Source organism: Caulobacter sp. BE254, assembly GCF_031457295.1.
GTDB lineage: Bacteria > Pseudomonadota > Alphaproteobacteria > Caulobacterales > Caulobacteraceae > Caulobacter.
Window position 1 is genome coordinate 1 of sequence record NZ_JAVDWJ010000002.1, and the last position, 57,671, is coordinate 57,671.

Below are 57,671 nucleotides of genomic sequence, written 5' to 3' on the forward strand. Positions count from 1 at the left end.
TCGCCAGCCATCAGGTCGCCACCATCGACTTGACCGACCCCAAACCTGTCAGTCATGTCTCCGAACAGGTGTCCGCCATGTCCCCGGACTGAACAACAAGTCCGAGGATGACGACCATGAGGGTGGGCGTGAACACCTGTCGCCAAACTTTGCCGGTTGGCACGGCCCGCGCCCCGTCGCACAGTCCTCAAAACAAACGTTCGGGGGAGCGGACCATGGGCTGGAAGAGCAGGACGGCGCTGACGGCCGTGGGGCTGGTGCTGGCGGTCGGCGCCGTGGTCGCGGTGCGCACGGCGACGTTCAAGGCTCCGGCGGCGGTCGACACCTCCAGCATCCACCTCGCCTCGGCTCGCTCAATCGACGTCGACCTGGCGGCCCGGCATCTAGGCGAGGCCGTGCGCTTCCGGACCGTCAGCCACCAGGATCCCGCCGAGGACCAGCCGGCTGAGTGGGACAGGCTGCACGCCTGGCTGCAGGCGACCTATCCCGACGCCCACCGGGTGATGGGCCGCGAGGTCGTGGCCGGCCATGCGCTGGTCTACACTTGGCAGGGGACCGACCGCGGCCTGGCCCCGATCGTGCTGATGGCCCACCAGGACGTGGTGCCGGTCACCCCCGGCAGCGAGGGGGCCTGGACTCATCCGCCGTTCGACGGGGTGGTCGCCGACGGCGCGGTCTGGGGCCGGGGCTCGATCGATGACAAGGGCAGCCTGGTCACCCTGTTCGAGGCGCTGGACGGCCTGGCCAAGGCCGGCTTCGTCCCCAAGCGCACGGTGATCGTGGTCAGCGGCCATGACGAGGAAGTGCGCGGCGGCGGCGCGCGGGCCGCGGCGGCCCTGCTGAAGTCGCGCGGGGTCAAGGCCCAGTTCGTGCTCGACGAGGGCATGGTGGTGGTCGAGGACCATCCGGTGACCAAGAAACCGGTGGCCCTGATCGCCACGGCGGAGAAGGGCTACGCCACCCTGACCGTGACGGCTCCCGCCGTCGGCGGCCATTCGTCGGCCCCGCCAGCCCAGACCGGGGTGACCACCCTGGCCAAGGCGGTGCTGGCCATCGCCGACCATCCGTTTCCGATGAGGTTCAGCGGCCCCGGCGCCGACATGCTGAAAAGCCTGGCCCCGCACAGCTCGGGGACCATCAAGGTGGCGGCCGCCAACACCTGGCTGTTCTCGCCGCTGCTGGTCAGCCAGACGGCCAAGACCCCGGCCGGGGCGGCCATGCTGCACACCACCATCGCCCCGACCATGCTGAAGGGCTCGCCCAAGGAGAACGTGCTGCCGCAGGACGCCACGGCCTGGATCAACTACCGCATCGCGCCCGGCGACAGCTCGGCCAAGGTGATGGCCAAGGCCAAGGACGCGGTCGGCGACCTGCCGGTCAAGCTGGCCTGGGTGAAGACGCCGGACGAGCCCAGCAAGGTCTCGTCGACCACGTCGGAGGGCTGGAAGACCCTGGCCGCCCTGGCCGGCGACGAAAGCAAGGCGCCGGTCGCCCCGGCCCTGATGACCGCCGCCAGCGACAGCCGCTACATGGGCCCGATCGCCGACGACATCTACCGCTTCCAGCCCCTGGTCTTGTCGGTGAAGGACACCGAGATGATCCACGGCACCAACGAGCACATGACCCTCGCCAATGTCGAACGCATGGTGCGGTTCTATCAGCGGCTGGTGGAGACCGCGGCGCGGTAGGGGTTCGAGCGAAAGCCGGGGACAGGCGCATGCGCCTGTCCCCAACCCTGCACCGACACAAACTCTTCACGGGACCCGCCGGCGCGATCGGGCCCAAATTCGTTGTCATCCTGGAGGCCTCGCAGAGGCTGTCCGGGCCCCCGGGGACTGGGCCGATGCGGTGCGGCTGTCCTGGGTCCCGGACAAGCGCTGCGCGCTTTCCGGGATGATACCGTTTGGATGGATTTCGATCGAAGCTGCTCAGGGCCCGCTTTCAGCCGACCACCTCGTCCGGGATCACGACCGTCTCCATTCGCCCCTCGAAGCGCCAGCCCAGCACTTCGTACAGCGCCCGCCCCTCCGGCGTGGCGACCAGGACGCCGCGAGCCGCGCCCAGCGCCCGGGCCCGTTCGCCCAGGACGCCCATCACGAACCGCCCCAGGCCGCGCCGCTGATGCGCCGGGTCGGTGACGATCTTGTCGAACACCGCGAAGCCGCCGGTCAGGGCGGCGCGGCCCGAAGCCGCCAAGACCCCGCCCGCGTCGTGGATCTCGACGACCAGAACCGCCCCCTCGGCGCGGAGCGCGTGAACGTAGCCCGCGGCCAGGGGTGGGGGCGGCGGAACGGCGACCAGATCGATGGCCATCAGGTCGCCCGGCGCGTGCGGGCTCCAGCGCGCGTCAACGGCGGCCAGCAGCGCTTCGGGCGTACAGAACGCCTTCAGGAAGATCCCGGGCGCGGTGATCCTCGCCGCCAGGTCCGACAGGGCCGCCGCATCCAGGGCCGGGAAGATATAACGCTCGGCATGTCCGGGCTCTCCCACCACGATCCGGTGGCCGCCCGCCGCTCGGATCGGCGCGCCGACACCTCGCGACAGCGCCCAGCCGGTCGCCCACGCCTCGACCAGCGCCGCATCGGCCGATCCGTCCATGCGCGTCCTACTCCTTGGGCACGCACCGCAAGATCACCTTGTCGATCCGCGAGCCGTCCATGTCCACGACCTCGGCGTCGAACCCGCCCAACTCGACGATCTCTCCTTCGCGGGGGATCCTCCCGAGCCGATCCAGCAACAGCCCCGCCACCGTGTGATAGCCGCCTTCGGCCTCGAAGCTTTCGCCCAGGGCGTCGTTCAGCTCCTGGATGTCCACCCGCGCGTCGACCAGCCAGGTCCCATCCTCGCGGCGCAGGATGCGGGTCTCGGTCTCGTCGTGGTCCTCGGGGAAGTCGCCGGCGATCATTTCCAACAGGTCCAGCGGCGTGATCGCGCCTTGGATCGAGCCGAACTCGTCGACCACCAGGGCCATGTGCAGCGGCGTCTGCTTGAACACCGCCATGGCCCGCAGCAGCGACATGGTCTCGGGGATGGCGATCGGCTGCTGGACGTGGCTCTTGATGTCGATGGCCTCGCCGCCCAGGCAGGCGTCCAGCAGGTCCTTCTTGAGGATCACCCCGATGTCGCCGTCCAGGTCGCCCTCGCTGGCCACCACGATGCGCGAATAGGGACAGTCGCGGATCTCCCGCAGGATCTCGTCCTGGCTGTCGGTCAGCGAGATCCAGAACAGGTCGCGGCGCGGAGTCATGGCCACGCGGACCGGGCGGTCGCCCAGGCGCAGCACCTCCTGGATCATCGAGCGCTCTTCGGGCTCGATCAGCCCGGCGTCCGCGCCCTCGGCCAGGACGGTCTCGACCTCCTCGGCGGTGATGTCGTTGGTCCGCTCGTCGCGCACGCCCAGCAGCTTGAGGATGCCGGCGGTCGAGGCGGTCAGCAGGGTGACGAACGGGCGCAGCACCGTGGCCACCACCGCCAGGAACGGCGACATGCGGCGGGCGATCACGTCGGGAAACAGCAGGGCCAGGCGCTTGGGCACCAGCTCGCCGAGGATCACCGACACGTAGGTCAGGCCGACGACGACGATGGTGGTGGCGATCGCTTCGGAATGCGGACCGACCACCGGCTGGGTCGACAGCCACTTGTCCAGGGCCCCGGCGATCGTTGCCTGGCCGTAGGCGCCGGCGAGGATGCCGATCAGGGTGATGCCGACCTGCACGGCCGACAGGAAGCGGGTCGGGTGCTCGGCCATAGCCAGGGCCAGCTTGGCCCCCTTGTCGCCCCTGTCGGCGAAGGTCTGCAGCCGGGCGCGGCGGGCCGATACCACCGCCAGTTCGGACATGGAGAACACCCCGTTCAAAAGAACGAGGAGCAGGACGACGGCGAGCGCGAGGAGGATCATGGCCCTTCAGGGTTGGCGCGACCCAGGCGGGCGCGGGGACCCACTATACAAAAGAAAACGCCGCGGCCCACTGGGGACCGCGGCGTCGCCTTGTTCGAGGTCGTGTCGGCCTATTGGGCCGGACGCGCCATCGCCGTCTTGTTGGCGGCGACTTGCTTCTGGGCGTCGTGCTGGCCGGGGGGCAGCGGGATCAGGCCGCGGCCTTGCAGATAGCCGCCCCGACCCGTGGCCGCGTCCGAGGTGAACTCGGTGACGAATTCGGCCAGGCCCGGCGTCACGCCGATATTGGCCTTCTTGACGTAGATGAACAGCGAGCGCGACAGCGGGTAGGAGCCGTCGGCGATCGTCTGGGCCGAGGGCCGCACGCCGTTGACCGAGGCACCCTTGATCTTGTCCATGTTCTCTTCGAGGTAGGACCAGCCGAAGACGCCCAGCGAGCCGGGGGTCTTGGTCAGGGTGCCGACGATGGCGTTGTCGTTCTCGCCGGCGTCGATCCAGCCGTCGTTGCGCAGCGGGTCGACCAGCGACTTGAACTTCTTTTCGTTGTCGCCGCGGATGGCGTCGGCGGTCGGGAACTTGCGGGCGCCGGCCTCGATGGCCAGTTCCACGAAGGCGTCGCGGGTGCCCGAGGTGGGCGGCGGGCCATAGACCTGGATGCGGTTGCCCGGCAGGCCCGAGCCGATCTCGTCCCAGGTCTTGTACGGGTTGGCGACGAACTGGCCGCCCTTCAGGACTTGCTTGGCCAGGCCCAGATACAGGTGCTCGGTCTTGAAGTTGTAGTCGGCGCCTTCCTTGTCGGTGGCCACGACGATGCCGTCGAAGCCGATCTTGATCTGGACGATGTCCTTGACGCCCTTGGCGGCGCAGGCGTCGAATTCCGACTTCTTCATCGGGCGCGAGGCGTTGGCGATGTCCGGGAAGCCTTCGCCGGCGCCCGAGCAGAACAGCTTGATGCCGCCGCCGGTGCCGAGGCTTTCGACCTTAGGAGCCTTCTTGCCGGTCTTCTTGGCGAAGTTCTCGGCGGTGCGGGTGGCGAACGGGAACACGGTCGAGGAACCGGCGGCCCAGACATAGTCGCGGGCGGCGTGGGCGGGGGCGGCGGCGAGGCCCGACAGGGCGACGGCGGCGGCCGCGCAGGAAAGCAGCTTCTTCATGGAGGACTCCTGGAGTCTCTGGAGCGGTGTGAGGAAGACTCCTGGCCGGCGTTCGCGCCGGCCAGGAGGAAGGGTCTTAGAAGTCCAGTTGGGCGCGCAGCTGGAATTGCTTGATGTCCGTGCCGCGGCCGACGACGACCGGATCGACCGAGCCGTCGGTGTAGTTGGCCTGGAAGCGGACATAGGCGGTCGGGTAGTAGTTCACGCCCAGGGTCCAGGCCGTGTACTTGCCGGCGTCCTGCGACAGGGTCTTGCTGGCCGCGGTCGAGGCCGACTTGTAGGCGTCGGTCAGGTCGGCGTAGTCGTAGCGCAGAGCCAGTTCGACGCCGCCGAAGCCGCCGGCGGTGATCGGGTTCAGGATCTTCGGACGCTTGATCTCGCCGGCGACCGGATCGTAGTTGCGGGTCTCGCCCGTCGGCCAGAAGCTGACGAAGGCGTAACCGACCTTGATGTCCGGGTTCGACCCCGGGGCCGTGGTGGCCAGGCGCTCGACCGAGATGTTCGAATATTCGCCCTGGACCGAGAACGGCCCGTGGATCCAGGCGCCTTCGGCGGCCATGGTGGTGTCACGGTCGGCGATGGCGCCGGTCTTGTAGTATAGGCCGCTGGTGCCGTAGTTGGTGTCCGGGCGGCCCTGGTAGTTGAAGGCGCCTTCGTTGCCGTGGTTGCGGTAGCGGGCCGACACGGCCAGGTGGACCTTGTCGGTGTCGGTCACCAGCGGCGCGTAGTGGAAGCGGCCCGTGAAGCCCAGGCGCTCCTGCGAGTTCTGGTTGGTGTTGGTGGCCGACGAGGTGTTGTTGATGTCGTTGCTGTTGATGCTGTCGCCCTGGACGGCGCCGGTAACGCTCCAGTTGGGGCCCTGCACCTTGCCGACGACGCTCAGCAGATAGCTGTCGACGCCGAAGTCACCGTACGGACCGCGGTCCATGAAGGTGGTGAAGCGGGTCGAGGTCAGGTTTTCCAGGCCGGTGGCCTTGACGTTGCCGATCAAGATCGAGGTCATTTCGGTCGGCTTGACCTCGATGACCACGTCGTCCCACGACGGGTTGCCGCCGTTCACCCAGCCGCCTTCGGCCTTGTAGGCGATGTAGTTGTTCAGCTTGCCTTCGATGCCGATGAACACCTGGCGACCGCGGATGTTGCTGGTCTTGTAGTCGGTCGCCGCGCCTTCGCGGTCGACGTCCTGGAACACGCCGTCCACCAGGATCCGGCCGCGGACCTTGAAATAGACGTCGTCGTTCGTCCACTGCGGAGCGCCCTTCCAGGCGATCGTGTTGTCTTGCGCGTGAGCCGCGACGCCGAGGCCGCAGGCCAGCATGGCGCCCAGCGCCGCGCCGCAGACCAGCGAGGTCTTGTTCCGCATGTGAGAATTCCCCTTTAGGCTTTGCCCCCTGCCCGTTGGTCCGGATCAGGTAGGAGCGCTTTACGGGGGTCCCGTGACGGTTCCGCCACCCTTTGATGACAGACCGATGACAAGCCTTTTCAAGGCGTTAATTGTGGCGATAAGGCCACAGAAACGGTCCTTAAAGCAGACGTGTGCGGATGATCTGCGACAGCAGGTCGATCAACGAAACGGCCACCACGATGACCAGAACGATGCAGCCGGTCTGGTCGTACTGGAAGCCGTTGATCGAATCGAGCAGCACCTGGCCCACGCCGCCGGCCCCGATCAGTCCCAGGACGGTCGCCGACCGGCTGGAGCTTTCGAAGCGGTAGAGGGCGTAGCTGGTCCACAGCGGCGCCACCTGCGGGATCACCCCCCAGACCACCTCGGCCAGCTTGATCGCCCCGGTCGCCCGCACGCCCTCGACCGGACCCTTGTCGATCGACTCGACGGCTTCGGCGAACAGCTTGGCCAGCACCCCGCCGGTGTTGAAGGTCAGGGCCATCACCCCGGCGAACGGCCCCAGGCCCACGGCTGTGATGAAGATCAGCGCCACGACGAGATCGGGGATCGAGCGGATCAGGTCCAGCAGGCGGCGGACCGGCTGCTGGATCCACCACGGGCTGATGTTGCGCGCGCCCAGCAGGCCCAGCGGAATGGCCACGACAATGGCCAGGGCCGTGCCCCACAGCGCCATCTGGATCGTCTGCCACATCTTGCCGATGTACAGTTCCCAGTCGGCGGCCATGAACGCCTTGGGATCGATGAACGGCGAGAAGAAGCCGCTGGCGAAGCCCTGCATCTTGCTGGCGTCGGTGAACAGCTGCGGGAACTTGTCGATCTCGGCCGGCTTGAAGCTGACCACCAGCAGGGCGATCACCCCGCCCCACAACAGCAGGTCAAAGGCCCGCGCCGAGAGCGGCTTGCTGGGCGGGGGCGGGACGGCGTCGCTAGCTAGGGCGCTCATGACGGGCTCTGAAGATCTGATCCAAGGTCGCCCAAGCGGCCGGTAAATTCCAGACCGTTGTCATCCCGGAAGCCTCGCAGAGGCTGTCCGGGACCCAGGGGACTGGGCGCATGCGGTGCGGTTGCCCCTGGGTCCCGGACAAGCGCTCCGCGCTTTCCGGGATGACAACGGTGATTGGACTTCACGGGGTCCGCCCCTAGTTGGCCGGCGCGGCGAGGCCGGCCTTGCCCTCGGCGGCCAGGCGCTCGGCCTTGATGCCGGCCAGGTTTGTCTCGGCCGCGGCCAGCTTGGCCTTGTCGCCGGCTTCGCGGGCCAGACCGACCTGCTCCAGGGCCTCCATCTCGCGCACCACAAGCAGGTGGGTGTCGTCAGCGGGCTTGAAGCCGCCCATCGACAACCGCGCCAGGTTCTTGCGCTGCTGGGCCGCCACCGGCGTGTCGCCCTGGCCGTAGGTCAGGAAGAACTGGCGCAGCTTTTCCTTGACCACCGGGTCGAGGTCCTTGCGCCAGACGATCGGGTCTTCCGGCAGGGTCGGCGATTCCCAGATCACCTTGACCTTGCTGGACTGCGCGCCGCCCTTGGCCTGGGCGTTGAGCTTCAGGGCCGTGGTGTTGTTGGTGGCCGCGTCCAGCTTGTGGTTGGCCACCGCGAACAGGTTGGCGTCGTGGCTGGCGCTGAGCACGGTCTTGAAGCAGGTCTCGGGCTTCTTGTCGGCCGGGATGAACAGGTAGGTCATCGGGGCCAGGGTGCCTGAGGTCGACTTCTTGTCGCCGATCCCGAAGTTCAGGGTCCTGTCGCACTTGAGCAGGCCCTCGACCGTCAGCTTGCTGTCGGACGGGACGATGATCACCGACTTGTAGCCGTCGGTCCCCGACGGGTCGAAGGTGCGGGCGAAGACCTCGCCGCCCGAGCGGCGCACGGCTTCCAGGCCCGACTGGTTGGAGAACCAGCCCACGTCGGTCTGCTTGGCGCCCATGGCCACGATCAGCGACGAATAGTTGGACGAGAAGAACGGCTTCACCTTCATCCCCGTCGACTTTTCCATGTCGACCAGGATGGGCTTCCAGTAGCTCTCCATGTTCTGGGCTGACTCGGTCGACAGGATCGAGAACACGATCGTGTCCTTGGGCGCGGCCGGTCCGGCGGCCTTCTGCTCCCCGCACGCGGCGAGCGTCAGGGCCGCGACGACCCCAAGGCCGGCGGCGACAAGGCGCGAGATCGGGGTGCGGCGGATCATTGCGGAGCTCCTTCCCAGAATACGTCCTCGAATTCCGGGCCGTAGATGTCGATGAGTTTGTCGCGGCCGAGACCGCTGGTCGGGCCGTCATAGACCTTCTTGCCGGCCTTCAGCGCCACCACCCGGTCGCAATAGCGCAGGGCGTAGTCGACCTGGTGCAGGGTGACGACCACGGTCAGACCGTCGGTCTTGTTCAGATCACGGAGGATCTCCATGACCTTGCGCGCCGAGACCGGGTCGAGCGAGGCGACCGGCTCGTCGGCGAGGATGATCTTGGCCTTCTGCACCAGGGCCCGCGCGATGGCCCCGCGCTGCTGCTGGCCGCCCGACAGGGTGTTGGCGCGCTGGGCGGCGTAGTCGGCCACGCCCACCCGGTGCAGGGCGGCCATGGCCGCCGTCCGGGTCTCGTCCGGCCAGGCCCCGAACAGGCCGCGCAGCGTGCCGATCCGCCCCAGCGAGCCGAGGGCGACGTTGGTGAACAGGCTCAGCCGGCCGACCAGGTTGAACTGCTGGGCGATGAAGCCGATGCGGATGCGCGCCTTGCGCACATGGTCGCTGACCCGCCCCTTGGCCTGGACCGGACCGGCGAAGGCGGTGATCACGCCTTCCCCTTCATCAATCGTCTGCAGGCCGTCGATCGAGCGCAGCAGGGTCGATTTGCCCGAGCCCGACGGACCGATGAGCGCGATCATCTCGCCGCGCCCCACGTCGAGCGAGACGGCGTCCAGCGCCCGCCGCGACCCGAAGGTCTTGGAGGCGGCGCGGATCGAGAGAACAGGGTCCGACGTCATGGTCGGGACGAATCCTTAACGTGGTTTTGGGCGCTGGGAAGTGCGTTCGTCGGTTTGGGGCACGGACGCAATGGATTTGTGACGGTCCGTGGATCAATTCACCGCAAGGGCGAGCGGAAGCCCGCGTCCAAAAGACTCTTTACATCGTGCGGCGATGACCCTATTTCGCTCGCTCCGGCGGACCCGAAGTCCTCATAAGCGCTGCTAACGCCGGCCTGGGTTTCACTTCTGCAGGGGTCTACGTGAATTGCACACGTACCATAATCCCCTGGACCTGGTCCGTGAGCGGTCACCGGAACGTCCCGTCGCACTCGTGCGGCCCGACGCGGTTTCCGTAGCGGCGCGCTGGTTCCAGGCTGAATTCAAGGGCGATGTCTTTTACGCGGTGAAGGCCAATCCTTCGCCGTGGGTGATCCGCGAGCTGGCGGACGCCGGCGTCCGGTCGTTCGACGTCGCCTCGCTCAACGAGATCGAGCTGGTCGGCGAGCACGCTCCCGGCTCGCGCATGGCCTTCATGCACCCGGTGAAGAGCCGCGTGGCGATCTCGGCCGCCTATTTCGATCACGGCGTGCGGACGTTCTCGTTCGACACCCATGAAGAGCTGGCCAAGATCCTGGACGCCACCGGCCAGGCCAAGGACCTGAACCTGATCGTCCGCATGGGCGTGCAGGCCGAGGGCGCGGCCTACAGCCTGTCGGGCAAGTTCGGCGTCGAGCCGCACAACGCCCCGGCCCTGCTGCTGGCGGCCCGCCGCTCGACCCAGGACCTGATGGGCGTGTCGTTTCACGTCGGCAGCCAGTGCATGCGCCCCACCGCCTACCAGGCGGCGATGGCCCAGGCCTCCCGCGCCCTGGTGCGGGCCGGCGTGCTGGCCGACGTCGTCGACGTGGGCGGCGGCTTCCCGTCGATCTATCCCGGCATGGTCCCGCCCGACATGTCCGAATACCTGGCCGCCATCGACCGGGGCTTCTCGGACATGATGGTCCACGAGACCACCGAACTGTGGTGCGAACCCGGCCGGGCCCTGGTGGCCGAGGCCTCGTCCCTGCTGGTCAAGGTCGAGCTGAAGAAGGGCGACGCGCTCTATCTGAACGACGGCTCGTACGGTTCGCTGTTCGACGCGGCCCACATGAAGTGGCCGTTCCCGGTCAAGCTGCTGCGCAAGAACGGCGAAGTGGTGGAAGAAGGCCTCAAGCCCTTCCGCTTCTACGGCCCCACCTGCGACAGCGTCGACCACATGCCCGGCCCGTTCTACCTGCCGGAAAGCGTCGACGAGGGCGACTACATCGAGATCGGCATGCTGGGCGCCTATGGCGTGGCCATGTCGACCCGCTTCAACGGCTTTGGCGAAACCGACACCGCCCAGGTTTCGGACGCGCCGATGGCCTCGATGTACGGCCTGGCCAAGCGCTCGATCCCGACCCCGCGGCCCGAGGCCGAGGAACGCAAGATCGTGCGGTTCTCGCGGCCGAAAGGCGCGGCCGGCAAGAAGCGGCGGCGTCGCTAAGTCGTCTTGGTTCGCCTCTAAATCGTTTCTGAGTTAAACCGCGCGCCGCGCCCGACGTTACGAACGTCGGGCGTAGCCTCATTTCCCAATTCCCCCGTCGGTCGCTCCGTCCCGGCGAAGGGTTCCTATCAACGACGGGCGTCCAAAGTCAGGGAAACCGAAGCGATGAACGCTCCCGTTCCGAACAACCAGAAGGCCGAGCTGCTGCAGAACGTGGTCGAGCATATCGACATCACGTCGTTCGACGCCCGCCCCATCATCGATTCCATGCGCAAGATGTCGTTCAGCTCGCGCGACACCGCCCGCGCCGCCGACATCTTCAACATGGCGCTGGAGGACAAGTCCTGCTCGCCGTGGCTGATCCTGGCCGGCTCGACCTCGGCCGGCGGCTGCATGCACGTCTACCGCGACATGGTGAAGAACGGCATGATCGACGCCGTGGTCGCCACCGGCGCCTCGATCGTCGACATGGACTTCTTCGAAGCCCTGGGCTTCAAGCACTACCAGGCCGCCGGCCCGGTCGACGACAACGTGCTGCGCGACAACTATATCGACCGCATCTACGACACCTATATCGACGAGGAAGAGCTCCAGAACTGCGACCACACGATCCTGGAGATCTGCAACCGCCTGGAGCAGCGCGCCTATTCCTCGCGCGAGTTCATCTGGGAGATGGGCAAGTGGCTGTCGGAAGGCAACGCCAAGAAGCAAGGCTCGCTGATCCAGACCGCCTATGAAGAAGGCGTGCCGATCTTCTGCCCGGCCTTCGTCGACAGCTCGGCCGGTTTCGGCCTGGTCAAGCACCAGAAGGAACGCATCGCCGCCAAGCAGCCCTATCTGATGATCGACGCGGTCGCGGACTTCCGTGAACTGACCGACATCAAGATCGCGGCCGGCACCACCGGCCTGTTCATGGTCGGCGGCGGCGTGCCCAAGAACTTCGCCCAGGACACCGTGGTCTGCGCCGAGATCCTCGGCGTCGAGGCCGACATGCACAAGTACGCGGTGCAGATCACCGTCGCCGACGTCCGCGACGGCGCCTGCAGCTCCTCGACGCTGAAGGAGGCCGCCAGCTGGGGCAAGGTCAACACCACCTACGAGCAGATGGTGTTCGCCGAAGCCACCACCGTGGTGCCGCTGATCGCCTCGGACGCCTATCACCGCGAACACTGGAAAGGCCGCGAAAAGCCCCGCTGGCAGAAGCTGTTCGGCAAGTAGGCTTGATACGGACGACCTGAAACTGCAGGGTCCCCGAAGTTGCTTCGGGGACCCTTTTTCATGCGCGCCTGGCTGACGATCGGGATGACGGGTCTGGCCCTAGCCGGCTGCGCCAGCCTGACGGGATCGCAGGCGGTCCCCTATCTCGCCAAGGGGTCCTATGACGCGCGCCAGGCCGTGCCGCCCCCGCCGGCGGCCGGGTCCGCCATCGACCAGCGCGACCGCCGCACATTCCTGGACACCCGCCGGCTCAAGGACACCCCGCGCTGGTCGCTGGCCAAGCGGGACGCGCGCAAGGCCAAGATTCTGGACGCCTACAGCTGCGCCCTGGGCGCGACGCCCAGTCGCCAGGCCACGCCGCGGCTGGCGGCGATGCTGCGCCGGATCCGCCAAGACGTGCGGCCGGCCGTCTCGAGCCCCAAGCGGCTCTACGACCGCAAGCGCCCCTACCAGGTCGATCGCGGCGCGATCTGCGTGCGCAGCGGCCTGATCACCGCCCTGAGCCCCGACTATCCGTCCGGCCACGCCACCTGGGGCTGGACCGTCGGCCTGGTCCTGGCCAAGGCCCAACCGCAAAGGGCCGACGCCATCCTGGCCCGGGCCAGGGCCTATGGCGAAAGCCGGGTGATCTGCGGCGTGCACAACGCTTCCTCGGTCGAGGCGGGCCGGCTGAACGCCGCCGCCCTGGTCAAGACCCTGGAGACCTCGCCGGCCTTCGCCGCCGACCTGGCGGCGGTCGGGCGCGAGCTGGACGCCGCGCGAGCGACGGGCCCGGCGCCCGATCGCGCTCGATGCGACGTCGAGTCGGCGCTGGTGGCCCAGACGCCCTACTGAGCCCGCAAGCTTGCGCGGGAGGGTCGCGCCCTCTACCTCTTGGTCATGGCCCATCATGCCGCGTGCGATCACGACCATCACAACCACGGCGTCGCCGGTTCGGCCCTCGCGGCCGAGCTGAACGCCGCCGAGGCGCGCTGCGGCGCCGCCGACCAGCGCCTGACCGCCCCGCGCCGCCGGGTGCTGGAGCTGCTGCTGCAGGCCGGCCAGCCGGTGAAGGCCTACGACCTGATCGCCAGCTTCGCCGTCGACGGTCCACCCGCCAAGCCGCCGACCGTCTACCGCGCCCTGGACTTCCTCGAGAAGCAGGGCTTCGCCCACCGCATCGAGAGCCTCAACGCCTATGTCGCCTGCCGCAAGGAGGCCGACGGCCACGCCGCCGCCTTCCTGATCTGCGACTGCTGCGGCGCCACCCGCGAGATCGAACCCAAGGCCAGCGCCGAGATCATCGCCGCAGGCGCCGCCGCCGGCTACGCCCTGACCGCCGTGACCATCGAGGCCCACGGGCTGTGCGCGGACTGCCGAGGGTGATCCAGTCGGGGACATGCCCTTGCGGCGTGTCCCCATCACGGGCAAGACGCCGGAGATGTATCTGGGGACACGCCGCAAGGGCATGTCCGCGGCGGAGATTGCGAAGATTGCGCAAACGCCGTTAGGCTCCAAACAGCCGTCCAACCCTCCCGGATCTTTCCCATGACGCCCACCGAGACCTATCCCGGCGTCGAAATCTGGCGAGGCGGCGTCAACACCTGGGACTGCGACGAGATGGGGCACATGAACGTGCGCTTCTACGTCACCCGGGCCATGGAGGGGCTGGCCGGGCTCGCGGCCGAACTCGGCCTGCCGCACGCCTTCTCGCCCTACGCCAACGCGACCCTGGTGGTCCGCGAACAGCACATCCGTTTCCTGCGCGAGGCCCAGGCCGGGGCGACGCTGCACATGCTGGGCGGGGTGATCGCCATTTCCGAGACCGAGGCGCGGGTCCTGCAGCTGCTGGTTCACACCGCTACCGGCCAGTTGGCGGCGACCTTCCAGACCACCCTCGCCCACGTCACCCCGCGCGAAGGCGAGGCCTTCCCGTGGCCGCGGATCGTCCACGACCGGGCCGCGGCGTTGACGGTCGAGGTTCCGGAACAGGCGCGGGCCCGCAGCCTGGACCTGTCGCCGTTCGAGCCGACCGCCAGCCTGCAGCGCGCCGAGGCCTTGGGCCTGAAGCGGATCGGGCTGGGCGCCCTGTCGCCGACCGACTGCGACGTGTTCGGACGGATGCGCGCCGAGCAGTTCATCGGCCGGGTCTCGGACGGCATCGGCGCCTTCATCGGCCCGTTCCGCGACATCGTCGTCGCCCATGCCGAGCCCAAGCCCGCCCGGGTCGGCGGCGCGGTGCTGGAATACCGCCTGGCCCAGCTGACCTGGCCGCGGGCCGGCGACCGGGTCGAGCTGCGGTCGGGCCTGGTCGGGACCGAGGGCCAGGCGATGCGCGTGGTCCACTGGATGCTCGATCCCACCACCGGACAGCCCTGGGGCACGTCGGAGGCCGTGGCCGTCACCTTCGACCTCGACGCGCGGAAGGTCGTGCCGATCAGCCAGGCGGCGCGGGCCGAACTGGCGAAGGCGGCGGTGGACGAGCTGGCGCTGTAGGCCGATCGCAAACGCGGCGGCCCTACCCCGCCGCCATCTCGAAGATCGCCTCGCGCGCCAGGTCCGGGCGCTCCATCGGCAGGAAGTGGCCGGCGCCGGCCACCGTCTCCACACGGATCGCCGGGTGGCGGCGCATCAAGCTAGCGCCGTCGCCGACATGGGCGGTCGAGCCCTTCTCCGCCCTGAGCAGCCGCGCCGGGCAGCGGATGCGGCTCATGGCCCGCCAGGGGTCGTGGGCCTGGGCGCTGTAGTTGGAAGCTTCCCAGGCCGGGGCGCAGGCCAGCTCGACCTTGCCGTCCTCGCGATCCTTGAAGCCGCCGCCGACATAGTCGGCCAGCATGGTCTCGGGCCAGGTCCTGAACGCCCCGCGCCCGCGATAGGCGGTGAAGGCGGCCTCGCGGGTGTCGAACACCGCCCGGCGGCGCAGCGCCCCCTGGACCAGCGGCAGATGCTTCCACAGCGCCCCGGAGGTCCAGGGCATGTGGGCGTAGAAGGCCATGATCCGGGGCATGATCACCGGATCCAGCAGCACCAGGCCGCGCACCGCGTCCGGCGCCGCCGCGGCGGCCAGCAGGCTGACCGTGGCGCCCATCGAATGGCCGGCCAGCACCACGGGCTCCTGGTCGAGGGCGGTCAGCAGGGCCAGCAGGTCGTCGCGCAGGTCCAGCCAGCTTCGCCGGCGTTCCGGATTGGCGGCCAGGCGGCTGGAGCCGTGGCCGCGCTGGTCCACCGCCAGCACCCGCAGCCCGGCCGACAGCGGGGCCAGCAGGGCGCGGTAGGTCTGGCCGTTGAAGCCGTTGGCGTGGACGAAGACCACGTCCACCGGACGGTCGGCGGGTCCGAACTCCAGCACCGCCATCTCGCCCGCCCCGGCGCGGCTGGCGATCGGGATGAAACGTCGGCGAGGCTCTCGAAAGACGGCCGCGTCCATGGCGGAAGGCTCCTGTTGCGGCTGCTGGCGCCTAAGGTAGGCGGGTGGCCGCGACATTGGGAGTCCGCACTTGCCCCCTACGGGCCTTCGGCCGTCTTCCCCCAAGGGTGGAAGAGCGCTTCGGCGCCGCCAAGTGGGGGCAAGTGCGGGGTCGCCCCTACGCCGCCGTCAGCTGCCACTCGCCGCGGTCGTCCTTGCAGGCGCTGTAGCGCTCGGTGGTCGGGCGGTCGTTGCGGGTGCTGATCGAGGCGTTGATGATCCGGCAGTTGGCTTCCGGGCCATAGCCGCTCTGGTCCAGCAGCGGGGCCGAGACATAGCCGACGCCGTAGCCGTCGCGGCCCACCAGCAGCCAGTTGCTATTGGGCGCGCCGCCCAGCACCTCGACCCGCTGGCCGGCCGACAGCTTGCCCACCACCTTGCCGGTGGTCGACGGACCCGACCGCAGGTTGGCGGTCCCGCGGGCGGTGTAGTCGCCGCCGACGGCGTCGTAGCTGCGCAGCGCCTGGACGCCGCGCTCGAAGCGCAGGGTGTCGCCGGCGATCGGCGGGCCGTAGGACGAGGAGACCACGTCGATGCGGCCCGAGGCGCCGGTGCGCGAATTGCTCCAGCTCTCCGAGCGGCCGCTGTCGAGCGCGCGCTTGGTGGCCTGCTGGGCCATGGCCTGGTCGGTCGACTGCATGCGGCAGCCGATATAGGCCCCCGCCGCCGCTCCGGCCGCCGCGCCCAGCACTGTGCCCAGGGTCTTCTCGTTCTTGCTGACCGCGCGGCCCACCAGGGCCCCGGCCGCGGCCCCGATCAGGGCGCCGCCCTCCTGCTTCTTGCCCGAGCCTTCGCAGCCGAACAGGCCGCTGATGCCCTTGGACTGGGCCGCCGCCGGCAGCGGCGCGACGACCAGCGAGGCGAGGACGGCGCCGACCGACAGGGTGGCGGCGATGGAATGTCTGACCATGGGGAAGGTCTCCTGAACAAGTCTTTCGGCCCCCGGATGAAGGCCGGTTGGCGTCCGGCGCCCGCGTGATACAAACTGATCAACGATAAGGGAGAGATGAGCGTGCCGGACAAGCCAGACTATAGCTGTTTCGATGTCGAGATCGAGACAGGCGTGGCGCATCTGCGCCTGAAACGTCCCGAGGCCCTCAACACCATGACCCGCGCGTTCTGGAACGAGCTGCCGGCCATCGTCCGCGACATCGACGACAACGCCCGCGCCCGCTGCATCGTCATCTCCTCGACCGGCAAGCATTTCTGCGCCGGCATGGACCTGTCGGTGTTCACCGACGGCGAGGGCGTGACCGGCGGCGAGCCCGCCGACCGCTTCGTGGCCGCCGAGAGCTTCCGCCGCCACGTCCGGTATCTGCAAGATAGCTTCAGCTGCCTGGACGAGGCCCGCATGCCGGTGATCGCCGCCATCCAGGGCGGCTGCATCGGCGGGGCGGTGGACCTCACCAGCGCCTGCGACATCCGTTACGCCAGCGCCGACGCCTTCTTCACGATCCACGAGATCAATATCGGCATGACCGCCGACGTCGGGACGTTCCCGCGGCTGTGCAAGCTGATCCCCGAGGGCTGGGTGCGCGAGCTGGCCTATACCGGCCGGCGGCTGCCCGCCGCCCGGGCGCGCGAGATCGGCCTGGTCAACGAGGTGCTGCCCACCCACGAGGAGGTCGTCGCCCACGCCCTGGCGACGGCTCGCGAGATCGCCTCGAAGTCGCCCCTGGCCGTGGCCGGCAGCAAGGTGATGATCAACTACGCCCGCGACCACTCGATCAAGGACGGGCTGGACTACATCGCCACCTGGCAGACCGGCATGTTCTCGCCGCCGCACATGATGGAGGCGTTTCAGGCCAAGGCCCAGGGCCGCGAGCCGGTCTATCCCGACCTCGTGCCGCTCAGGAAGCGGATGTAGGCTTCCTACGCCTCGACCGCTTCGGGCAGCTCCGCGTGGGTCAGGTCGCAGCCGTCCAACCGGCAGCGGGTCAGGTCGGCGTCGATCAGGCGCACGCGGCGGGCGTCGGCGCCGGTCAGGTCGGCGCCTTGCAGCGCGGCGCGGCTGAGGTCGGTGCGCAGGACGCGGCCCTGGGCGATGGTCAGCGGCCCCAGCCGGGCTCCGGACAGGTCGGCCCGCGACAGCTGGGCGCCGACCAGCCGGGCGCCCCGCAGGTCGGCCCCGCGCAGATTTGCGCCGCGCAGGTCGGCCTCGGCCAGGTTGGCGCCCTGCAGCTGGACCTTCTCCAGGTCCATGCCGAAGAAGATCGCGCCCGGCGCCGACAGGCCGGCCAGCCGGCGGCCGCGCAGCCGTCGCAGCGGCCGGAAGTCGACCGCCGCCACCCGGGCCGCCGCGCCGTCTCGGCCGTCGCTGGTCACATAGAGTTCGTGCGCCTCGAGGATCTCGTGCAGGGGCGCGTCGTCGACATAGACGATCGGCGGCGGGGCGCGCAGCACCTGGGTCAGGTCGGCCCCGTCGAACGTGGTGCCCGCCAGGTCGGCGCCGGTCAGCACCGCCCGGCGCAGCGAAGCGCCGGCCAGGTCGGCGTTGTAGAGATTGGCCTGGGACAGGTTGGCGCCGTCCAGGGTGGCGCGGTTCAGCCGGGCGCCCTTCAGACTGGCCCCGGCCAGGTCGGCGTCGGTCAGGTCGGCGACCCGGGCGAAGGCATGGCCCACCTGGGCGCCGTCCAGCCGCGCGCCCTGCGTCAGGACGCGCTCCAGCTCGCCAGGCCGAGCCCGGTGCTTGAGGATCCTGAAGCCGTCGACGCTGTCCTGGGTGGCGATGACGCCCTCGCGCAGGTCGCAGGCGGTCAGGTCGGCGCCGCTCAGATTGGCCCCGCGCAGGCAGGCGCCGCGCAGGTCGCAGCGCGAGAGGTTCGCCTCCCGCAGGTCGGCGTCGCGCAGGTCGGCCCCGTACAGGTTGGCCCGGGCCAGCACGGCGCGCGACAGCAGGGCCCCGGCCAGGCGGACGCCGGTCAGGTCGGCCTCGGAAAGGTCGACGCCCTCCAGATCGACGTGGTCGAGATCGACATAGGACAGGTTGGCGCGGACGCCGGCCGGCAGCCCCTTCAGATAGCGCAGATGCGCCTCGACCGCCGCCCTCAGCGCGATCGGCGCGAGGGTGCGGAACAGCGAAGGCTGGACGGGTCGACCGGAGAAGGCGGGGGCGGACATGGACGGCGCTCTTTTTTGGCGAACCGTGTCACGCGACCTTTAAGGAAACGTTCGATTTATTCCGAAAACTCAAAGCCATCCGCGCCGCTTGAACCACAGCAGCGGCCCGGCCGCGGCGACGACCATCACCCCCAGGGCGAACGGGTAGCCGTGCAGCCAGTTCAGCTCGGGCATGTGGGCGAAGTTCATGCCGTAGATCCCCGCCACCAGGGTCGGCGGCAGAAACATCACCGAGAACACCGAGAAGATCTTGAAGATGGCGTTCTGCTCGATGTTGATCAGGCCCAAGGCCGCGTCGAGCAGGAAGGTGATGTTGCCCGACAGATAGCCCGAATGATCGGTGATCGACTGGACGTCGCGCTGCAGCGACTTGAGATGGTCGCGCAGTTCCTTGTCGCCCTCGAACTGGTCGGCCAGCGAGGCGAAGCTGAGCAGGCGGGCCAGGCTGACCAAGCTGTCGCGGGCCTTGGAATTGACGATCTGGGCCCGGCCCAGGCGGTTCAGGATCGCCTCGAACGCCGCGCCGCGCGGCCGGCTGAAGATGATTCGCGACTGGGCCTCGACCTCGCTGGAGGTGCGCTCGAGGATGTCGGCGGTGCGGTCGATCACCGCGTCCAGCAGGCCCAGGAACGTCTGGGCGCCGCCGGGGCACAGGCTGGGCTGGCGTTCGGCCTGGGCGGCGAACACCGCGAACGCCTTCGGCTCGACATAGCGGATGGTCACCAGCCGGTCGCCGGTCAGCACGAAGGTCACCGGCGCGGCGGTCGGCAGGTCGCCGTCGGCGTTGACCAGCACCGTGGCGGTCATGAACGTGCCGCCGTCTTCCTGGTAGAGGCGCGAGGAGGCCTCGATCTCGGCCATCTCCTCGCGGGTGGGCAGCAGCAGGCCGATCGACTTCTCGACCGCCACTTCCTCAGCGCGGGTGGGGCTGACCAGCTCTATCCACACCGCGTCGGCGGGCAGCGCCCAGTCGGGCGTCAGGCCGCCGGGCTCGAAACCCGGCGCGCCATGGCGCAGCACCCTCAGCATGGGACATGAGCTTTGTTCACGCCCCGGGCATGACCCAGAGCGCGCACGGCGTCAACGCGGCGCTTGCGGCTTTTCGGCGTCCTGCGCCTGGCCTGAGGATTGCGACTGCGAGATCAGGGCGGCGATGCGGTCGGTCGAATCGGCGGCCTGGTTGATCATGTCCAGCGGCGAACTGGCGCGCACCGAGGCGGCGACCTGGTTGGCGGCCGACTTGGCCAGCGTGACGGCGGCGTTCTGGGCCAGAGCCAACTTGCTGGTGGCGGCGGCGATCGTAACCGCCTGGTTGTTCTGGTAGATGAAGCCGTGGGTCGGGTAGACGGTCGAGCCCAGGTCGCGGATCGGGTCGTACCAGACCTTGACCTGGCTCCAGTCGCCGGCCGGCGAGACGTCGACGACGGTGACGTCCTTTTCGATCTGGCCGCGGCCGCCGTCGATGATCGACCAGTTGGCGTGGGTCACCTGGATCACGCGATCGGTCAGCACCTGGCTGACGAAGGCGACGTGGCCGAGGTTCATGCGGCCGGTGGGCTTGAAGCAGAGCACGGCCCCGGCGCGGGGCACGAAGCCGGTGTCGTACTTGCCGACCGCCTGGCTCCACCAGGTGCGAGCGTCGCCGAAGATCTGGATGCCCGACATCAGACGCGCGAACGGGACGCATTGCCAGTACCCGTCGGCCATCGCGCCGGACATCGGCACAAGGCTGATCATGGCGGCCGCGGCCAGGGAACCCCAGAGGGTTCTCGTCCGTTTCGTCATGCTGTGGGTACTCCCCCGCGTCACTGGGCTAAGGGATAACCCTGACAGGGAAATATGAAAAGTCTGTTTATTAGGCTTTCGCCGTGGCAGGTCGCCGCTGCCGCCAGCCTTTCGCCCAAGCTTTCATGCGTTCGCGCGCCGGCTTTTCGATGATGTGATACGACATCGCCGACAGCGGAACCAGTGCGGCGACAATCAACAGCCAAGCATAGAACGGCAGCTGATCGCCCTCGATCTTCAGAAGCTTCAGCGCGGCATTGACCGCCAGGATCTTCCAGGGGATGCAGATCATGTAGGTCGAGTAGCTGATCTCGCCCAGATACACGAGCGGAGCCTGAGTCGCGAAGCTTGAGCCGGCTGCGGCCAGGGCCGCCAGCATGACGATCAGCCCCCCCAGGGTCATGACGATCACCGGGTCGGGCGCCTTGAAATGCACGGCCAGCAGCACGGCGGCGCCCGCCAGACAGGCGCCCAGGCCCGAGAAGCGGCCGGTGACGGCGCCCGAGCGCCACAGGGCGTGCAGGGCGCAGCCATAGGCGAAGCACGGGACGATGCGCAGGAAGCCCCAGCGGATCGTCGCCTCGGTCAGTGGGAAGCCGGCCAGCGCCTGGAAGGCCGGATAGAGGGCGGCGATCAGGACCAGGGCCAGGCCGACGGCCAGGCGCGGCCGTTCGCGCAGCCGCCAGGCGGCGAAGGCGAAGGCCGGGAAGCTGAGATAGGCGAACCATTCGGCCGAGATCGACCACGACGGATGGTTCCAGCCCGACACCGGCGCGAAGCCCCAGGCCTGGACCAGCAGCAGATTGGCCGGCAAGGCGCTCCAGGCCAGCATGTTCTGGTCGACGGCGATGCCGGCCAGGCCGGCGGCCCCGGCCATCAGCCCGACGCCCGCCAGGGTGACCAGGTGCAGCGGATAGACCCGCGCCAGCCGGTTCCACAGGAAGTCGCCATAACGGAACGTCCCGGTCCCGACGCCCTGCAGATAGACGTGGCAGAGGATGAAGCCCGACAGGGTGAAGAACGCCTCGACCCCCAGATAGCCCTTGCCGATCATCGCCGGCGGAACCGCCGCCGAGAGGTTGGGCCAGTAGTGATACAGCACCACCCAGAAGGCGGCGAAGAAGCGAAGGGCCGTCAGGGGCTTGATATTGGCGGCGTCTGGCATCATCTCGACTCTCGGTTCGGCGAAGCCTGGGGGCTTCCGTCGCGTTCCTTGCATGGACGGCGCCTACGGAGGGGTAGGCGATGGCGCGTTTTCCGGACCAGAGCTTAGATCGGTACGATGAACGAACTCCTTCACCTCGTCGCGGACCCCGCCGCCTGGGCCGCCCTGGTCACGCTGATCGTCATGGAAGTCGTGCTTGGCATCGACAACCTGGTGTTCATCTCAATCCTCTCCAACAAGCTGCCGCCCGAACATCGCCAGAGGGTGCGTCGGATCGGCATCTCCCTGGCCCTGATCATGCGGCTGGTCCTGCTGTCGACCATCGCCTTCATCGTCGGCCTGACCGCCCCGGTGTTCGACCTGGGCCTGGCCGGCCCGCTGTCGCACGGCGAGCCCACCTTCGAGACGGCCTTCTCGTGGCGTGACCTGATCCTGATCGCCGGCGGCCTGTTCCTGATCTGGAAGGCCACCAAGGAGATCCACCACAACGTCGATCCCGACGCCGACGAATCCGCCCCGGACGTCAAGACGGCGGCGATCTCGAACGTCGGCGGAGCGATCTTCCAGATCATCCTGCTGGACATCGTGTTCTCGATCGACTCGATCCTGACCGCCGTGGGCATGACCGACCACCTGCCGATCATGATCGTCGCGGTGATCGTCGCGGTCACCGTGATGCTGCTGGCCGCCGATCCGCTGGGCAACTTCATCAACGACAACCCGACCGTGGTCATGCTGGCCCTGGGCTTCCTGCTGATGATCGGCGCCGTGCTGATCGCCGAGGGCTTCGGGGTGCACGTGCCCAAGGGCTATATCTACGCGGCCATGGCCTTCTCGGCCGGCGTCGAGGGCCTGAACATGCTGTCGCGGCGCAAGGGCGCGGGCAAGAAGCACTAGACGCAACCCTCCCCCTGTGGGGGAGGCGATCGCGCAGCGATCGGTGGGGGGAGTTTTAGGGTCGTAGGTCCAGGACCTGGTCATCGGCCTATCACTCCCCCTCGGTCGGCTTCGCCGACACCTCCCCCACAGGGGGAGGACCTTTCGTGCGTCCGCCACGTTCCGCTTGCGAACCGCGCGAGCCGTCCGCAAGAAGCCGCCCAGTGACCGACGTGGGGATGCGATGACCGCCCAGACCTTCACCGACACCGAGCGCCGGACCACCCTGGCCGGCCTGCTGATCGTCTTCCTGCTCAGCGCCCTGGACCAGACGGTGGTCTCCACGGCCATGCCGCGGATCATCGCCGAGCTGAACGGCCTGACGCTCTATTCGTGGGTGACCACCGCCTATCTGCTGACCTCGACGGTGATGGTGCCGATCTGGGGCAAGCTGGGCGACATCTATGGTCGCAAGCCCGTGCTGCTGGCCGGCATCGCCATCTTCCTGGCCGGCTCGTGGCTGTCGGGCCTGTCGGGCGAGTTCGGCGCGGTGCTGGGCATGAGCGGCATGGTCCAGCTGATCGTCTTCCGCGCCCTGCAAGGGATCGGCGGCGGCGCCCTGTTCACCACCGCCTTCGCCATCATCGCCGACCTCTATCCGCCGCGCGAGCGGGGCAAGTTCGCGGGGATCTTCGGCTCGGTGTTCGGCCTGGCTAGCGTGCTGGGCCCGCTGATCGGCGGCTACTTCACCGACCATGGCACGGTCCACCTGGGCGGCCAGGTGATCGCCGGCTGGCGCTGGGTGTTCTATGTCAACCTGCCGCTCAGCCTGCTGTCGCTGTTCATGATCCTGGTGAAGATGCCGCCGCTGGAGCACCGGCGTTCCGGCGCGGTCGACTATCTTGGCGCCATCCTGCTGGTCGCCGCCTTCGTGCCGCTGCTGTTGGCCCTCAGCCAGGGCGGCCACGACTTCGCCTGGAGTTCCCCCCAGGCCCTCGGCCTGTTCGCCTTCGCCGCCGTGGCCCTGGCGCTGTTCCTGTACGCCGAGACCAAGGTCAGCAATCCGCTGTTGCCCCTGCGCCTGTTCGCCAACCGGGTGTTCGCCACGGCCAACCTGGCCGGCTTCCTGATCTCCATGGCCTTCCTGGGCGTGGTGACGTTCCTGCCACTCTACATGCAGCTGGGCCTGGGGGTAAACGCCACGACCAGCGGCCTGGCCATCCTGCCGCTGATGGGCGGGCTGATCGTCTCGTCGACCGGCGCGGGCCAACTGGTCAGCGAGACCGGCCGCTACAAGCCGCTGATGATTGCCGGGGCGGTGCTGCTGCTGGTCGGGATCGGGCTGCTGACCCGGGTGACCGCCCACACCACCCTGCCGGATCTGTGCTGGCGGATGGCCATCGTCGGCCTGGGCCTGGGCCCCGGCCAAAGCCTGTTCAACCTGGCCACCCAGAACGCTGTCGAGGTGCGCGACATCGGCGTGGCCACCAGTTCCAACCAGTTCTTCCGCCAGATCGGCTCGACCATCGGGGTGGCGCTGTTCGGCGCCCTCCTGACCCACCGCCTGGCCACCGAGGGGCAGGGTTTCGACCTGGGCTCCTTGCAGGGCCTGGCTCTGAAGGCCACGGCCCAGGGCGCGGCCCGCCATACCGACCCGGTGCTGGCTCAAGCCCTGACCCACGCCATCACCGGTGTGTTCGCCGCCGGCCTGCTGGTGATCGCCGCGGGGCTGGTGGTGATCTTCCTGATCCCCGAGCTGCCGTTGCGGAGCCGGCAACCAGGACCGGAGCCGGTGCTGGATAAGGAAGCCGTCTGATATCGGGCCGGGGACAGGCGCATGCGCCTGTCCCCGGCCTCATCCGCGACTACAGAAAACTGTACGGGTCGACATCGAACACCACGCGCACCGAATTCGGGACCTTGGCCCGGGCCCGCCAGGCGGCCAGGAAGCCCTGCAGGTCCACCGTCCGGTCGGCCCGGACCAAGAAGCGCTTGCGCCGCCGCCCGCGCACCAGGGCCAGGGGCGCGTCGGCCGGGCCGAACACCTCCACCCCCTCGGCGTTGGGCGTGGCGGCCGCCAGGGCCTGGCAATAGGCCTCCAGAGCCACCGGATCCGGTCCCGAGGCGATCACCGCCGCCAGGCGTCCGAACGGCGGCAGGCCGGCTTCCTGACGCATGGCCATCTCGGCCTCGACGAAGGCGTCGCGGTCCTGGGCCTTGAGCGCCTGCAACACGCCGTGCTCGGGGGCGTAGGTCTGCAGGAGCGCCCGCCCCGGCTTCTCGTGCCGCCCCGCCCGGCCCGCCGCCTGGGCCAGCAGCTGGAAGGTCCGCTCGCCGGCCCGCAGGTCCCCGCCGCGCAAGGAAAGGTCGGCGTCGACCACCCCCACCAGGGTCAGGTTGGGGAAGTTGTGGCCCTTGGCGGCGGCCTGGGTGGCCACCAGGATGTCGATCTCGCCGGCCGCCATGCTGTCGACCAGGGCCCGCGCCCCGGCCGCGTCGAACACCGTGTCGGACGAGAACACCGCGATCCGGGCGTCGGGGAACAGGTGGCGCGCCTCCTCCTCGACCCGCTCGACGCCGGGGCCGATGGAGGTCAGGCTGTCCTTGGCCCCGCAGTGCGGGCAGGCCTCGGGCTTCTTCATCGAAAAGCCCGTCAGGTGGCAGACCAGGCGGCCGGTATAGCGGTGCTCGACCAGCCAGCTGTCGGTGTCGGGCGACTTCATCTTCTCGCCGCAGGCCTTGCACAGGACCAGCGGCGCATAGCCCCGGCGGTTCAGGAACAGCAGGGCCTGCTCGCCGCGGGCCAGGGCTAGGGACACCGCCTTGACCAGCGGCGGCGACAGCCAGCGGCCGGGCTCAGGCGGGGTCTCGCGCATATCGATCAGGTCGATGTCGGGCAGTTGCGCCGCCCCGTGGCGGGCGCTCAGCCGCAGCCAGCGATAGCGGCCCTGCTGGGCGTTCCACAGGCTTTCCAGCGAAGGCGTGGCCGAGGCCAGGACCACCAGCGCGCCCTCGATCTTGGCGCGGGCCACGGCCAGGTCGCGGGCCTGGTAGATGAAGCCCTCCTCCTGCTTGAACGAGCCGTCGTGCTCCTCGTCGACCACCACCAGCCGCAGCTTGCGGAACGGCAGGAACAGGGCCGAGCGAGCGCCGATCACGATCCGGGCCGCGCCCGTGGCGACACCCTCCCAAGCCCGACGGCGGCGGGGCGGCGAGACGGCCGAGTGCCACTCGACCGGGGCCACGCCGAAGCGGGCCTCGAAGCGGGCCAGCACCGCCTGGGTCAGGGCGATCTCGGGCAGCAGGATCAGCACCTGGCTGTCGGGGTCGGCGGCCAGGGCGGCGGCCACCGCCTCCAGATAGACCTCGGTCTTGCCCGAGCCCGTCACCCCGTCCAGCAGGGCCGCCTGGAAGCCGCCGGCCTCCAGCATCTGGGAGAGCACGTCGGCCGAGGCCCGCTGGCTGGGATTGAGGGTCTGCGGCGGACGCGACAGCTCCGGCTGGGGAAAGCTGGCGTCAGGCTCGATCCAGGTGACGGCCAGCACGCCCTCGTCGACCAGGCCCTTGACCACCCCGGCCGAAACGCCGGCGGCGGTCGCCAGGGCGCCCGAGGCCAGCGGGCCATGCTCGGCGGCGGCCAGCACCTTCAGCCGCGCGGGAGTCATCTTGGCCGGCTGGGCCCCGGTCAGGACCAGGGCCTTGTCGGGCTTGGCGGCCGGATGGCGCAGGCCGCGCAGGGCCATGGCCAAGGGCCAACCGGGAATGTCGACCGAGTAGCGCGCGGCCCACTCCACGAAGGCCAGGACGCCGGGCGGCAGCGGCGGGTCATCGACCCGTTCCAGCACGGGCTTGAGCGGCCGGTTGCCGCCCGTACCGTCGCGCAGCCCCGTCACCACGCCGCGAATCACCCGCGGGCCCAGCGGCACGGTCACATGGTCGCCGACCGCCAGCCCCAGCCCTTCCGGCTCGGCGTAGTCGAACGCCTCGGGCAGCGGCATGGGCAGCAGGACGGAGGCGATGCGGGGCATGGGACCAGACATGGGGACGATCGGGTTCTGCCTCGGAAACGTCCCCAGGTCGAGAGGACCCGTGGCCGCGCCATCAAGCCGCTGTTAACCGACTTGGGGCTTCATCGGTGTCGCCCCCGCTGTGAACGATATGGGGACGAAGTGTGAACGGAGTAGGCCCGCCCCATGACCGACGCGACGCAAGCCAGGCTGTTTCCGGTGGTCGACCCGGCGCTGGTCCGCGACTTCCTCAGGGCCGAGCCCGATTTCCTGCACGGCGATCCCGACCTGCTCAGCGACCTGGGCCTGCGCCCGGACGCCAGCAACATCGTCGACTTCGGCCCCGCCGCCCTGGCCCGGGTCTCGGCCGCCCATGAGCGCGAGGCCCTGGTCCGCCGCCAGATCGAGGCCACGGCCCGCGCCAACTTCTCGGCCCAGGCCCAGACCCACGCCGCGGTGATCGACCTGCTGGACGCCCGCAACCATTCTGACCTGGCCCGTCGGGTCGACGAAATGGCCATCCTGCGCTTCGGCCTCGCCGCCGGAGTGGTCGTCCTGGAAGGGCCGGGCCGCGTGCCCGCCGGCTGGCACGCCCTGATCGCCGGCCAGATCGACATGACCATGGGCGAGCACGGGGTCGCCCGCATGGGCTTCCACGCTCCGGCCCTGGGCCTGTTCGGCGACCGCATCCAGGACATCAGGAGCATGGCCCTGGTCCGCATGGCCCTGTGGGAACCCTCACGCCAAGGCCTGCTGGCCTTCGGCTCGGCCGATCCCGAGGGCTTCACGGCCGATATGGGCACGGACCTGGTCGCCTTCCTGGCCCGTGTCGTCGAGCGCACGGCCGAACGCTGGCCGATCCTGTGATCGGCGCCCGCCAGGCCCTGACCGCCTGGCTGGATCATCTGGCCAACGAAAAGCGCGCCTCGCCGCGCACCGTGCGGGCCTATGGCGACAACGTCCTGGCCTATCTGAACTTCCTGGAGCGTCATCGCGGCGAGACCCTGTCGGTCGCCGACCTGGGCGGCGTCACGGCCGCCGAGCTGCGCGCCTATCTGGCCTTCCGTCGCGAGCCCCCGCCTTCCCAGAATGGCGACGATCGCGAGGGCCTGTCGCCGCGCTCGCTGTCGCAGAGCCTGTCGTCGATCCGCGCCTTCCACCGCTATCTGGACCACCGGCTGGACACCCCCAACGCCGCCATCGGCCTGGTGCGCGGACCGCGCATCAAGGTCGGCGCGCCGCGCCCCGTGTCCGAGGACCAGGCCCACGGCCTGATCGCCGAGCTGTCGCTGGATCCGGACCGCGAGGACTGGGAGGTGGCTCGCGATGAGGCGGTGCTGACCCTGCTGTGGGGCTGCGGCCTGCGGATCTCCGAGGGGCTGTCCCTGGCCCGCCGCGACGCCCCCCTGGCCGACAGCCTGCGGATCACCGGCAAGGGCGGCAAGACCCGGATCGTGCCGGTCCTCGACATCGTCCGTGAGCGGATCGACACCTATCTGACCGCCCTGCCCTTCGCCCTGGAGCCCGACGATCCGCTGTTTCGCGCCAAGCGCGGTGGGCCGCTGTCGCCGCGGCACGTCCAGGCGACCATGCAAAACCTGCGGAGCCGCCTGGGCCTGTCCGACCGCGCCACGCCGCACGCCCTGCGCCATTCGTTCGCCACCCACCTGCTGGGGGCCGGCGCCGACCTGCGTTCGATCCAGGACCTGCTGGGCCACGCCTCGCTGTCGACCACCCAGCGCTACACCCAGGTCGACGCGGCGGGTCTGCTAGCGGCGTACGGCAAGGCGCATCCACGGGCATAACTAGGATGGCGACACGCACGAGTGCATGTCCCCGGCCTTACAAATCCCTGGCCTCCAGTTCGGCCAGCAGCACCACCAGCCGATCGGCCTCGGCCTGCACCTCACGGACCACAAACGGCGACGGCAGGTCGGCGCGGGCGGTCGGCGGCGAGCGCTTCACCTGCACCAGATTGATCGCCTCGTTGGGGTCCAGCTGCAGGTCGTACATCTCCCATTCCTGCGGCGTCTGGCCGGACGGGTCGAAATAGCGGCTGAGCTTGTGGCGCGCGGTGCGCACGCAGCGCACGTGGTTGGGCTGGCGCACCGAGCCCGGCGCCAGGTTCACGGCCGGATGGTCCTGGTTCACGGTGTCGACCACCCGCTTGTAGACCTCGAATTCCTTGTCGCACTTGAGATTGGCCGGATCGTCGTTCGAGGCCGATGGCGCGGTGATCTCGTCGTCGGTGATGAACAGCACGCCCTGGCGCTCGCGACCGTCCGGCTCGACCACGCGGTGGGTCTGGCCCGTCAGCAGGCCTGACAGGTCCACGCCCGGCAGCGGCGGCACGGGGCGGTGACGGCCCAACGTCTCGGCGATCGTCGCCCGCTGCTGCGGCGTCACCCCGGCCAGGCCCAGCACGGTGGGCAGGATGTCGATGTGGCTGGTCAGGGCGTCGATCTGGCGCGGCGTGAAGCCCAGCGGCCCCTCGCCCGCGCCCGGTTCGTTCTCCACCACCTGGGTCGACGGCGGGAAGCGCACGATGACCGGCACGTGCAGGGCCTCCTGGTAGGCGGTGTGCCACTTCTCGATCATCATGCCGTGGGCGGCGCCGTATTCCCCGTGGTCGGCCAGGAAGATGACGATGGTGTTTTCGGCCTGGCCGGTCTCCTCCAACGTCTTCAGGACCGCCGCCACGTGGGTGTCGACGATCGCATGGAGCCAGGCGTAGAGCTGCAGGAACTCCAGGGCGTAGCGCTCGGGCTCGTCGCTCAACTGGAACGGAAGCACGCCGTTCAGGGCCTGCTGGACCGCGATCTGCATGGACTGCTCATCGTCCAGCAGGTCGCCCTTCGCCAGCTTGGGGAACTTGTCGTCGATCTTGGTCTTGGCGGTGTCGACGATGTTGAAGCCGGTCTTGGCGTTCAGGGCCAGGCCCACCTTGTAGGCGTAGTCGTGCTGGCAGCTGGGCTTGTCGGCCAGGGACTCGTTCTGGGTGGGCGAGGGCCTGGCGCAGTCCTGCGGAAAGCCCCGTTCGTTCAGCGCGATGCGGATTGTGCCGGCGGTCGGCGGCGGCGTCTTCTGGCCCGCCAGCGGCGTCGTCAGCGGACCGAAGATCGACTGCGTGCCCGAATTGTCCGGAGTCGGAAGCGCCTGGGCGATCACCGCCGGATAGGTGGCGATGTCGTGGGGATTGGTGAACGAGGCCACCGCGAACCAAGGCGGGATGGCATCGACATCGGGTCCGGCGGCGTAGGGATCCTGCGCCTGCTCCACGGCCTGGGCGCGGTTGTAGTTCAGGGCCAAGGCCTTGCGGCGGATGAAGGCGCAGGCCTGATCGGTGAAGCCGACGTCGCGATAGACGCCCAGATTGTTGATCGCCGCGCCGTGCGGCTCCGGATACGACTCCTCCCAGTCATCGAAGCCGTAGCGGTCCAGCGAGTGTTCGGGCGGGTTGCTGACATGCCACTTGCCGAAATAGTGGGTGGTGTAGCCAGCCTCGCGCATCCAGGTCCCCAGGGTGGGAACACCGTCGGCCGCCAGCCAGGGGAAATTGTAGGAATCGCCGCTCTTGAACAGGCCGTCGGTCTGGGTGACCCCGGTCCTGGTCCCGTACTGGCCGGTATAGATCACCGCCCGGCTTGGCGTGCAGGCGCTGGCGGCGATGGTGTGGTTGCGCAGCAGGGCCGCGTTCTCGCGCAGGGCCAGCAGGCCGGGGAAGTACTGGGCGTAGGGGTTGTGGGGCTGGTCCTCGCGCTGGAAGCCCAGGATCCTCTTCAGCGGCTCGTCGAATCCGGCTTCGGCCCCGTAGGAGAACCGGGGAAAACGATACTGGTCGCAGGTGATCAACAGGATGTTGGGCCGGTTCGCCTGGGCCATCGTTCGCTCTCCCCTCGCGCCGTGATCGGCGCGGCCATGTCGCTGCATGGCGCTGGAAAGATACACGATAAAGTTGATCAGTCGATGCTTGGTTACTCCTGATCGTATATCGCCCGGGAGGCGGCGACCACGGGCTGTGACATTCCGTCGCCAAAGGATGGTCAAGCCTTGCAGTTAACTGGCTTTTTACGGCGATGACCGCTTCTGGACCCCGAGCACCGGAACCCGCCCATCCTTGTGGGACATGACCGGACATGGGGTTAGAGATGAAGTTCGACGATCTGAAGATCTCCGCCAAGGTGGCCTTGCCGGCCGTCATCCTGACCGTGGTGGCGCTGGCGATCACCGGCGTCGGCGCCTGGCAGGCCAGGGTCGCGGAAGCCGCCACCAAGGTGCTCGTCGAGCAGCGCGCCCCCGCCGCGCTGGAGGGCTCGCGGTTCAACCGCCGGGTCGTGACCATCGGCTACGCCGCCTACCGCACGATCGCCAACGACGCCGCCTCGCCCGAGGCGAAGCAGGCCAGCGACGAGATCGACAACGCCTACAGGGAAGGCAAGGTCGCCCTCGGCAAGCTCAAGGCCGCCGATCCAGACGCCGCCAAGAAGGTCGCCGACTACCAGGTTCGCCTGGACCGCATCTATTCCAGCGCCCGCCAGGGCGCGGACCTGGGCCTGCAGAACGCCAACGACGCGGCCAAGATGGTCATGGGCGTGATCGATCCCGACATCGCCAGCCTGAGCAAGGACATCTCGACCTACACCAACGCCCATAGCGACGAGACCCGCGCCATGGTCGAACAGGCCGCCAAACAGGCCAAGACCGGCATGGTGATGACCATCGCCTTCGGCCTGATCGCCTCGGCCGCCGCCCTCGTCTTCGCCCTGTGGATTGGCCGCTCTAAGATCGCCGCGCCGCTGGCCGGGCTTTCGCGCACCATGGAGGTCCTGGCCCAGGGATCGGTGGACATCGAGGTGGTCGGCGCCCAGCGCAAGGACGAGGTCGGCGCCATGGCTCGCTCGGTGCAGGTGTTCAAGGACAACGCCCTGGCCCTGCGCACCGCCGAGGCCGCCCAGCAGCGCGCCAGCGCCGAGACCGAGGCCGAGCGCCGCCGCAACCAGGAAGCCGCCGAGGCCGCCGCCCGTGAGCAGGCCTTCGTCATGGAGCACATCGCTACCGGCCTGAACCGCCTGGCCGACGGCGACCTGACCTATCGCGTCGACACCGACTTCCCCCAGGCCTACCAGCGCCTGCAGAGCGACTTCAACGGGGCCATCACCCAGATGGAAGAGGCGATGCGCACCATCGTCCAGGCCGCCAACAGCATCGGCTCGGGCTCGGACGAGATCGCCTCGGCCGCCGACGACCTGTCGCGTCGCAGCGAGCAGCAGGCCGCCAGCCTGGAAGAAACCGCCGCCGCCCTGGACGAGATCACCGCCACGGTGAAGCGTTCGTCGGCCGGCGCCGTCGAAGCCTCGCGCGTCGTCACCTCCACCCGTTCGGACGCCGAGCGCTCGGCCGTGGTGGTGCGCGGCGCCGTCGACGCCATGAACCAGATCGAGAAGTCGTCCCAGTCGATCAGCCAGATCATCGGCGTGATCGACGAGATCGCCTTCCAGACCAACCTGCTGGCCCTGAACGCCGGCGTGGAGGCCGCTCGGGCCGGTGACGCTGGCCGAGGCTTCGCGGTGGTCGCCCAGGAAGTGCGGGCGCTGGCCCAGCGCTCGGCCGACGCCGCCAAGGAGATCAAGACCCTGATTTCGACCTCGTCGCAGCAGGTCAGCCAGGGCGTGTCGATGGTCGGCCAGACCGGCGAGGCCCTGCAGGCCATCGTCGGCAAGGTTAGCGAGATCGACGGCCTGGTCAGCGAGATCGCCGCCTCGGGCGCGGAACAGGCCACCGGCCTCAACCAGGTCAACGCCGCCGTCAACCAGATGGACCAGACGGTGCAGCAGAACGCCGCCATGGTCGAGCAGTCGACCGCCGCCAGCCACGCCCTGAAGGGCGAGGCCAACGGCCTGATGCAGATGATCGGGCGTTTCCAGGTGAGCGGCGCCCAAGCTGCTCAAGGGGGCGCCGCGGTGCGCTCCAGCACCCGCCGGGCCGCTCCGCCGACTCAGGTGAACCGTCCAACCCCGCGCCCGGCCATGGCCCCGGCCACCGCCGCCAGCCGCCCCGGCGCAAACCCGGTCCGCGCCGCCCAGGCCAAGCTGGCCGCCTTCGCCGGCTCCGCCCAGCCGAGCTCGGACGACTGGGAAGAATTCTAGGAGCGCTCCTCCGCTCAAGGATCTTGGGAAGCCCCGCCGTTCGCCCGGCGGGGCTCTTCTTTGAAGTGGACATGCCTGGGGACAGGCCCATGGGCCTGTCCCCCATTCAGAACCCGCCCTCCCATTCGAAAAGCCGGCGGCTCTACCGTCCCGCCGGCCGATCCACGTTGAAGCGGACGGTCGAGGACACGGGGCAGCCGTCGACGCTGCGCAGCACGGTCAGGGTGTGGTTGGCCGGCGGCAGGTCGCCGAGTTTCTTCACGTTGGCTCGGGTCGTGGGCTCGGTGTTGACGGCCAACTCGACGCCCGATTCCCGACAGGCCGCTTGCGCCTTGATGGTGGCGCGAACCTCTTCGATGGACCGATAGAACGCCGTCGGGCCCACGATGACCTCGTCGCTCAGCGCGGACGGCGCCGGCGTTGGCGTGGCCTGAACGGCGGAAGCCAGCAACAGGGCGGACAAAAGCATGGCGGGGCTCCGTTTTCGAACCCCGCCACTCTACGTCCAGTCGAACGCGAACGCTCGTTAATTTCGGGACAGGCCCGTCAGGCCTGCATCGTCCAGCCTTCGACGCCCATGGCCGCCTGGCGGAAGGCCTCCGAGCGGGTGGGGTGCGGGTGGCAGGTGCGGGCCACGTCTTCCGAAGCGCCGCCGAACTCCATGGCCACGCAGATCTCGGCGATCATGTCGCCGACGTTCGGGCCCACGGCGTGGGCGCCGAGGATGCGGTCGGTCTTGGCGTCGGCCAGCACCTTCACGAAGCCGTCCGTCTCGTGATTGATCTTGGCGCGGCTGTTGGCCAGGAACGGGAACTTGCCGACCTTGTAGGCGACGCCCGCGGCCTTCAGATCTTCCTCGGTCTTGCCGACCGTGGCGACTTCCGGCTTGGTGTAGATCACGCCCGGGATGATGTCGTAGTTCACGTGGCCGGCCTTGCCCGCGATCAGCTCCATGCAGGCCACGGCCTCGTCCTCGGCCTTGTGGGCCAGCATCGGGCCGCTGGTCACGTCGCCGATGACCCACACGCCCGGCGCGGTCGTCTTGTAGTGGTCGTTGGCGATGACGCCGCGCTTGTCGGGGACGATGCCGACCGTCTCCAGGCCCAGGCCTTGGGTGAACGGGCGACGGCCGATGGCCACCAGCACGTAGTCGGCCTGCAGGGTCTCGGCGTCGCCGCCGGCCACGGGTTCGACCGTCAGCTGGACTTGCTTGTCGCCGGCGGTCGCGCTGGTGACCTTGGAGGCCAGCTTGAACTTGAAGCCCTGCTTGCCCAGGATCTTCTGGAAGGCGTTGGCCACCTCGGTGTCGGTGCCCGGCAGGATGCGGTCCAGGAACTCGACCACGGTCACCTCAGCGCCCAGGCGCTTCCAGACCGAGCCCAGCTCCAGACCGATGACGCCGGCCCCGACCACGATCAGGCTCTTGGGCACGTCGGGCAGGCTGAGCGCGCCGGTCGAGTCGACGATGCGCTTGTTGTCGATGGTCACGCCGGGAAGCGGAGTGGGCTCCGAGCCGGTGGCGATGACGATGTTCTTGGTCTCGAGCACGGTTTCAGTGCCGTCCTCGGCCTTGACCACTACCTTGCCGGGCCCGTCGATGCGGCCCCAGCCCTTGATGTAGTCGACCTTGTTCTTCTTCATCAGGAACTCGACGCCCTTGGTCAGGGCTTCGACGCTCTCGGCCTTCTGGGCCATCATCTGCACCAGGTTCAGCTTGGGCTTGACCTCGATGCCCAGCTTGGCGAACTCGCCGCCGCTGGCCGCCTCAAACATCTCCGAGGCGTGCAGCAGCGCCTTGGACGGCATGCAGCCGACGTTCAGGCAGGTGCCGCCCAGCTTGCCGCGTCCCTCGACGATGGCGGTCTTCAGGCCCAGTTGCCCCGCGCGGATCGCGCCGTTGTAGCCGCCGGGGCCGCCCCCGATGATGACGACGTCGTATTGAGCCATGGTGGGTCTCTTATCTAGGAACACCCCGCCGTCCTGCATGCGTCGGGCGGTGGGGCCGAGGGCGCGCCGGGCGCCGGATAAAGCGAAACCCCCGTCCGCCGGGACGAGGGTTCCGAGCGGACTACAGCTCCAGCAGCAGGCGCTGCGGGTCTTCCAGGGCTTCCTTGACCTTCACGAGGAAGGTCACCGCGCCCTGGCCGTCGACCACGCGGTGGTCGTAGCTCAGCGCCAGGTACATCATCGGGCGCACCTCGATCTTGCCGCCGACCACCATGGCCCGCTCCTTGATCGCGTGCATGCCCAGGATCCCCGATTGCGGCGCGTTGAGGATCGGGGTCGACATCAGCGAGCCGTAGATGCCGCCGTTGGTGATGGTGAAGGTGCCGCCTTGCATGTCCTCGATGGCCAGCTGGCCGTCGCGGGCCTTCTTGCCCAGGGCGCCGATGGCCTTCTCGATCTCGGCCAGGCTCAGGACGTCGGCGTCGCGGACCACCGGAACGACCAGGCCCTTGTCGGTGCCGACGGCCACGCCGATGTCGTAGTGGTTCTTGTAGACGATGTCGGTTCCGTCGATCTCGGCGTTGACGTCCGGCACGGCCTTCAGGGCGGCGACCACGGCCTTGGTGAAGAACGACATAAAGCCCAGCTTCACGCCGTGCTTCTTCTCGAACACGTCCTTGTACGAATTACGCAGGGCCATGACCGCCGTCATGTCGACCTCGTTGAAGGTCGTCAGCATGGCGGCGTTGTTCTGGGCTTCCTTCAGGCGGCGGGCGATCGTCTGACGCAGGCGCGTCATCTTCACCCGCTCCTCGCGCTCGTGGATGGCGCGCGGCGCGGCCGGAGCGGCGACGGGCGCCGGGGCGTTGGCGCGGGCTTCCAGGGCGGCCAGGGCGTCGCCCTTGGTCACCCGGCCGTCCTTGCCGGTGCCGGCGACCTTCGACAGGTCGAGGTTGTTCTCGGCGGCGACACGGGCCGGGGCCGGGCTGACCGGGGCGGCGGCGGCCGGAGCCGGAGCCGCGGCCGCCGGGGCCGGCGCGGGGGTCGGAGCCGGCGCGGGGGCCGGAGCGGCCTTTGGCGCGGGGGCGGCCGGGGCGGCGGTCGCGGCGCCGCCTTCGGTCACCACGCCCAGGACCGTGCCGGGAACCACGGTGGCGCCTTCCTCGGCGTTGATCGAGGCCAGGACGCCGTCGGCCGGGGCCACGACTTCAAGGCTGACCTTGTCGGTTTCCAGCTCGACGAGCAGTTCGTCCTTCTTCACCGCCTCCCCGGCCTTCTTGGTCCAGCGGGCCACCGTCGCTTCGGTGACGGATTCGCCGAGGGCGGGGGTCATGATGTCGGCCATGTGGGGTTCCGATGTCTCTTGTTTGGTCCGGGCGGGTTCGGTTCAGGCTCTGAAGGAAGCGATCAGGCGAAGGCTTCGTTCAGGAAGGTCTCGAGTTCTTTCAGGTGGCGGCTCATCATGCCCGCGGCCGTGGAGGCCGAGGCGGGACGACCCACGTAGCGGGCGCGCTTGGCCTTGACGTCGAGCTTGGCCAGGCTGAGCTCGATCCACGGATCCACGAACGTCCAGCCGCCCATGTTCTTGGGTTCTTCCTGGCACCAGACCAGTTCGGCGTTCTTGAACCGTCCGAGCACGCCCAGCACCGACTTCAGCGGCCAGGGGTAGAACTGCTCCAGGCGCACGATGTAGACGTCGTCGCGGCCAGCCTTGGCCCGCGCGTCGATCAGGTCGTAATAGACCTTGCCCGAGCAGGCGATGACGCGGGTGATCTTGTCGTCGCTCTTCAGCGTGATCCCGCCGACGTCGCAGCCGGCTTCGGCGCCGTCCACCATCACGCGGTGGAAGCTGGAGCCGTCAGCCATGTCCGACAGGTTCGACACCGCCCGCTTGTGGCGCAGCAGGCTCTTGGGCGTCATGACGATCAAGGGCTTGCGGAACTCGCGATGCATCTGGCGACGCAGGGCGTGGAAGTAGTTGGCGGGGGTCGTGCAGTTGACCACCTGCATGTTGTCTTCCGCGCACGACTGCAGGAAGCGCTCCAGGCGCGCCGAGCTGTGCTCGGGGCCCTGGCCTTCGTAGCCGTGAGGCAGCAGCATGGTCAGGCCGCTCATCCGCAGCCACTTGCGCTCGCCCGAGCTGATGAACTGGTCGATGACCACCTGGGCGCCGTTCACGAAGTCGCCGAACTGGCCTTCCCACAGGGTCATGGTGTTCGGGTCGGCCAGCGAGAAGCCGTATTCGAAGCCCAGCACCGCCTCTTCCGACAGGGCCGAGTCGATGACCTCGTAGTGGGCCTGGCCGGGACGGAGGTTGTTGAGCGGCGTGTAGTGCTCTTCGGTCGTCTGGTCGATGATGTCCGAATGGCGCTGGGTGAAGGTGCCGCGCACGCTGTCCTGGCCGGACAGGCGGACAGGGAAGCCCTCGTCGAGCAGGGTGGCGAAGGCCAGGTGCTCGGCCGTGCCCCAGTCGATGCCCTCGCCTTTCTCGATCGCCTCGCGGCGGTTCTCGATCACGCGCTTGACGGTCTTGTGGGCGTTGATCCGGTCGGGGATCGTGGTGATCTGGCGGCCAAGCTCCAGGAGCCTGGTCTTGGCCACGTCGGTCTTGCCCTTGCGCTCTTCGTCGCCGGGCAGGGCCAGGCCCTTCCACTTGCCGTCCAGCCAGTCGGCCTTGTTGGCCTTGTAGCTCTTGCCGGCGTCGAACTCCTGGTCGAGGAAGCTCTCGAACTCGCCGACCCAGCCGTCCACGTCGGCCTGGGTCGCGACGCCCTCGGCCACCAGGCGGCGGCTGTAGAGTTCGCGGGTCGGGGGGTGGTCCTTGATCTTGGCGTACATCAAGGGCTGGGTCATCGTCGGGTCGTCACCTTCGTTGTGACCGAACCGGCGGTAGCAGAACATGTCGATGACCACGTCCTTGCCGAACATCTGGCGATATTCGGTGGCGACCTTGGCCGCGAAGACCACGGCTTCGGGGTCGTCGCCGTTGACGTGGAAGATCGGGGCCTCGACCATCAGCGCCACGTCCGAGGGATAGGGCGAGCTGCGCGAATAGCGCGGGTTGGTCGTGAAGCCGATCTGGTTGTTGACGATGAAGTGGATGGTGCCGCCCGTGCGGTAGCCCTTCAGGCCCGACAGGGTGAAGCACTCGGCCACCACGCCCTGGCCCGCGAAGGCCGCGTCGCCGTGCAGCAGCAGCGGCAGCACGTGGCCGCGGCCGGCGTCGGGCTGTTCGCGCAGGGTGAAGGCCTGCTTGGCGCGGGCCTTGCCGATCACCACCGGATTGACGATTTCCAGGTGCGAGGGGTTGGCGGTCAGCGACAGGTGGACCTTGTTGTCGTCGAACTCGCGGTCCGATGAGGCGCCCATGTGGTACTTGACGTCGCCCGAGCCTTCGATGTCCGAGGGCACCGACGAGCCGCCCTGGAACTCGTGGAAGATCACGTGATACGGCTTGCCCATCACGGCGGCCAGGGTGTTCAAGCGGCCGCGGTGCGGCATGCCGATGACGATTTCCTTCACGCCCAAGGCGCCGCCGCGCTTGATGATCTGCTCCAGCGCCGGAACGGTGGCCTCGCCGCCGTCCAGGCCGAAGCGCTTGGTGCCGGGGAAGCGCTTGTGCAGGAAGCGTTCGAAGCCCTCGGCCTCGATCAGCTTCTTGAGGATGGCGACCTTGCCCTCCTTGGAGAACACGATCTCCTTGTCGCGGCCCTCGATGCGCTCCTGCAGCCAGGCCTTCTCGTTCGGGTCCGAGATGTGCATGTACTGCACGCCGACGTTGTCGCAGTAGGTGCGGCGCAGGATCGACAGGATCTCGCGGATCGTCGAGGTCTCCATGCCGAGCACGAAGTCCAGGAAGATCGGGCGGTCGTAGTCGGCCTCGGAGAAGCCGTAGGTGGCCGGATCCAGTTCGGGGGCCGGTTGCTTGGGCTCCAGGCCCAGCGGGTCGAGATTGGCGGCCAGGTGGCCGCGCATCCGGTAGGCCCGGATCATCATGATGGCGCGCAGGCTGTCCAGCGTGGCGGCGCGGACGGCCTCGGCCGAGGCGCCCGGCGCCTTGCCTTCGATCGCCTTGGTCATCTTGGCTTCGACGGCGGGGGCCACGGTCGGCCACTGGCCGTCGATGGCCGACAGCCACTCGGGACGGATGGCCGGCGCCTGGCGGGGCGTCCAGGCCGGATCCTGCGCGGCGCGCTTGACCTGGTCGGCCTGGTCCGAAAGCGTGGCGAAGAAGGCGCCCCAAGAGGGCTCGACCGATCCGGGGTTCTCCGCCCACCGGGCATAGAGATCTTCCACGAAGGCCGCATTGGCTCCGTAGAGGAACGAGGTCTCGGTCAAGACCTGATTGATGATGCCTGCGTCGTCCGCCATCGTCTTTGCCTTACGATCCTTTTACGCCACCGCTACCTGCGTTGCGTAAATATAGTCTCTCAATCACCGGACGCCCGTAGAACGAACGGGGCCCAGGTGATTTTTTCGGATCGTCGACTGGCGGTCGCAAAAAACCTGGGCCCCGCGCGGGGCGGGGTTTCGGTGTCGTGATTAGCCTTTGAGCACCTCGAGGAGGGTCTCGCCCAGCTTGGCCGGCGACGGCGAGACGCGGATGCCCGCGGCCTCCATCGCCGCGATCTTGTCTTCCGCGCCGCCCTTGCCGCCCGAGATGATCGCGCCGGCGTGGCCCATGTGACGGCCGGGAGGGGCCGTGCGGCCGGCGATGAAGCCGACCATGGGCTTCTTGCGGCCGCGCTTGGCCTCGTCGGCCAGGAACTGGGCGGCTTCTTCCTCGGCCGAGCCGCCGATCTCGCCGATCATCACGATCGACTTGGTGGCTTCGTCGGCCAGGAACAGCTCGAGAATGTCGATGAACTCGGTGCCCTTGACCGGGTCGCCGCCGATGCCAACGGCCGTGGTCTGGCCCAGGCCCGCGTTGGTGGTCTGGAACACCGCTTCATAGGTCAGGGTGCCCGAGCGCGAGACGACGCCGACCGAGCCGTTCGAGAAGATCGAACCCGGCATGATGCCGATCTTGCACTGGTTCGGCGTCAGGACGCCGGGGCAGTTCGGGCCGATCAGGCGCGACTTCGACCCCTGCAGGGCCTTCTTCACGCGCACCATGTCCAGCACCGGGATGCCTTCGGTGATGCAGACGATCAGCGGGATTTCCGCGTCGATGGCTTCCAGGATCGAGTCGGCCGCGAAGGGCGGCGGGACATAGATCACCGAGGCGTCGGCGCCGGTGGCTTCCTTGGCTTCGCCGACCGTGTCGAACACCGGCAGGCCGATGTGGGTCTGGCCGCCTTTGCCGGGGGTTACGCCGCCGACCATCTTGGTGCCGTAGGCGATCGCCTGTTCCGAGTGAAACGTGCCCTGGGCGCCGGTGAAGCCCTGGGTGATGACCTTGGTTTCAGAACCGATGAGGATGGACATGAGAGTTACGCAGCCCCTTTGACAGCGGCGACGATCTTCTCGGCCCCGTCCGACAGGTCGTTGGCGGCGATGACGTTCAGGCCGCTTTCCGAAATGATTTTCTTGCCGAGTTCGACGTTGGTGCCTTCCAGGCGGACGACGAGCGGAACCTGCAGGCCGACTTCCTTGACGGCGGCGATCACGCCTTCCGCGATGATGTCGCAGCGCATGATGCCGCCGAAGATGTTGACCAGGATGCCTTTGACGGCCGGGTCGGCGGTGATGATCTTGAAAGCCGCGGTGACCTTCTCCTTGCTGGCGCCGCCGCCGACGTCGAGGAAGTTGGCCGGCTCGGCGCCGTACAGCTTGATGATGTCCATGGTGGCCATGGCTAGGCCGGCGCCGTTGACCATGCAGCCGATCTCGCCGTCCAGGGCGATATAGGCCAGGTCGTACTTGGAGGCTTCGATTTCCTTGGGATCTTCTTCGCTCTCGTCGCGCAGCGCGCGGATGTCCGGGTGGCGGAACAGCGAGTTGCCGTCGAACGACAGCTTGGCGTCCAGGACCCGCAGGTGCTCGTCCTCGGTGACGATCAGCGGGTTGATCTCCAGCATGGCCATGTCCTTGGCCAGGAACGCCGTATAGAGCTGACCCAGCAGGGTCGCGGCTTCCTTGGCCAGGCCGCCGGTCAGGCCCAGGGCCTTGGCCAGGGCGCGGGCGTGGGTGGGCCACACGCCGGTCGCCGGGTCGATCGAGAAGCTATGGATCTTCTCGGGGGTGGCGTGGGCCACGTCCTCGATGTCCATGCCGCCTTCGGTCGAGGCGACGACCGAGACCATCGAGGTCTCGCGGTCGACCAGCAGGGACAGGTAGAATTCCTTGGCGATCGCCGCGCCTTCCTCGATGTAAAGGCGGTTGACCTGCTTGCCCTTGGGGCCGGTCTGGTGGGTCACCAGCACGCGGCCGAGCATCTCAGCGGCGTTGGTCTTGACGTCTTCCACCGACTTGACGACGCGGACGCCGCCCTTGGCGTCGGGGCCCAAGCCCTCGAACTTGCCCTTGCCGCGGCCGCCGGCGTGGATCTGGGACTTCACGACGAACACCGGTCCGCCCAGCTTTTCAGCGGCGGCGACGGCCTCCTCGACGGTGAAGGCGGGATAGCCGCGCGGAACGGGGGCGCCGAACTCTGCGAGGACGGCTTTGGCTTGGTGTTCGTGGATGTTCATGAGGGACCGGTCTCGACGACGGCTTCTGAAAATTGTGGCCGGGTTATAGGAGCGTGATTTCGCAGGCGCAACCGCGCTTGGACCGATTGTTCGGCTCACGTGAAAAAGTGGGCTGCTCTCGCGCAGACCCGGAACGGGTTGGACTTTTCACATACCGCCGCCTTGCCGGAGCGTAAGCTTCGCGGTTTGCGGCGGCCTTGGTCGGTTTGACTATGTTACCGCTACCTCGCGCCTGGATCGCCCTCGCGATCAGCCGCCCGACTTCGCGGGCGCCGGGGCGGCGGGCGGAGCCGCGGCGGGCGGCTTGGAGCCTGGGCGCGCCACGGCGTACATCTCCCACGCGATCTGACGCAGCAGGGCCATACGATCGCCATCGACCACATAGAGGTCGAAATGGGTCTTTTCCGGCAGGTAGCGGAAGTCGGTCTTGGCCCCCAGCCCCTTCATCACCGCCTCCAGCCGATGGGCCGCGCCGTCCAGATAGAAGGTGTCGGCCGTGCCGACGATCAGATGGACCTTGCCGTCCAGGTCCGGCTTCAGGGCCGGCCAGTTCGTCTTCAACCGCTCGGCGATGTCGTAGTGCTGGCGCCAGTAGGCGGCCACGGCGGGATCGACCGCGCCGGTCGTGCGGTCGAACAATGGCGACGGCCGGCCGTCGGGACCGCGCGGCGAGAACACCCAGTCGAACGAGCGCATCTGGCCGCCATACTCACCCAGCGCCTCCTCCATCAGGGTGGCGTCGCGCGACGAGGCCAGGACCTTGGCGTGGTCACGGGCGATCGGCCAGGTCGAGCCGTCGGGCTTGAAATAGATGTTGGCCCCAGGCGCATAGAGGTCGACGCCGCTGAAGTCGTGGAAGTCGCTCGGGTCGGGCGAGGTCGACCAGGCGCCGCCGAACACCTTCGGGTAGCGCGTCTGCAGCCAAAGCGTGGCCCAACCGCCCGAGGAGTGGCCGTTCAGGAACCGGCCGTTGGCCTTGGCGTCCATGCGCCAGTGCTTTTCCAGGTCCGGGATCAACTCTTCGGTCAGGGCCTTGCCCCAGGGCCCGTTGTTGACCCCGTCGGCGAATTCGTGCGTGCCGGTGGCGCTGCTTTCGTCCAGATAGACCCAGATCATCGCCGGGGCCGCGCCCTTGGCCATGGCGTCGTACATCCGCGAGGCCTGGGCGACCAGGTAGTCGGAGGATCCGCCAAAGCCGTGGGTGTAGTAGGCCGTGGGGTAGCGGGCCTTGCCGACGTCGTAGCCTGGCGGGGTCAGGACCCAGCCCCTCATGACGGTCGGCCGTCCCCAGAAGGCGCCGAGAACCGGGCTGGTGAAGGCGATCGGCGACAGGTGCGGCTTGGCCGCGGCCAGGCGCGCCACCCCGTCCTTGGGCGCGTCGGCCGGCGGGTTGAACGGATCGAAGGCCGGCTCGACGGTCTCCAGGACCAGCTTGGTCCCGGCCGCCAGCGGCAGCTTCAGGGTGACCACCGGGCTGACCACGTCACCCTCGCCCCGGCCGCTGTAATTGTAGCTGTGGTTCTGATCGAGCACGGCCTGGACGACATAGTCGCCCGGCGGCAATTGCGAAAAGGCCTGGGGCGCGGCGATGCCGTCCAGGTCGATGTCGAGGGTCGCGCCAGGCTGCGTCGTTCCGACCTCGCGGGCCGAGACCTGGCCCTTGTCGGCGCCGAAGGCGTCGGGCTCGACGCTCTTGATCGCGCCATCCTTGGCGGCGGCCCTGGCCACGGCGAGGGGCTGGGCGAACACCAGCAGGCGGCCGGAGACCGGGGTCTTGATCTGGGGTCCGAGCTGGACCTGCAGGATCGGATGGGTGTCCGCGGCCTGGGCCAGGGTTCCACTCGCCGCCAGCACTAAGGCCGTCGTGATCGCCGCGCGCATGTCCGCTCCATCGAAGGGTTCGAGGCAAGCTAGGGCATGGGGGCGGAGCGGTGGCAAGCCTTTGGGGGCTGGCGCTCCTTCACATCGCAAGCCGCTCCCGACTCCGCTCCTCCGGCGAAGGCCGGGAAGAGCGGATCCAAAACCAGGCCCTATCCGCCGCCCTTCACCGTGGCCGTGGCGCGCCGCTCCAGCTTGCCCCAGCCCACCCGTCCGCCGCGCGCCGCGGTCAGCACCGACTTGACGACCACGTAGTACATCAGTTGCCGGTAGCCGAAGCGCTGCACGGGCAGATACGGCAGGTCGGCCCAGGGCGCGCGCTTCTCCAGGGCCATCCCCAGGGCGCCGGCCGACAGGTCGACCAGGATGAACGCCGCCCAGTAGAGCAGGCCGCGGATCGTGTCGTCGGGCGACCACTCCACAGGATGGGCGACGGCGCCGTAGAGGCCCGAGACCAGGCTCCAGACCACCGCCAGGTCGACCAGCGGCGCGGCGACGGCCAGCAGGATCTGGAACAGCCAGATCTGCGGCAGGGCCACAAAGCCAAGCGCCGGGGCCTTGGGATTGAAAAGGGCCGCGCGGTGCTTCCAGACGCATTGCAAGGTGCCGAACGACCACCGGAAGCGCTGCTTGAGCAGGCCGCTGACCGTGTCCGGGGCCTCGGTGAAGGCCTGGGCGGCGGGGTCGAAGGCCACCTTCCAGCCGGCGCGCTGGCAGGCGATGGTCAGGTCCTGGTCCTCGGCCAGGGTGTCGGACGGATAGCCGCCCAGCTCGTCCAGCACGCTCTTGCGCCAGGCGCCGACCGCGCCCGGCACCACGGTCACCGCCCCCAGGGCCGCCAGGGCCCGGCGCTCCAGGTTCTGGGCGGTGACATATTCCAGGGCCTGCCAGCGGGTGACGATGTTCAGGCGGTTGCCGACGATGGCGTTGCCGGCCACCGCCCCGATCGTCGGGTCCTGGAACCAGCGCACCAGCCGGCCGATGGTCTTGGGCGGGAACAGGGTGTCGGCGTCCAACGCCACGACATATTCGCCCTTGGCCACGGCCAGGCCGCGGTTGACCGCCCGCGCCTTGCCGCCGTTCTCGAAGCTCAGCAGGGTCACGCGCGGGTCATCGCCATGGGCGCGGCGCACCGCCTCGGCCGTGCCGTCCTTGGAGCCGTCGTCCAGGACCAGGACCTCGATGTTCTTCCACTCCGATTCCAGGATCCGCGACACCGAGGCGGCGATCACCTTCTCCTCGTTGAAGCAGGGGATCAGCACGCTGACCAGCGGTCCGGTCTCGGGATCCAGGTTCTCGGGACTCTGGTGCGTCCAGCGGTGGACCAGGGCCAGGCCGGCCAGGAACACCAGCCGCGCCAGGCCCAGGGCGATGGCGGTGATAAACAGCGTCGTCAGCAGGAACTTGAGGGCGCGGAACAGGCCGAAGCCGACCCGGTCAAGGGCCAGGGCGACGGGATCGCGGTCGCTGACCGGCATCGCCTGGTCGGGGGTCATGCCAGCCAGCTCGCCGATGGTGACCAGGCGATAGCCGCGCGCGCGGATGGCGTCGATCAGGCCCGGCAAGGCGGCGACGGTGCGCGAGCGGTCGCCGCCGGCGTCGTGCAGCAGCACCACCTGCCCCGGCCGGTCGCCGGGATGGTCCAGACGCTCCAGCGTGCGGTCGATGATCGTCTGCGGCGTCGGCTTCTGCCAGTCGTCGGGGTCGATCCGCAGGCCGACGATCAGGTAGCCCAGCTCCTGGGCGATCACCAGCGGGGCCACCTCGTGCGGGGTCGACGGCTCGGCGTCGCCGAAGAACGGCGGCCGGAACAGCCGCATCGAGCGGCCGGTGATGACCTCGAACAGGCGCTGGGTGGCGTTCAGCTCGACGTCGGTCTGGGCGATCGGGGTTTCGCCGATGTTGGGATGGGTCCAGGTGTGGCTGCCCACGTCGTGGCCCTCGGCGACCTCTCGCTTCACCAGGTCGGGCCGGGTCTGCATGTTCTCGCCGATCACGAAGAAGGTGGCGGGGGCCTTCTTCGCCTTCAGGATATCGAGGATCTTCGGCGTCCAGCGCGCATCGGGGCCGTCATCGAAGGTCAGGGCCACCAGGCCCGGCTTCTGGCCGTAGCGCTCGATCACGTAAGAGCTGGGCAGGACGTCGTAGGTCTGGTCCGAGATCAGGCCGGTGTCCGGATCGAACGCAACGCTCCGCTTGCCGGGGGTGGGCAGGTTGGCGACGCGCAGCACCTCGCCGCCGCCGTCGAAATCGACGCTCGTGCCGGCCGGGATGCGGGTCAGGCCGGCGGCCGAGGCCTGGCCGTAGGGCTTGCCCAGCACGCTCCAGACGCCCGGGTCCTCCATGCCCATCCGCCACAGGCCGTAGCCGCGCGGCTTCCAGGCGTCGGTGACCTTGACCTGGTTGAACAGGGTCGTCGCGTCCAGAAACCAGACCTCGTGGCTGTCGCCGCTGTCGTCGACATAGTCGTAGGTCGGGTTCAGGGCGTCGTCGTCCATGTCGATGGTCGCGCCGGCGTCCTGGGCGTTGCGGATCGCCTCGTGGAAGGTGGCCGGCGAGCCCGCCACGGCCTTGCCCGCCTTATTCAGGGTCCAGTCGTAGCCATAGGCGCCCAGGGCCATGACCGTGCGGGCCGGATCCAGCTTGGCGAAGCGCTTGGCCAGTTCGCCCTCGTACCAGTCCTGGCCGGCGTTGGGCCCGGGATCGCCGCCGCCGTAGTGCTGGTCGTAGGCCATCAGCACCAGGGTGTCGGACGCGTCCTGTAGCGCCTTCAGCGGCCAGCCCTGGCCGTCGAACGGCGCTGTGACCCAGACCTCGCGGCCCTGCGGCTTGAAGGCCACGCGCGCCTCCGCCAGCAGCTTGGGATAGTTGGCTAGGCCCGCGGGCGACAGGTTCTCCAGGTCGAAGACATAGCCGCCATAGCCGCGCTTGATCGCCAGGTCGGCCAGGCCGGCGATCAGCTTGGCCCGAGCCTGTGGATTGGCCAGCAGGGCGTCGGCCAGCGGCCCGTTGAAGGCGGCGTTGGCCGAGTTGTGGACCAGGGGCAGCACGGCCGGATGGTTGGGCGCGGCGGCGATCCGGGCCACGCCCTGCGGGTCGTCGTCGATGGCGATGTCGCCGTCGGGGCCCCGCAAGGCCACCCACTGCGGCGAGACCACGTCCAGCTTGTCGATGTTGCGGCGCAGGGACTCGCGGGAATCCTCGTCCCAGCTGACATAGAAACCGACGCTGATCGGCCGCGACTGGGCCGCGCCGCCGCGACCGGCGGTCGGCCTCGGCACCTTGCGCCAGTCGAGGTTCGGCTTCAGCCGGTGCGCCGTCTCCTTGTGCAGCGACGACAGGACGTGCGGGTCCTTCAGCGTCACCGTCGGCAGGCGTGGCGCGAAGGCCAGGGTGGCCAGGAAGGCCGCCACGATCGCGGCCAGGGCCGACAGGGTGATCCCGAGGATCAGTCGCATCCTCCGGTCCCGCCGTCCGGTGGGGTCGTGGAAGATATGCCGGTCGTCGCCGCCCATGATCGCAGTCCCGCGTTCGTCAGCCGGCTCTTGTAACCTGAACGTGTCGGAACAGTGGCGCTTCTTCAGGTGCGGTCAATCGCCCCATCCGGCGCCCCATCCGGCGGTCCGGTCTAATCCACCCAGTCGCGGGCCAGGCGACGCGAGGCCAGGAAGAACAGCAGGGCCGCGACGAGGTAGAAGCCCATGCCGGTATAGATCGACCAACGCAGGGATTCCTGGCCGAACGCCGGCTTCAGCAGGTCCGAGACCAGGCCGAAATAATAGGTGCCGACCGCGATTCCCAGCAGGTTGTTGATCAGCAGGAACAGGGCCGAGGCCGTGGTGCGCATCGGCGCCGGCGCCAGGTGCTGGACGGCGGCGGTGATCGGCCCCAGCCAGGCCAGGTTCAGCCCCGTGGGGATCAGGAAGATGCCGAAGGCCAGGGCCAGGGCCGCGCTTCCGCCCATCTGCCCGCCCAGCCCGGCGACCAGCGACCCGCTGTTCATGGCCAGCAGGAAGCAGGGCACCGAGATCAGGAACGCCACGGCCGGGGTCAGCGGGTAGCCGGCCTTGGACTTCGCGCCCAGCCGGTCGGCCACCGCCCCGCCCAGCCAGATGCCCAGCACGCCGCCGAAGAAGGCGATGCCGGAATAGTACCAGGCGGTCTCGCGCAGGGTCAGGCCCAGGCTGCGCATGAAGAACGACGGCAGCCACAACGCCACGCCATAGCCGCAGACCGAGGACGAGGCGGCCCCGAACGACAGCAGCCAGAAGCTGGGCTTGGCCGCCAGCACCCGGATGACCTGGCTCAGCGGCGCGGCCGGGGCCTGGACGGTCGTGGTGTCGCCCGCCGCCATGTCGGCCCCGCCTCGGCGCGGGTCGCGGACCACTAGGCGGAACACCGGGGCCAGCAGCAGGCCGATCGCGCCCACCGCGATGAACGCCGTCCGCCAGCCGAAATGCACGGCCAGCAGGCCGCCGACCAGCGCTCCGGCCGCCGTGCCCAGCGGAATGCCGAAGGCGTAGGCCGCCAGGGCGCGGGCCCGCTGGGACTTGGGGAAATAGTCGGCCAGCATCGAATAGGCCGGTGCGACTCCGCCCGCCTCGCCGATGCCCACGCCCATCCGCGCCAGGAACAGGGCCGAGAACCCGCCCGCGAAGCCGCACAGGGCGGTGAAGCCGCTCCACAGGGTCAGGGCGGCGGTCATGATCCATACCCGGCTGAAGCGGTCGGCCAACCAGGCGATCGGGATGGCCAGGGTCGTGTAGAGCAGGGCGAAGGCCAGGCCGCTCATCAGCCCGAACTGGCCGTCGGTCAGGCCGAACTCCTCCTTGATCGGCTTGGCCAGGATGCCGAGGATCTGCCGGTCCAGGAAGTTGAGCGTGTAGACCAGGATCAGCATGGCCAACACGACGTAGCGGTAGCGCGCGCCGGGGGTCTGGATCTGCCTGCTTGCGTCGCTCATGGGGTTCCGCCGCGAATCGTGAGGAGGACAGGGAACCCGCGACGGCGTTCAACGGCAAGCCGTCGCCGACCTTTATGCGCGCTTGCGTCGATTTGAGCTCGACAGACCGCAAGGCGCGCAAACGAAAACCGCCCCGGAGCCGGGCTCCGGGGCGGCTTCCTTCGAACGAAGCGGGATTCAGTAGGCCGTGCGCTGCAGCGGCACGATGACGGCCGTCGAGACCAGGATCCAGATGTCCTTCAGGATCGACCAGCTCTCGATGTAGAGGTTGTCGAACCGGATGCGTTGTTCCATGTCGGCGACGGTCTCGGTTTCCCCGCGGAAGCCCTTGACCTGCGACAGGCCCGTGATCCCCGGGCGGGCGCGGAAGCGCTTGTGATAGTCGGCGATGTTGGAGCCGTAATATTCGTCGTGGGCCAGGGCGTGGGGGCGCGGCCCGACCAGCGACATGTCGCCTTTCAGCACATTCAGCAGTTGCGGCAGCTCGTCCAGGCTGGAACGGCGAAGGAACCGCCCCACGCGCGTGACCCGGCTGTCGTTGCGGGTGGCCTGCTTCACGACGTCGCCGTCATCGGCGACCGTCATCGAGCGGAACTTGTAGACGCGGAACGGCACGCCGTTCAGGCCGGTCCGTCTTTGCACGAACAGGACCGGTCCGCGGCTGTCGAGCTTGATCGCCAAGGCGATCAGCAACAGCGTCGGCGCCAGGAAGATCAGCAGGCCGAGCGAACCGGCGAGGTCGAGGAAACGCTTTTGAAGGCTGTAAGCCGGGCCGCTGCGAGGCATGCTCGGCCGCTCCAAACTAGTAATGGCGTACCCCTGTTCCATATCAGACCTCATCCGTCCTTCGTGCCGGGCCGATGGAATAGCGCCCTCGGAGTCGTCCCTAGCAAGGGTCGCGCCAGTCAAGTTTCCAAGCTCAACCATTTCGAACGGCCGCTTGTTCGAGACCTTTGCTGAGATTGTTTCTTGGTCCACACTGAGATCCCCATTAACAATCCAGAAGCCATAAGGGAACACGCGAAAGCTCTTTTTTGCGATCTGGTTGTTCAAGCGACAGCGACGGCATATTTTTTCGCCACAACGCTAGATCGTTTTGACACTCTTTCGGCGCTTCCCGACATGGGTCAGATTCTTGTGACACCAAACTAGTGTCTCGAATTGGGCCATGCAGCCCCGTATTGAAAATTTCATGTCGCTCGCGACCAACGGGAGAAACGGATGGCCGGCGCCGCTCTGATGGCCGCGGAATGGGGCGGCAAGGTCGCCGACGCCTCGAGGGTCTTCAAGCCGTCCGGATCAGGGCCGTTTCCGGTCGCGTTGATCCTGCACGGCTGCGGCGGCAAGACGCCGTTCCTGGAGACCTACGCCCGGGTCGCCGTCGAGGCCGGCTGGGCGGCCGTAGTGGTCGACAGCTTCGCGCCCCGCGGCATCTCGCCCCTGCGCGCCAAGCTGACGGTCTGCACGGGGACGGTGCTGCATGGCCTCAAGCGTTCTGCCGACATCTTCGCGATGCTGGCCTGGCTGGAGGACCAGCCCTGGGCCGACGCCGAGCGCGTGTTCCTCGCCGGCTGGAGCCATGGCGGCTGGTCGATCATGGACGGCTATGCGGTCGGCGCGAACGCGGCCCGCGCCACGGGGATCATCGACGCCGATCCCCTGAAGCTGCGAACGCGGGTCAAGGGCGCGCTGCTGGTCTATCCGTATGCGGCCTATCCGTCCCTGACCTCCAGCCTCGGGTGGACCGGGGCGCTCGACGACGCCACGGGTCCCAAGGTGTTCTCGGTGATTGGCGGCAAGGACCAGGTCGTCGGCTGGAAATATCCGCAACTGGCGCTCGAACGGCTGAGGCGCGACGGCGTGACGGTGGACACGCTCTTCTATCCGGACGCCACCCACGCCTTTGACGACGATCGCGCCAACGACCCGCGCGCCAGGTACCGCCCCGACTTGTTCGCCCGGACGCAGGACTATTTCGCCCAGGCCCTGGTCGTGACGAGCGCTGGCTGAGCGCCCCGAACGCGATCTGACCGAAAGGCCTGATCAGGCGGGAACCGGCGCGGTCGGGCGCTCGCGGCGTAGAGGCATGGAACCGCGATAGGCCAGTCGCCACAGCCATTCGAGCGGCCCCATGGTGAAGCGCGCCATCCACCAGCGCGACCACAGGATCTGCAGCAACCAGATCACCGCCACCGCGCCCGCCAGGAATGGCCGGTCGACCTTGCCGTACAGCCCCGGACCACGACCGCCGTACAGCAGGATCGTCATCAGGATCGACTGGCTCAGGTAATTGGTGAAGGCCATCTGGCCCACCGGCGCCAGCACGGCCGGGATCGCCTTCCAGACCTTGGCCCGGGTCGCCAGCACCATCAGGCCCACATAGCCCAGACTGACCACGGGCGCCGTGGCGCTCTGCAGCCAGCGGGCCATGGCTCGCGGCGCCCAGGGATGGGTCGGCAGCACCATGTAGAGCGTCTCGGCCATGCCGACGATCACCAGGGCGCCCAGGCCCGCGCCGATCAGGCCGCGATAGAGGCCGCTCGAAGCCTTGCCGGTCAGGACCCCCAGCTTGTAGAGCCCCATGCCGATCAGCATCAGCGACAGCACCAGCAAGGGCCAGGTCGGGGGCCACTGGATAAAGGATCCGGACACGTAGTCCCAATAGTCCCTGGCGTTCTGGACGAAGGACTGGGCGAAACTCCCGGCGTACTGGGCGCTGTCGGCATGGACCTGGGCCAGGAACTTGGCCATGGCGGCCGGCGGCGGGTCGCCGCCGCCCTCGGCCGCGTGCTTGAGCACCTTCCAGGCGCCCCAGGCCGAAAGGCCAAGGTGCAGGCCGATGCCCGCCTGCAGCAGGCGCTTGGCCGGCCACGAGCGGACCCACATCGCCAGCAGCCCGACGATCGCATAGGTGTTGAGCACGTCGCCCTGCCAGATGACCAAGCCGTGGAACAGGCCGATCGCCAGCAGGCTGACCAGGCGCAGGACCAGGAGCCTGCGGCGCTCCCCCGCTTCAGGGCCGGCGCCGCCCTCGCCGCCCACCAGCAGGATCGAGGCGCCGAACAGCATGGCGAACATCGAATAGAACTTCTGCTGGAAGAACACCTGGGTGACCCACCAGACCGCGACCGAAGCTGGCGCCATGCCCGGTGGCCAAAGGGTCAGGCTGGTGGCCACCTCGTGAGGTTCGGCCGAGATCGGTATGTTGCACAGCAAGATGCCCAGCACCGCCAGGCCCCGCAGCGAGTCCAGCAGAACGATACGATCCTTGACCATGCAGCCCCCCAAACGCCCGACCTACGCCGACCGTCGGCGATCCTGTACCGCCTCGGCCTTGGAGACAACCCAGAGGTGTCGCGTCGCGGCGCCGGAGCGCTCCAGCGATCCTTCCGAGGCAGGGCTATCGCATATGGCCAAAAAGAGGGGAGATGAACGCGCCTACGAGGCCGTCGCCAGACCCCGCAGCGCCGCGTTGGCGATGGTCAGCTTGGCGAAGGTCCAGCCGCCGCCGGCCTGTTCGATGTCCTCGACCGTGCGCTTGGCGGCGCGGACGGTTTCGGCGCGCAGGGCGGCCCACGAGTTGACCGCCGCCTTGGCCGAGCCCTCGTCGTCGCCGGCCTGGGCGTTGGCGGCGAACTTCAGCACCGCCTGGGTGATCGCCGTCTGCTCGCCGAGCATGTCCTCGATCAGCCGGCGGACAGCCAGACGCTCGAAGGCGTCGCCGCCCACGAACGATCCGGCCGCCGAACGCAGGCGGTCGAAGCCGAAGGCCGCGCCCACCTGGTGATAGAGGCGGGCGACGTTCTGGACAGACCAACTGGAGGCGTTGCCCAGGTCCACCAGGTCGGCGGCCGTGGTCATCGGCTGCAGGGCCGCCACGGCCTGGGCCAGGGCCTCGGGCGCACCATCGGCGACATAGGCCTTGGCCCGCTTGGCCGAGGCCTTCTGCTCGAACGGCGAGAGGATCGTGGTCCCCAGGGCCGACAGCGCCTTGACCGACGGCCCGTAGGCTTCGACCAGCTGGCCGACCGTGGACTTGTCCTTGAACGCCCGGCGGGCCAGCCAGAAGGTCAGGCTGCGCAGGGCGTAGGCCAAGGCCTTGTACAGCGCCAGCTGACCGCTCGCCGAGGCCTTGCCGTCCAGGACCGAGACCTGGTCCCACAGGACGTCGATCCCGAGGATCTCGCGCGCCGCGGCGAAGGCGATCACCAGGGCGGTGGTGTCGCAGGCCGCGGCGGCCCGCAAGCGGCTGGGAAAGGTCGGGCCGCACATGTTGATCATCTGGTTGTCGAGAACCGTGGCGATGATCTCGCGCCTCAGGCGGTGCTGCTGCATGGCGTCGCCGTACGGACCCAAGGCCGGCGGGAAATAGCCCTTCAGCGTCGCCTCGAACCAGGGATCGTCCGGCGCCTGGGAAGCCACGATGTCGTCGAACAGGTCGATCTTGCCATAGGCCAGCAGCACGGCCATTTCCGGCCGGGTCAGGCCCTTGCCGGCCTTGGCGCGCTCGGCCAGGGCCCCCGCCTCCGGCAGGCCCTCGACCTTGCGATCCAGCCGCCCCTTGGCCTCCAGCTCGGCCATGAACCGGGCGTGGGACTCCACCTCTGAGACTGCGTCGCTCTCCATCAGGGACAGGGCCAGGGTCTGGTCGTAATTGTCGGCCAGCACGTGGCCGGCCACGTCGTCGGTCATGGTCGGCAGCAGCCGGTTGCGGGCTTCGCGGTCCAGCTTGCCGCCGCGCTCCAGGATCCCGGTCAGGATCTTGATGTTGACCTCGTGGTCGGAGCTGTCGACGCCGGCCGAGTTGTCGATGGCGTCGGTGTTCAGGCGCCCGCCCAGCTGCGCGAACTCGATGCGGCCCGCCTGGGTCAGGCCCAGATTGGCGCCCTCGCCCACCACCTTGACCCGCAGATCGGCGCCGTTGACGCGGATGGCGTCGTTGGCCTTGTCGCCGGCCTCGGCCTGGCTCTCGCCCTTGGCCTTCACATAGGTGCCGATGCCGCCGAGATAGAGCAGCTCGGCCTTGGACTTGAGGATCGCGGTCAGCAGGTCGGCCGGGGTCACGGTCTCGGCCTTGATCTCGAACAGCGCCCGCGCTTCCGGCGACAGGGCGATGGTCTTCAGCGAGCGCGCGAAGACGCCGCCGCCCTTGGAGATCAGGCTCTTGTCGTAGTCGTCCCACGACGAGCGCGGCAGCCTGAACATCCGCTCGCGTTCGGCCCACGAGGCGGCGGGATCGGGATCGGGGTCGAGAAAGATGTGGCGATGATCGAAGGCGGCCAGCAACTTGGTCTGCTTGGACAGCAGCATGCCATTGCCGAACACGTCGCCGCTCATGTCGCCGACGCCGACCACCGTGAAGGGTTCGGTCTGGATGTCCTTGCCCAACTCGCGGAAGTGGCGCTTGACCGCTTCCCAGGCCCCGCGAGCGGTGATGCCCATAACCTTGTGGTCGTAGCCGACCGAACCGCCGGAGGCGAAGGCGTCGCCCAGCCAGAAGCCGTAATCCTCGGCCACGCCGTTGGCGATGTCGGAGAAGGTGGCCGTGCCCTTGTCGGCGGCGACGACCAGGTAGGGGTCCTCGCCGTCATGGACGAGCACCCCGTCCGGCGGCACGATCCGGTTGTCGGCGTCGATGTTGTCGGTGATGTCCAGCAGCCCCGACAGGAAGGTCTTGTAGGCGCGGATCGCCTCGGCCTGGACGGCGTCGCGGTCGCCGCCGCGCGGCAGGTTCTTCGGGAAGAAGCCGCCCTTGGAGCCGACCGGCACGATCACCGCGTTCTTGACCTGCTGGGCCTTGACCAAGCCCAGCACCTCGGTGCGGAAGTCGTCGCGGCGGTCGCTCCAGCGCAAGCCGCCCCGGGCGACCGGACCGAAGCGCAGGTGCACGCCCTCGACATGCGGGGCCGAGACATAGATCTCGCGATAGGGCTTGGGGGCCGGCAGGTCCTCCAGCTCGCGCGAGGCGATCTTGTAGCTGATATAGGGCTTGGGCTCGCCATCGGGACCGACCTGGAAGAAGTTGGTCCGCTGGATGGCGCCGATCAGGGCGGCGATGCGGCGCAGGACGCGGTCGGCGTCCAGGCTCGCGACCGCCTGCAGGGCCTCGACGATGTCGGCCTCAACCGCCTTGGCCTGTTCCTCGCGAGCGGCCAGGTCGGCGCGCACGGCCGGGTCGAACTTGATGCGGAACAGGTCGAGGATCAGGCGGGTGACGCCGGGATTGTCCGACAGGGCCTGCTCCTGCACGCCCTGGCTGGGATCCAGGCCGGTCTGCTGGCGATAGCGGGCCAGGGCGCGGACCAGGGCGGCCTCGCGCCAGCCGACGCCCAGCTCCAGCACCAGGCGGTTGAAGCCGTCGCTCTCGGCCCGGCCCGTCCAGATGGCGACGAAGGCGGCCTCGAAGGCGGTCTTGATGTCGCCGAACGACAGATGCTCGCCGCGCTCATCGCGCAGGGTGAACTCGTGGACCCAGACCTTAGCGTGGGTGTCGCCGGCCGGCGTCAGCTTGAAGCCGTCCTCGATCAGCGCCTTCAGGCCCATGTGCTCGAGGATCGGCAGGACGTCGGCCAAGGGCGCGGCGGCGCCGGGGCGATAGAGCTTGAAACGGAAGGTCAGCTTGTCGTCGTCGGCCAGGCGGAAGGCGCGGACCCGTACCGCCTCGTCGGCGGCCAGGTCGTCGACCACGGCCAGGTCGGCCAGGGCCTCGGCGGCGTCGTACTGGTCGCGATAGCCGGGCGGGAAGGCGCCCTGCCAGCGGGCCAGGGTCTCGGCCACCCTGCCCGGAGCCCCGCCGTCCCGCACCGCGGCCTCGAAGCGGTCGTCCCAGGTGCGGGCGGTCTCGGCGACGGCGGCTTCCAGCGCCGCCAGGTCCGGATCGCCGTGCTTGCCCGGCGTCACCCCCAGCACATAGTGCACGCGGGCTAGGGGCGCGTCGGAAAAGCTGGGATAGTAGGCGCTGACCCGACCCTCGAAAGCCTCGGCCAGGATCTTGCCGGCCCGCTCGCGCACGCCGCTGTCGTAGCGCTCGCGCGGCACGAACATCAGCACCGAGATGAAGCGGTCGAACGGGTCGCGGCGGGCGAACAGCCGCACGCGGGGCCGGTCGTAGAGGTGCAGCACCCCCATGGCCATCGACAGCAGCTCGTCCTCGGAGATCTGGAACAGCTCGTCGCGCGGCCAGGTCTCCAGGATGTTGCGCAGGCGCTTGCCGCTGTGGCCCTCGGGATCCTTGCCGGCCTCGGTGAGCACGTGCTCGACCTTGCGGCGGATCACCGGCACCTCGTGGGCGGGCGTCTCGTAGGCCTCGGCGGTGAACAGGCCCACGAAGCGAACCTCGCCCGACGGCCTGCCGTCGGGGCCGTACCGGCGCACGCCGACATAGTCCATGTAGCCGCGACGATGGACCTTGGAGCGCAGGTTCGACTTGGCCACCACCAGGGGCGCGCCCAGCAGCAAGTGGTCGCGGACCTGGGGCGACAGGATCGCCGGCTCGCTGCCCCGGCGCAGCACGGTCAGGGTCTGGTCGCGCAGCACGCCCAGGCTGCCCTCGGGCTGGTACAGCGGCTCCTCGGCCGCGTAGCCGCCCTCGGCGGTGCGGGGATAGTCGTAGACCCGCGCGCCCAGGAACACGAAGCGGTCGCCCTCCAGCCAGTCGAGGAAGGCCAGGCCCTCCTCACGCTCGCCTTCGGGGATCGGGGCCGGTGAGGCGCGCAGCTCTTCGATCGAGCGGCGGATCAAGGCCTTCATCGCGTGGAAGTCGTCGACCGCCAGCTGGACGTCGGCCAGGGCCTCGCGGACGGCCCCGACCAGCGCGGCCTCGCGGTCCTCGCCCACCGGGGCCAGATAGACCTGGATCATCGAGCGCCGCCCGGCCCCCTCGCCCAGGTCCGGGGTGTCGATCACCGGGTGGAACATGGCCCGCACCGAGAAGCCCTGCTCGGCGATGGCGCCCATGATGCTGTCGACCAGGAACGGACGGTCAGGCTGAACGATCTCCAGCAAGTCGCTCTTCAGGTCGGTCCCGTCGGCGCGGACAGCCGGACGGACGCGGATCGAGAGCGGCTCCGAAGCGCCTTCGCCGAAGCGCCAGAAGTCGGCCAGGGCATGGGCGACATCGGTGGGATCGAAGCCCGGCAGTTCCTCGGCCGACCAGTCCTCCTGGACCTGGGCCGCGAACTGGGCCTGGGGCCCGGTCACAGTCCCCTGCCCCAAGGCCGCGCCGAAGGCTGAAATCAAACCGTCGGATTGAGCGGCGGCCGCCTTGGGGTCAAGTTTTGCACCGACCATGGGATTTCCTCGCGAATTTTTGGCGACAACCTAGCCTTTTCGGGCCCGGTTTCAACCGTAGCTCGGGAAAAGCACAGAATATCTTACCGAAGGATATCCACCGGCCGCAGACGCGGAAGCGCCGCCGGTTGGGGGAAACCGGCGGCGCGGGCCCGCCCGGGGGGAGGCGGGCGATTCCGCATCGGACGCTCCAGAAAATCGGTCTGCGTCGTGCGGGGTCGGCATGGGGGGGGTGCCGACAGGATCTAGATAGGAAGGTCATTTGGGATTTGAAGTCCCCCGGGTCGACTTCTGTCGCGAAGCCGACGCGGAACCTGCCTTTTTGTCGAGCGGGGCTTTCTCCGGCGCGCCTGGCGTCTTGCGATCCAGGCCCGCGCCGCTGGGGTCGCCATCCTCCGACAGCAGGATGGCGATCCAGCGCGTCCCGTCGAACTGGGCCATGATCAGCATCAGGGCCACGGTCAGCGGGGTGGACAGGAACATGCCCGTCACGCCCCACAGCGCGCCCCACACCGCCAGCGACAGCAGAACGACCGTCGGGTCGATGTTCAGGCTGTCGCCCTGCATGCGCGGATAGATGACGTTGCCGACCACGAAGAAGATCAGCTCCAGGGCGCCGAACAGGATCAGGGCCGGCCAGAAGCTGTCGGGGAACTGCACCAGGGCGAACAGCGGCGGCAGGATGCAGCCGACCGCCCCGCCGATGATCGGGATGTAGGCGGCCACGAAGATCAGGAAGGCCCAGAACAGGGCGTTGTCCAGCCGCAGCAACATCATCACCACCCAGGCGGCGGCGGCGATCATCAGGCCGGTGACCGTCTGGATCCATAGGTACTGCTCGACGCCGTTACGGATGCGTTGGAACAGCTGGACCGCCCCGTCGCGCTCGGCATGATGCGGATAGAGCGCGACGATCTTGCGACTGAACCCCCGCCGCGAGGCGATGATGAAGCCCAGATAGATCAGCACCAGAATGGCGTTGGAGGCGAAGTTCTGCAGGCTCTGGGCGGCCGCCCCGGCGTACTTGCTGGGATTGAGCTGGTTGATCAGGTCGCCGATCGTCGGCGCCACCTTGATCCCGACCAGCGAGGCGACCTTGGCGATCACCTCGTTGAGGCGTGGCGCGTAGTCGCGAATCTGGCCGACGAAGCTGGCGCCGTTGGCGGTCACCACCCAGACCGCGGCCGCGAACATGGCGATCGACAGGAAGATGGCGGCCGGCAGGGCCAGGTTCCTGGGGAACCTCGGCAACCGCTCGACCA

41 protein-coding genes (1 of these 41 running past the window's edge) are annotated in these 57,671 nt (G+C 68.7%); 13 read left to right on the forward strand and 28 right to left on the reverse strand.

Translation table 11 applies throughout. The features are described 5' to 3' along the window. Positions 1 to 215 precede the first annotated feature (215 nt). The gene (locus tag J2X41_RS04205) at positions 216 to 1,688 is read left to right on the forward strand and encodes a M20 family peptidase (protein WP_310079874.1); all 1,473 of its coding nucleotides are present in this window, start codon (positions 216 to 218) and stop codon (positions 1,686 to 1,688) included. A gap of 253 nt (positions 1,689 to 1,941) precedes the next feature. Here the strand turns inward: J2X41_RS04205 and J2X41_RS04210 are convergent, their stop codons facing one another. The 7 genes from J2X41_RS04210 to phnC all read right to left on the reverse strand — a co-directional run bounded on the left by J2X41_RS04210 (position 1,942) and on the right by phnC (position 9,431). Continuing rightward, positions 1,942 to 2,598 carry a GNAT family N-acetyltransferase gene (locus tag J2X41_RS04210; protein ID WP_310079876.1) on the reverse strand — a complete coding sequence of 219 codons (657 nt, stop codon included), beginning with the start codon at positions 2,596 to 2,598 and terminating at the stop codon, positions 1,942 to 1,944. A 7-nt stretch (positions 2,599 to 2,605) separates the two neighbouring features. After that, positions 2,606 to 3,898: a hemolysin family protein gene (locus tag J2X41_RS04215; protein ID WP_310079878.1), complete on the reverse strand. Its 1,293-nt coding sequence runs from the start codon at positions 3,896 to 3,898 to the stop codon at positions 2,606 to 2,608. A gap of 110 nt (positions 3,899 to 4,008) precedes the next feature. Next, the gene (locus J2X41_RS04220; protein ID WP_310079880.1) at positions 4,009 to 5,052 is read right to left on the reverse strand and encodes a substrate-binding domain-containing protein; all 1,044 of its coding nucleotides are present in this window, start codon (positions 5,050 to 5,052) and stop codon (positions 4,009 to 4,011) included. A gap of 76 nt (positions 5,053 to 5,128) precedes the next feature. Beyond that, positions 5,129 to 6,415 (reverse strand): porin, encoded by a 1,287-nt coding sequence (locus tag J2X41_RS04225; protein WP_310079881.1) that lies wholly within the window; start codon positions 6,413 to 6,415, stop codon positions 5,129 to 5,131. A 160-nt stretch (positions 6,416 to 6,575) separates the two neighbouring features. Next, positions 6,576 to 7,403 (reverse strand): phosphonate ABC transporter, permease protein PhnE, encoded by an 828-nt coding sequence (gene phnE, locus J2X41_RS04230; RefSeq protein WP_310079882.1) that lies wholly within the window; start codon positions 7,401 to 7,403, stop codon positions 6,576 to 6,578. A gap of 196 nt (positions 7,404 to 7,599) precedes the next feature. Beyond that, positions 7,600 to 8,661 (reverse strand): phosphate/phosphite/phosphonate ABC transporter substrate-binding protein, encoded by a 1,062-nt coding sequence (gene phnD, locus J2X41_RS04235; protein WP_404979885.1) that lies wholly within the window; start codon positions 8,659 to 8,661, stop codon positions 7,600 to 7,602. Then, positions 8,637 to 9,431 (reverse strand): phosphonate ABC transporter ATP-binding protein, encoded by a 795-nt coding sequence (gene phnC, locus J2X41_RS04240; protein ID WP_310079886.1) that lies wholly within the window; start codon positions 9,429 to 9,431, stop codon positions 8,637 to 8,639. The genes phnD and phnC overlap by 25 nt, the downstream gene beginning before the upstream one ends. 247 nt (positions 9,432 to 9,678) lie before the next feature. Between phnC and J2X41_RS04245 the strand changes: the two genes are divergently transcribed. The 5 genes from J2X41_RS04245 to J2X41_RS04265 all read left to right on the forward strand — a co-directional run bounded on the left by J2X41_RS04245 (position 9,679) and on the right by J2X41_RS04265 (position 14,631). Next, positions 9,679 to 10,938, forward strand: coding sequence for a type III PLP-dependent enzyme (locus J2X41_RS04245; RefSeq protein ID WP_310079887.1), 1,260 nt, complete (start codon positions 9,679 to 9,681; stop codon positions 10,936 to 10,938). 165 nt (positions 10,939 to 11,103) lie between these two features. Then, on the forward strand, positions 11,104 to 12,156 hold the full coding sequence (locus J2X41_RS04250; protein ID WP_310079889.1) for a 1,9-bis(guanidino)-5-aza-nonane synthase: 1,053 nt from the start codon (positions 11,104 to 11,106) through the stop codon (positions 12,154 to 12,156). Between the two features lie 60 nt (positions 12,157 to 12,216). Further along, complete coding sequence (locus J2X41_RS04255) at positions 12,217 to 12,990, forward strand: phosphatase PAP2 family protein (RefSeq protein ID WP_310079891.1); 774 nt, start codon at positions 12,217 to 12,219, stop codon at positions 12,988 to 12,990. 45 nt (positions 12,991 to 13,035) lie between these two features. Continuing rightward, on the forward strand, positions 13,036 to 13,521 hold the full coding sequence (locus J2X41_RS04260) for a Fur family transcriptional regulator (protein ID WP_310079892.1): 486 nt from the start codon (positions 13,036 to 13,038) through the stop codon (positions 13,519 to 13,521). A 162-nt stretch (positions 13,522 to 13,683) separates the two neighbouring features. Further along, the gene (locus tag J2X41_RS04265; protein ID WP_310079893.1) at positions 13,684 to 14,631 is read left to right on the forward strand and encodes a thioesterase family protein; all 948 of its coding nucleotides are present in this window, start codon (positions 13,684 to 13,686) and stop codon (positions 14,629 to 14,631) included. Between the two features lie 22 nt (positions 14,632 to 14,653). Here J2X41_RS04265 and J2X41_RS04270 read toward each other — a convergent pair whose 3' ends face one another. Next, positions 14,654 to 15,562 carry an alpha/beta hydrolase gene (locus tag J2X41_RS04270; RefSeq protein ID WP_310079895.1) on the reverse strand — a complete coding sequence of 303 codons (909 nt, stop codon included), beginning with the start codon at positions 15,560 to 15,562 and terminating at the stop codon, positions 14,654 to 14,656. A gap of 157 nt (positions 15,563 to 15,719) precedes the next feature. Then, the gene (locus J2X41_RS04275; protein ID WP_310079897.1) at positions 15,720 to 16,511 is read right to left on the reverse strand and encodes an SH3 domain-containing protein; all 792 of its coding nucleotides are present in this window, start codon (positions 16,509 to 16,511) and stop codon (positions 15,720 to 15,722) included. 96 nt (positions 16,512 to 16,607) lie between these two features. Here J2X41_RS04275 and J2X41_RS04280 point away from each other — a divergent pair, with 96 nt between their 5' ends. Further along, the gene (locus J2X41_RS04280) at positions 16,608 to 17,468 is read left to right on the forward strand and encodes a crotonase/enoyl-CoA hydratase family protein (protein ID WP_310079899.1); all 861 of its coding nucleotides are present in this window, start codon (positions 16,608 to 16,610) and stop codon (positions 17,466 to 17,468) included. Between the two features lie 5 nt (positions 17,469 to 17,473). On the opposite strand, the gene J2X41_RS04285 is transcribed toward J2X41_RS04280, so the two are convergent. The 4 genes from J2X41_RS04285 to J2X41_RS04300 all read right to left on the reverse strand — a co-directional run bounded on the left by J2X41_RS04285 (position 17,474) and on the right by J2X41_RS04300 (position 21,671). Then, the gene (locus J2X41_RS04285; RefSeq protein ID WP_310079900.1) at positions 17,474 to 18,721 is read right to left on the reverse strand and encodes a pentapeptide repeat-containing protein; all 1,248 of its coding nucleotides are present in this window, start codon (positions 18,719 to 18,721) and stop codon (positions 17,474 to 17,476) included. A gap of 69 nt (positions 18,722 to 18,790) precedes the next feature. Continuing rightward, complete coding sequence (locus tag J2X41_RS04290) at positions 18,791 to 19,750, reverse strand: magnesium transporter CorA family protein (RefSeq protein WP_310079901.1); 960 nt, start codon at positions 19,748 to 19,750, stop codon at positions 18,791 to 18,793. Between the two features lie 51 nt (positions 19,751 to 19,801). Beyond that, complete coding sequence (locus J2X41_RS04295) at positions 19,802 to 20,506, reverse strand: CHAP domain-containing protein (RefSeq protein WP_310079902.1); 705 nt, start codon at positions 20,504 to 20,506, stop codon at positions 19,802 to 19,804. Positions 20,507 to 20,576: 70 nt separating this feature from the next. After that, positions 20,577 to 21,671: an acyltransferase gene (locus tag J2X41_RS04300; RefSeq protein ID WP_310080706.1), complete on the reverse strand. Its 1,095-nt coding sequence runs from the start codon at positions 21,669 to 21,671 to the stop codon at positions 20,577 to 20,579. A 117-nt stretch (positions 21,672 to 21,788) separates the two neighbouring features. Between J2X41_RS04300 and J2X41_RS04305 the strand changes: the two genes are divergently transcribed. Then, a complete protein-coding gene (locus tag J2X41_RS04305) occupies positions 21,789 to 22,568 on the forward strand; it encodes a TerC family protein (protein ID WP_310079904.1) in 780 nt (259 codons plus the stop codon). 223 nt (positions 22,569 to 22,791) lie between these two features. Next, on the forward strand, positions 22,792 to 24,363 hold the full coding sequence (locus J2X41_RS04310; protein WP_310079905.1) for an MDR family MFS transporter: 1,572 nt from the start codon (positions 22,792 to 22,794) through the stop codon (positions 24,361 to 24,363). 49 nt (positions 24,364 to 24,412) lie between these two features. Here J2X41_RS04310 and J2X41_RS04315 read toward each other — a convergent pair whose 3' ends face one another. Then, positions 24,413 to 26,575: a primosomal protein N' gene (locus tag J2X41_RS04315; protein WP_310080707.1), complete on the reverse strand. Its 2,163-nt coding sequence runs from the start codon at positions 26,573 to 26,575 to the stop codon at positions 24,413 to 24,415. 165 nt (positions 26,576 to 26,740) lie between these two features. On the opposite strand from J2X41_RS04315, the gene J2X41_RS04320 reads away from it, so the two are divergent. Both J2X41_RS04320 and J2X41_RS04325 read left to right on the forward strand, forming a co-directional pair. Beyond that, the gene (locus tag J2X41_RS04320) at positions 26,741 to 27,421 is read left to right on the forward strand and encodes a DUF484 family protein (RefSeq protein ID WP_310079906.1); all 681 of its coding nucleotides are present in this window, start codon (positions 26,741 to 26,743) and stop codon (positions 27,419 to 27,421) included. Continuing rightward, on the forward strand, positions 27,421 to 28,359 hold the full coding sequence (locus J2X41_RS04325; protein ID WP_310080710.1) for a tyrosine recombinase XerC: 939 nt from the start codon (positions 27,421 to 27,423) through the stop codon (positions 28,357 to 28,359). Before J2X41_RS04320 ends, J2X41_RS04325 begins: the two co-directional genes overlap by 1 nt. Positions 28,360 to 28,396: 37 nt before the next feature. Here the strand turns inward: J2X41_RS04325 and J2X41_RS04330 are convergent, their stop codons facing one another. Next, positions 28,397 to 30,436, reverse strand: coding sequence for a sulfatase-like hydrolase/transferase (locus tag J2X41_RS04330; RefSeq protein WP_310079908.1), 2,040 nt, complete (start codon positions 30,434 to 30,436; stop codon positions 28,397 to 28,399). A 266-nt stretch (positions 30,437 to 30,702) separates the two neighbouring features. Here J2X41_RS04330 and J2X41_RS04335 point away from each other — a divergent pair, with 266 nt between their 5' ends. Next, the gene (locus J2X41_RS04335; RefSeq protein WP_310079909.1) at positions 30,703 to 32,700 is read left to right on the forward strand and encodes a methyl-accepting chemotaxis protein; all 1,998 of its coding nucleotides are present in this window, start codon (positions 30,703 to 30,705) and stop codon (positions 32,698 to 32,700) included. A gap of 142 nt (positions 32,701 to 32,842) precedes the next feature. Here J2X41_RS04335 and J2X41_RS04340 read toward each other — a convergent pair whose 3' ends face one another. From J2X41_RS04340 to J2X41_RS04385, 10 genes are all read right to left on the reverse strand, one after another. Then, positions 32,843 to 33,169, reverse strand: coding sequence for a hypothetical protein (locus tag J2X41_RS04340; RefSeq protein ID WP_310079910.1), 327 nt, complete (start codon positions 33,167 to 33,169; stop codon positions 32,843 to 32,845). Positions 33,170 to 33,246: 77 nt separating this feature from the next. Further along, entirely contained in the window at positions 33,247 to 34,647 is a 1,401-nt protein-coding gene (gene lpdA, locus J2X41_RS04345; RefSeq protein WP_310079912.1) for a dihydrolipoyl dehydrogenase, read from the reverse strand. A 121-nt stretch (positions 34,648 to 34,768) separates the two neighbouring features. After that, positions 34,769 to 35,992, reverse strand: a complete 1,224-nt coding sequence (gene odhB / locus J2X41_RS04350) for a 2-oxoglutarate dehydrogenase complex dihydrolipoyllysine-residue succinyltransferase (RefSeq protein WP_310079913.1) — start codon at positions 35,990 to 35,992, stop codon at positions 34,769 to 34,771. A gap of 62 nt (positions 35,993 to 36,054) precedes the next feature. Continuing rightward, the gene (locus J2X41_RS04355; RefSeq protein WP_310079914.1) at positions 36,055 to 39,018 is read right to left on the reverse strand and encodes a 2-oxoglutarate dehydrogenase E1 component; all 2,964 of its coding nucleotides are present in this window, start codon (positions 39,016 to 39,018) and stop codon (positions 36,055 to 36,057) included. A gap of 171 nt (positions 39,019 to 39,189) precedes the next feature. Next, complete coding sequence (gene sucD / locus J2X41_RS04360; RefSeq protein ID WP_310079915.1) at positions 39,190 to 40,074, reverse strand: succinate--CoA ligase subunit alpha; 885 nt, start codon at positions 40,072 to 40,074, stop codon at positions 39,190 to 39,192. Between the two features lie 5 nt (positions 40,075 to 40,079). Then, a complete protein-coding gene (sucC, locus tag J2X41_RS04365) occupies positions 40,080 to 41,279 on the reverse strand; it encodes an ADP-forming succinate--CoA ligase subunit beta (protein WP_310079916.1) in 1,200 nt (399 codons plus the stop codon). A gap of 249 nt (positions 41,280 to 41,528) precedes the next feature. Further along, a complete protein-coding gene (locus J2X41_RS04370) occupies positions 41,529 to 43,160 on the reverse strand; it encodes an alpha/beta hydrolase-fold protein (protein WP_310079917.1) in 1,632 nt (543 codons plus the stop codon). Positions 43,161 to 43,309: 149 nt separating this feature from the next. Beyond that, positions 43,310 to 46,615, reverse strand: a complete 3,306-nt coding sequence (locus J2X41_RS04375; protein WP_310079918.1) for a glycosyltransferase — start codon at positions 46,613 to 46,615, stop codon at positions 43,310 to 43,312. A gap of 170 nt (positions 46,616 to 46,785) precedes the next feature. Further along, positions 46,786 to 48,120: an MFS transporter gene (locus J2X41_RS04380; protein ID WP_310079919.1), complete on the reverse strand. Its 1,335-nt coding sequence runs from the start codon at positions 48,118 to 48,120 to the stop codon at positions 46,786 to 46,788. 177 nt (positions 48,121 to 48,297) lie between these two features. Then, on the reverse strand, positions 48,298 to 49,047 hold the full coding sequence (locus J2X41_RS04385; RefSeq protein ID WP_310080714.1) for an exopolysaccharide biosynthesis polyprenyl glycosylphosphotransferase: 750 nt from the start codon (positions 49,045 to 49,047) through the stop codon (positions 48,298 to 48,300). Positions 49,048 to 49,359: 312 nt separating this feature from the next. Here J2X41_RS04385 and J2X41_RS04390 point away from each other — a divergent pair, with 312 nt between their 5' ends. After that, entirely contained in the window at positions 49,360 to 50,130 is a 771-nt protein-coding gene (locus J2X41_RS04390) for a dienelactone hydrolase family protein (RefSeq protein ID WP_404979887.1), read from the forward strand. A 33-nt stretch (positions 50,131 to 50,163) separates the two neighbouring features. Here the strand turns inward: J2X41_RS04390 and J2X41_RS04395 are convergent, their stop codons facing one another. The 3 genes from J2X41_RS04395 to J2X41_RS04405 all read right to left on the reverse strand — a co-directional run. Then, complete coding sequence (locus J2X41_RS04395) at positions 50,164 to 51,396, reverse strand: DUF418 domain-containing protein (RefSeq protein WP_310079922.1); 1,233 nt, start codon at positions 51,394 to 51,396, stop codon at positions 50,164 to 50,166. Between the two features lie 162 nt (positions 51,397 to 51,558). Next, the gene (locus J2X41_RS04400) at positions 51,559 to 56,409 is read right to left on the reverse strand and encodes an NAD-glutamate dehydrogenase (RefSeq protein WP_310079923.1); all 4,851 of its coding nucleotides are present in this window, start codon (positions 56,407 to 56,409) and stop codon (positions 51,559 to 51,561) included. A 258-nt stretch (positions 56,410 to 56,667) separates the two neighbouring features. Further along, positions 56,668 to 57,671 carry the 3' portion of an AI-2E family transporter gene (locus J2X41_RS04405; protein ID WP_310079924.1) on the reverse strand. Its footprint extends 154 nt past the window's final position, so only the last 1,004 of its 1,158 coding nucleotides appear in the window; its start codon lies beyond the right edge, outside the window; it ends in the stop codon at positions 56,668 to 56,670.

What these genes read in the sequence shown, in the direction of transcription:
- J2X41_RS04205 (WP_310079874.1), top strand. Translation starts at nt 216, where the DNA reads ATGGGCTGGAAGAGCAGGACGGCGCTGACGGCCGTGGGGCTGGTGCTG.
- J2X41_RS04210 (WP_310079876.1), bottom strand. Translation starts at nt 2,598, where the DNA reads ATGGACGGATCGGCCGATGCGGCGCTGGTCGAGGCGTGGGCGACCGGC.
- J2X41_RS04215 (WP_310079878.1), bottom strand. Translation starts at nt 3,898, where the DNA reads ATGATCCTCCTCGCGCTCGCCGTCGTCCTGCTCCTCGTTCTTTTGAAC.
- J2X41_RS04220 (WP_310079880.1), bottom strand. Translation starts at nt 5,052, where the DNA reads ATGAAGAAGCTGCTTTCCTGCGCGGCCGCCGCCGTCGCCCTGTCGGGC.
- J2X41_RS04225 (WP_310079881.1), bottom strand. Translation starts at nt 6,415, where the DNA reads ATGCGGAACAAGACCTCGCTGGTCTGCGGCGCGGCGCTGGGCGCCATG.
- phnE (WP_310079882.1), bottom strand. Translation starts at nt 7,403, where the DNA reads ATGAGCGCCCTAGCTAGCGACGCCGTCCCGCCCCCGCCCAGCAAGCCG.
- phnC (WP_310079886.1), bottom strand. Translation starts at nt 9,431, where the DNA reads ATGACGTCGGACCCTGTTCTCTCGATCCGCGCCGCCTCCAAGACCTTC.
- J2X41_RS04250 (WP_310079889.1), top strand. Translation starts at nt 11,104, where the DNA reads ATGAACGCTCCCGTTCCGAACAACCAGAAGGCCGAGCTGCTGCAGAAC.
- J2X41_RS04255 (WP_310079891.1), top strand. Translation starts at nt 12,217, where the DNA reads ATGCGCGCCTGGCTGACGATCGGGATGACGGGTCTGGCCCTAGCCGGC.
- J2X41_RS04260 (WP_310079892.1), top strand. Translation starts at nt 13,036, where the DNA reads ATGGCCCATCATGCCGCGTGCGATCACGACCATCACAACCACGGCGTC.
- J2X41_RS04265 (WP_310079893.1), top strand. Translation starts at nt 13,684, where the DNA reads ATGACGCCCACCGAGACCTATCCCGGCGTCGAAATCTGGCGAGGCGGC.
- J2X41_RS04270 (WP_310079895.1), bottom strand. Translation starts at nt 15,562, where the DNA reads ATGGACGCGGCCGTCTTTCGAGAGCCTCGCCGACGTTTCATCCCGATC.
- J2X41_RS04275 (WP_310079897.1), bottom strand. Translation starts at nt 16,511, where the DNA reads ATGGTCAGACATTCCATCGCCGCCACCCTGTCGGTCGGCGCCGTCCTC.
- J2X41_RS04280 (WP_310079899.1), top strand. Translation starts at nt 16,608, where the DNA reads ATGAGCGTGCCGGACAAGCCAGACTATAGCTGTTTCGATGTCGAGATC.
- J2X41_RS04285 (WP_310079900.1), bottom strand. Translation starts at nt 18,721, where the DNA reads ATGTCCGCCCCCGCCTTCTCCGGTCGACCCGTCCAGCCTTCGCTGTTC.
- J2X41_RS04290 (WP_310079901.1), bottom strand. Translation starts at nt 19,750, where the DNA reads ATGCTGAGGGTGCTGCGCCATGGCGCGCCGGGTTTCGAGCCCGGCGGC.
- J2X41_RS04295 (WP_310079902.1), bottom strand. Translation starts at nt 20,506, where the DNA reads ATGACGAAACGGACGAGAACCCTCTGGGGTTCCCTGGCCGCGGCCGCC.
- J2X41_RS04300 (WP_310080706.1), bottom strand. Translation starts at nt 21,671, where the DNA reads ATGCCAGACGCCGCCAATATCAAGCCCCTGACGGCCCTTCGCTTCTTC.
- J2X41_RS04305 (WP_310079904.1), top strand. Translation starts at nt 21,789, where the DNA reads ATGAACGAACTCCTTCACCTCGTCGCGGACCCCGCCGCCTGGGCCGCC.
- J2X41_RS04310 (WP_310079905.1), top strand. Translation starts at nt 22,792, where the DNA reads ATGACCGCCCAGACCTTCACCGACACCGAGCGCCGGACCACCCTGGCC.
- J2X41_RS04315 (WP_310080707.1), bottom strand. Translation starts at nt 26,575, where the DNA reads ATGCCCCGCATCGCCTCCGTCCTGCTGCCCATGCCGCTGCCCGAGGCG.
- J2X41_RS04320 (WP_310079906.1), top strand. Translation starts at nt 26,741, where the DNA reads ATGACCGACGCGACGCAAGCCAGGCTGTTTCCGGTGGTCGACCCGGCG.
- J2X41_RS04330 (WP_310079908.1), bottom strand. Translation starts at nt 30,436, where the DNA reads ATGGCCCAGGCGAACCGGCCCAACATCCTGTTGATCACCTGCGACCAG.
- J2X41_RS04335 (WP_310079909.1), top strand. Translation starts at nt 30,703, where the DNA reads ATGAAGTTCGACGATCTGAAGATCTCCGCCAAGGTGGCCTTGCCGGCC.
- J2X41_RS04340 (WP_310079910.1), bottom strand. Translation starts at nt 33,169, where the DNA reads ATGCTTTTGTCCGCCCTGTTGCTGGCTTCCGCCGTTCAGGCCACGCCA.
- lpdA (WP_310079912.1), bottom strand. Translation starts at nt 34,647, where the DNA reads ATGGCTCAATACGACGTCGTCATCATCGGGGGCGGCCCCGGCGGCTAC.
- odhB (WP_310079913.1), bottom strand. Translation starts at nt 35,992, where the DNA reads ATGGCCGACATCATGACCCCCGCCCTCGGCGAATCCGTCACCGAAGCG.
- J2X41_RS04355 (WP_310079914.1), bottom strand. Translation starts at nt 39,018, where the DNA reads ATGGCGGACGACGCAGGCATCATCAATCAGGTCTTGACCGAGACCTCG.
- sucD (WP_310079915.1), bottom strand. Translation starts at nt 40,074, where the DNA reads ATGTCCATCCTCATCGGTTCTGAAACCAAGGTCATCACCCAGGGCTTC.
- sucC (WP_310079916.1), bottom strand. Translation starts at nt 41,279, where the DNA reads ATGAACATCCACGAACACCAAGCCAAAGCCGTCCTCGCAGAGTTCGGC.
- J2X41_RS04370 (WP_310079917.1), bottom strand. Translation starts at nt 43,160, where the DNA reads ATGCGCGCGGCGATCACGACGGCCTTAGTGCTGGCGGCGAGTGGAACC.
- J2X41_RS04375 (WP_310079918.1), bottom strand. Translation starts at nt 46,615, where the DNA reads ATGCGACTGATCCTCGGGATCACCCTGTCGGCCCTGGCCGCGATCGTG.
- J2X41_RS04380 (WP_310079919.1), bottom strand. Translation starts at nt 48,120, where the DNA reads ATGAGCGACGCAAGCAGGCAGATCCAGACCCCCGGCGCGCGCTACCGC.
- J2X41_RS04385 (WP_310080714.1), bottom strand. Translation starts at nt 49,047, where the DNA reads ATGGTTGAGCTTGGAAACTTGACTGGCGCGACCCTTGCTAGGGACGAC.
- J2X41_RS04390 (WP_404979887.1), top strand. Translation starts at nt 49,360, where the DNA reads ATGGCCGCGGAATGGGGCGGCAAGGTCGCCGACGCCTCGAGGGTCTTC.
- J2X41_RS04395 (WP_310079922.1), bottom strand. Translation starts at nt 51,396, where the DNA reads ATGGTCAAGGATCGTATCGTTCTGCTGGACTCGCTGCGGGGCCTGGCG.
- J2X41_RS04400 (WP_310079923.1), bottom strand. Translation starts at nt 56,409, where the DNA reads ATGGTCGGTGCAAAACTTGACCCCAAGGCGGCCGCCGCTCAATCCGAC.